We start from the raw sequence: 57,671 nt of genomic DNA on the forward strand, positions 1-57,671 counted from the left end.
TAACCGATATGACGCTTTCTCCAGAAGCAACAACAATCAATTTAAATGCTACAGAACAATTATCACTAACATTTACGCCTTCTAACGCGACCAATCAAAATGTCACTTGGTCTTCAGATAATGATGCCATAGTAAGTGTAAATCAGTCTGGGCTTATAACAGGAGTTAGTCTAGGAAGTACAACCATCACAGTTATATCTGAAGAAGGAAGTATTTTAAGAACCTGCGATGTTATTGTTCAAAATATAAGCTCATCAGTGTCTGGTGTTACCTTGAACACCAATTATCACTTGATGAAAACAGCTGAAAGTTTTGTCTTGATGGCTAATGTTGAGCCTGCTGATGCTACCGAACAAGGTGTGATTTGGTCTAGCGATGATGAGACCATAGCAATTGTATCGGCAACGGGTGAAATAACAACATTGAAACAAGGTGTTGTTAATATAAAAGCCACAACAATCGACGGTGGTTTTGAGGCCTCTTGCCGTGTAACTGTGTTAAATATTAATATAAATAAATTGCAATTTATTAGTTCTAAAGCAAGTGGCGGGTTGAGATTGAGTGCCTCTGATGGGACAACAAACCCTATTCTAAATGCTGCACCATATCCTACAAGTAGCAACGCCAAATGGAAAATTACTCCAACTAATGATGGTGCTTTTTATATAGATAATCAGGCAACAACAGCCAACCGTCTATCAGCCATAGCATCGACAGATAGTAATGCTGAAATGGTTTCAGATGCAGAAACCGCCGATAGAGCGAAATGGTATATCAAATATGAGCAGTCGCAAAATGGAGTTGACTATTATTTCATTGAATGTAAAGCAAATTTTGATAAAATGCAGCTCTATAAAAAAAGCAATACCGAGGCCGGTATGAGGACATTTGGAGCTAACGATGGGGGACGATGGTTCTTTGAAGAAGATATGGATGTGCTTAGCACCGATGATTTAGATCTTACCTCAAACCAAATCATATTGAAAAACAGAAACATTACTGTAACAATTGCTAAAAGTTACAGTTCAGCAAATGTTGCTATTTACAACTTGAATGGAAAAATAATAGTTTCTAAAAAAATGACATCTAATGAAATGAATATTAGACTTGACAATTCAAATACAGGTTTGTACATCATTTTACTGTCTGTTGATGGCCAACAGCAAATAAAGAAAATCATGTTGAAATAGTAAACCTAATATTTAAATTTAGCTCTGGCTAGGAATTACTTCCTGCCAGAGCTTTTTTATGCATTATAGTATAAATAGTGTACCCAATTTCACATGCAGTTCTTTTTTAATTGCCTGGAAGGTTGTAACCATTTCGAGAAAAAATCAGCAAAAATTTCTATTAGTTATGAAGTCATTTTTCAATCTAAGTTTGATTTGCTTGGTGTTTAAGTTTAAAACGAAAGGAGGTTCAGTTTATTAACTTCAAAAACATAAACTTTAAGAGGTTTTATCATCATAAGTTGTATATAACCTCCTAGCACCCCATTTTCGACTCTTCTAATTGCGGTTTTCTAGATAATGATATCTTCATTATTAAATCGAATATTTCGGTTGTTACAAGGCTAAAAAGAAGGTGTGTTCTTCGTTATTATTTAATTTGAAGGCTGTTCGAATCTAAAGGTCTCTGTAAATATTTAGGGCACATCTATGATATAGACTTGCAGTGCTTCTTTTTATTGTTGTCTTAAATAAATTTAGTCTAGAAGTATTATATTTCTCTAATACATTGACTTTAATCCGAGAAATGATAAACTTATTTCTATATCATGCATTTTCTATTTGTGGCAGAGCCACTATATATTCAGGGTTTTCTAATACAGCATTTATTCGTTCTTAAAATAGGCTAATTTTTACGTCTATTTTTTATTAAGAAGATAAAAAAATAGCCTAACAATATATAACGGTTGCTTCATCCATATTGTAATTATCAAAATTTGTTTAGAGGTATTTCCTAAATTTTCAATCGATATGTAATTATTTAGCTCATTATCAAGCAAAAAAAAACGATTGGTGCTTAACACATCAATCGTTTTTTTACTTTAAATAGCCCTTTTAAGGCATAATAATTTTGAAGTCTAGGGCGCTTTACTAAAATTTAAGCGAAATAGGTTGTTGCTAATTAGGTGCAAATGTTTTCAAGTTTAACCTAAGGCGTATTCCTAAAATACAAACACCTTCTTCATATAATAATTGTAACCAGTATGAACATGGATAATATAGATTCCAGCATTTAGTTCTGGTAGTTCAAGTTTCACATGAGACTTAGATGGCTTTAAATCTTTATAAACTATTTCTCCTAAAACACTATAAACTTCTATATTTTTAATACGCTCATCGCCATTACTAAATTCAAATTTATAGCTAGCAGTCCTTCCATTTTGTTGAACGATTTCAACGGTTCCAAAATTAGATGGTACAAAATCTTCAGTACTTAATGTTTCTGAATAATTAAAAACAAAAGTAGTTACACTTGCAGGGGGGAAGTCCCATGAAATTGATTGATTTATAACCGTTGGTATGGTTTCATCCGTAATTTTGATGTTGTTACTCACACCGGCAGTGTTTATTGCTGTTAATGAAGTGGCAGAAAGTTTCTTAATTGATTTTAAATCATCTAACTGAAACCCATTACCTTCACCAGAAATACTTGATGTTATATTTTCATCGTCTGTAGTATTAATAACCATAAGGTATGCCTCTTTTTTAGAAATATCAATACTGGCATGGCTATACAGTTTTGGGATATTGTGTGTTTCAGAAGTTGTTCCAAAGGTGAACGGATCATAAGTATAGCTTTGTTCAGGAATATTTGTAGAAGTTGTTGAAACCAGTTGATTTCCAAAATATTTAGAATACATTTCAGTAGTAATTCCGTTCGCATTTACATGCGATTGTCCTTCTCGCATCGCAGACTCCTTATTATTACCATGATTAAACAAATAATTAATATTCGCAACTTGAACTAAATTACCGCGTTTAGCAATTTCATAATTTAAAAGCGCATAATAAATTGCAGAAGCGATGGTACGGGCGTGTTCAACACCATTAACTAGAGTTCTGTCCATGATGCCGTATTCTGTTAAAAATAAATTTGGTTCTTTTCCATTATTTGCTGTATAATTACTAATATTTTTATCAAGCTGAGTTGGGAAACTTCCCGTAGCAATACCAACTGCGTTTTTAAATACATCTGTACCATAATACTGGTCAAATTTTTTCATTGTCTCAGCTGCCATATGTTGCTGTGTTCCTTCAGATTTTACATTGCTAGGATCATTTAATTCATATTCACTGATAAAGAAAAATCCGTCTGAAATTAAAATATTTGGATCAACAGCTTTCATGGCATTATAAATTTGAACATGACCATCCAAATTTTGTGTAGTATAATTGGCATAAACATTTTGGCCAGCTGGCGGGATTGCTCCATTTGTACCATCACCAAACAAAACCTCTCCAGTTTCTTCATTTAAAGTATAATGCAAATCTGACGAAGCAGAATTTCCAAAATCATCAACTCTAGTATACGAAACCGCTGAAGCAGCGTCAACGCCAACCTTCAACTCAAAACTTTCCTTGACTAGCGGATACCATCTTACTTGAAAATCTTCATTAGGAGTTCCTTTCGTTCTAATGTAGCTAACATTCCACGCATTGTCTCTTACTAATGTTTGATTAGTATAAGTTCTTGAACCTCCATAAGCTACTAAGTCTCTAAACACGGGATCATTGAAAGCTAGTTGATCACTCTCGTTATCACCATCATAAGGCCATCTAGGCCAAATTCTTGAGTTTCCACCTTCATTAGCGATTTCCCAAGTTTTAACATTATAAGGCTCTGGGTGTCCATTGTCTGCTCTCACTTGTGCCCAATCTATTCCTCCATTTGGATTAGCCCCTACTTCTGCATTCATGTATTCTACCCAATCGGCTGCATAGGCTGCACCTTGGTTAAAATTCACTAATATGGTGAGTTCGCCATTAGTTTGCTCCATAAGTTGTCCTGCTTCATCAGGTCCAAACCAGTTATCATCTGGAATATATTTCCAGCCATGCATGCCGCCTCTATTTGCTTTGGGGCCAATAGCGCGTTTCCATTCATATAAATTCCCATAAGTACCACCAGGAAAACGTAAAACTGGAAGTTCCATATTTACTAACGCGTTTAGTATATTAGGATCAAAATTACCATCATTGGCTATAATCCCAAATCCGTGGTTGGCAGGAATCATATTATAGCCAAAAGCTGGGATTTTATTTAATACATTATCTGTATTAATATGAATTGTTTGTGCTTGCAAACTAGCTGAGAATATAAGTACAAACAAGGCAAATATACATTTAGACATATTACGATAGTTCTGAATATTGGTAATTAAATAATTATTTTTCATTAAATAAATTTTACTGTTAAATTTTAACAATGCTTACATCTTTAATTATTAGGCATTAAATCAAAAATTATTTAGCCACATATTGTTCCGATTACATAAAAAAGAACCATAACTAGAATACAAACAAGCAAAATGAGATTTGAAATAAAAAAAAGCCTTAGGTTTCCACCAGAAGCTTAGTAACTTTTTTTTTAATACAATACATATTTTCATATTCAAAAATTAATTAGAAAACATGTATTGTATTAATTTTTTTACTTGATGGTTATTTTACCATAAACTTACTAGTTTTAATGGTGTTACCATTTTTAACTTTTAAAATGTACAATCCAGAAGCAAAAGGAATGTTTTCAACAATACTTAGTGTGGTGTTGTTTTGTTTTACATTTCTAGAACGTAGTAATTTACCACTTATGGAGTAGATTGAAATTTCAGTAGTTTTATTATAATTATTTAACTCTAAATTGATATTTAAATCACTTCCTTTTGTTAGTAAGGATGGTTGTAACTGTAATTTTGAATCTTTAAGTGAAGGATTAAAATCATTGTTAGATAATACCATATCACTCCATGAAATTTCAACAATTATAATAGGTTTTACGTTTGCTCTTATTTCTAACGTATTAGGTCCCATATCGTACCCTGATATATTATTAATAATATACTTATAAGGGTCAACCATATTTCTAGAGCCAACTTCTTCACTAGTTCCAATAAGGGTTGAATTTAAGTAAATAGAAACAGTAGCATCTGCATTATTTGTTCCGTTAAAAGCTTTTGCTAAATCAAATGTTAAAGATTTTATTCCTCCTGGTAAGGTAGTAGAAAGCACACTCTGTCCCGCAGTAGCATCATCTCTTAACATGATGCCGTCTAAAGTGCCAGATGTATCAGTACGTGCCTGAAAGTAATTCCAAGTAATTGAATTATCTCCTACAAAACTTCCATCTACATATTCATTTGTAAGAGATAGATTGGCAAAAGTTTCTGTGCCACTTTGAGCTTTTACTGTTGAATAAACGCACATAAAAAGAATGCAAAATAATTGTAATGTAATTTTTTTCATAATAAAGAATTTTAAATTAATAAAGTATTATAAAATTAGCTCATAATGTAGTAATGGTATGAGGGTGTTTTAGTAAAAAAGCAGGGGCGAATTGAGAAATCCTTTTGTTTTAGGGCGTTTTGGCGACATGACCATATGTCAATTTTAAAATTATGATTTAAAATGAGATTTATTTTTAAAGGCTTTATATTAGGGGAGTGGCATCAAAATTCTGTGTAAACGAAAGCTTAAAAAACATTAAGTATAATAGAATTCCTTTATTTTAACCAGAACATCGATAGGTTACCCTTTGCGTTAATACCCAAATTCTCTGCTAAACACATAAAATGAGGATCTTGATTTACAATAGATTTAGTAGCTGTTTTTCGTTACCATCCGCCACCGTGAATCTTGAAATGTACAACTACTTTTTCGATTCGACCTATTAGTAATGTAAATGCTATGAGTTTCATAATTTCGGTTAATTTGAAATAAATAGAGTATTAAATATTAGTTTGTATTTACTTTATAATAACCCTTTTGTTAAATTGTGTGTGTGTACCTTTTATTTTGATGAAATAGACACCTTGTGTTAACGTTTGAGTGTCTACATTTAATTGATTTTTTCCAATTACAAGAGGTACTTTGTTTTTTAATATTAAATTACCTAAAATACTCGATACCTCTATTGTTATGGTCTCTTCCTGTTCAATATTTAAATTAATATTAATGAATTCACCTTGAGTTACAGGATTAGGATATAGATTAAAAGTAGACGTTGTTTGCTCTTTTGAAAGCGCTTTTGTGTCTAAATTACTTGTTTTACTTGATGAATTAGTATTTGTAGCCCCAAAAGACCAATGAGTTTTAATATTTGTATTAGTAGGCACAGCAAAAACCTCAAGTAAATTAGATTGGGGATTATTATTAAATGAAGTATTTGATGCACTTAAATAGTAGCCATAAGACACGCTTTTTAAACTAACTGAGTTGCCATCCTCTAAGTCGACAATTTCCCATTGCGTTAAATCTCCTGAAAATGTATTTGGAACTAATCTCGTTGCATAGCCAGAAACCCCATCTTTTGTTTCAATATTGTTAATGATTTGAAGTCTAAGTGGTTGCTTTTTGCCCTCTATATGGTAGTAAGAGGTTCCGCTAACAGGAATCAATTTCCATTGTACCCAGTCCCCATTGTAATCAACTGATAAATTTAAATCTATATGTTGCCCAGTACCATCTACATTATTTGTTTGTCTTAGTCTCGTTTCACTCAAATTAGCTAAATTATCTATATATGTCCATGTGCTTGGAATTTTAACTAAATCAATAAGCTTCCATTGTGACCACCCACCATTACTAGAGCTACTTGCACCGTGGACAAAATAAGCAGGTATTGTGCCATCATGAACTTCTTGTGTGGCACGAACGTAATTTTCAAATTCTTGATTTTCAATATAAACATTGCCTGAAGAAGACGATTCTATTAATCTCCACTTTAGCCAACTTCCTCCAGACCCATTGCTTGTAGTAGAGCGTAATGCCAAGCCACTAGTATTACCTTGTTGGTCGGAAATATTAGTGAGTTGTAAATAATCACCCGCTTCAGAAATAATATAATACCAACCCGATTCTGCGCTCTCAACAAACTCCCATAAGGTAGGGGTTTGTGTTACGCTTGAGTTAAGTCTAACTTCATTTTTTGAAGCACTTGTAGGATCTGGTAAATTCGTTGCATCTAACCATCCTCCTAATGCGTTATTCTGAATTTTTATCAATCCAGATGGGGGTGTTACTAATGTTGTAGCCGTTCCGCCTGCATATATTTTTAATGTTTTTGCGCTTAATGGAGGGATAGAAAAAGTTATGCTTTTTGTATTACTGTTTATCACGACATCGTTTGTAGGAACAACATCAATTCTAATATTATCACGTTCTGAGGAAGAATTAATTGCATATATATGATCTGAATGTATTAATGTTGCCTCCATGGTGGGATTGTTAAAAACCACACTTGGAGAATTATTTAAAGTAAATGAAGGTGTGTAAGTAGTAGTTTCAGAAGGGTTTATAGCGGTAAGGTATATGTACTCCCCATCTTCATCACGAGATGCATAAGGAATAAAATCAGGTATACTTCCTTGATCCATTTGAGCAACATTTGTTAATTTTCGAAAGTTCATTGTACTTGTTGGAATTGTATTAGAAGTACTTTTTAATGCATGTTTTCCAGTATGTTTTATAAAAAACTCCTGCGCAATACCTAATGAAGTAACGAAAAGATTATCTGGCTCAAATGGGCTACTTCCTGAAGCATCAACTCTAATAGAATGTGCTTGATTGGTCATAGAGGTTCTATTAAATAAAGAGACCGGATAATCGGTATGCTGACCAAATTGAGTGACTACACGTTCACACTCTAAAAGATGTTGCAATGCACCTAAAATTGTATATTCACGAGCTATGTGTTCTACTCCATTTGCATCTGTAGTCGCGATACTTGCACCAGGACCAAAATCTAATGTAGAATGTTCTCCTACAATAATCTCTGTGCCTGAAGGGTAATCACTTACACTAGCATAACTCATATGGGCAGAAAGATGTTGTGGCCAAGAAAAATACCCCTTACTTATCATCTCGGTAACAATATTATTATCTATTAAACCCACTGCATTTCGAAATTGAGAACCACCATGAATGGGAACGGCATCTTTACTCTGCGTATCTAAAAAAGCACCGTCGGAAATAAGTAAATTGGGGTTAATAGCTTTTAATTCATTATATAATTCTAAATAACCTGTATGATTTCCTGAACTATAATCTAAAAACACATACGCGTCACTTGGAATTTTTTTTCCATGAATACCATCTCCAAAAATCAATAGACCATCTGATTTTCTAAATAAAAAGACCTTGTCATTACTTCCATAAGAATTCAATAAGCTAGAATTACTTGGGTCTGCGCCTTCTGGTAAAAGTATACCATTGTAAATTTCATAAGTTGAAGGATTATTGTAATCGGTGCCTACTTTGGCACTAACAAGAGATTGGATGGGTGGAAAAAAAGCATAAAACTCTTCATTTTCCAATCCTTCAGAAGCAAAAGTAGCATTTGCTATACTAGAGATTATAGCACTTCCTCTACCTTTGTGAGCCATTTGATTGGTAAAAGCCTTGACACCTCCGTTTAGGGCTTTATTTTCATCAATAGTACCACCGCCTCTAGGTAAACCATCATTTGGCTGCATATACCAAACATGATGCCCATTACCACCTAGTTCATTTCCGTATTCTACGACAGAAACCTTAACTTTATTAATACCATAACTTTGTCTTACACTTCCCCAAAAAACACCATCATTATCTAAATCTTCGTTTGCATCAGCAGTTAAGTACTCATACAAATCTAAATGGTGCTGTTTATTGTAATTTGGACTGAAAACAGGAATGATTTCAGCACCAGATGCGTGTGCAGCTTTTAGAGCTTCATTTACTCCAAATTGGACAGTAGTATCTGCTTTTCCGCTTTCTGTGTTTGGATAAGTTCGCCAAATATGTGTCATCTGAGATGGACGATTATTGATGTCTGGCAATGTTTTTTTCCAGTCAAACCAGTCTGACACAGTACCTCCTGGGAATCTTATATTTTCAAATCCAGATTGACTTAGTAAACTTTCAAAACGAGTAGAGAGTTCTCCATTATAAAGATGCCCCTCTTCTTCTGTGAAGAAATGCCATACTAAATTTTCACCTATAGATGGTCTTTCGGTTAAAACATCTTGGAAATCATATGTCACTTGACCTTTAGCATTATAAAATAATAGGTAAATAAAGGCTATCAGTAACTGTTTTAAAATATTTTTGTGGGTAGATTTAGCCATAATTATTAGTATTTAATACTGACATTTTTTTTATAAAAAAGTATCAATAAAATAGATTGAAATATTCTTTTAAAGAACAAGACCCATCAGTGAGTCTGAAAGTGATTCTAAATAAGTGACTTATATTCAGTAAAACTTTCATCTGCGTATTCATTTTTACGTGATCGTTTAGCAAAAATAAAATTAGGGCAGCATGTAGTAATGCTGCGAGGGTGTTTTAATAAAAAAGCAGGGGTGAATTGAGATATTCCTTTATTTTAAATTGACTATCGAAAAAAAGTACATTTGGATAGATTATATTTTCGGTAAAACACAAATAGTCAAAGTGAGTTAAAAAAATATTTAAGACTTGTTATAAAATTACAATAAGTGCAAATTGAAATACCTTTTTATTTTAGATCCAAGTAGCTAGTTGTTGATATACCAAATTACCCCTTTAAATTTACTAATATAGCTACTGCCAATTGCTAGGGTTCTCTATATTTTTATCCTTATTAAAGTATGACGAATGAAAAAAAATTATTAGCCCTTTTGAGCAACTGTAATTTTATTTCAAAAACTCAAAATCGTATAGATTACATAAGATGAAAATGTGCAAAAATCTAATGTTCAACCCTAATGAAAAGCATAATATTCCAACATAGGAAACAAACCTTTAATTAAAAAAAACAATTTGAGAGACAATGAAAATAAATTCAATTTATTATAAAATATTTACAATTTTTTTATTTACAATGTTAATATGCTCATGCAAAGAAAAAAACGAAAAGATTACCAAAGTAACGAAGCCAAATATTGTTATTATTTATGCAGATGATTTGGGGTATGGTGATGTGGGCGCTTATGGTGCTACAGAAATTAAAACACCAAACATTGATTATTTAGCAAATAATGGTGTACGTTTTACCAGCGGATATGCATCTTCTTCTACTTGTACGCCTAGTAGGTATGCTTTGCTTACTGGAGTATATCCATGGAGAAATAAAAAGGCAAAAATATTACCAGGTACAGCACCATTAATTATAGATACCTCACAAATGACAATTCCTAAAATGCTTAAAACAAAAGGCTATCATACAGGAATTGTGGGGAAATGGCACTTAGGATTGGGTACAGGTTATACAGATTGGAACAAAAAAATAACCCCAGGCCCTAATCAGGTTGGGTTTGATGATTCATACATTATGGCTGCCACTCAAGATCGAGTACCTACCGTTTATATAAAAAACGGTAACGTTGTTGGCTTAGATCCTAATGATCCTATTGAGGTTAATTATAAGAAGAATTTTGTAGGTCAACCTACAGGTGTTGATAATCCAGAATTATTAACCATGAAATGGCATCATGGACATAATAATAGTATTGTAAATGGGATTCCGCGAATTGGTTTTATGAAAGGTGGAGAAGCTGCAAAATGGAAAGATGAAGAAATGGCAGACCAATTTTTAAAAGAAGCACAAGATTATGTGAAAGCACGCAAAGAAGAACCTTTCTTTTTATATTATGCTTTACAGCAACCACATGTTCCTCGTACGCCAAGCCCTAGATTTGTAGGGAGTTCTGGAATGGGACCAAGAGGCGATGTTATTGTAGAGGCAGACTGGGTTGTTGGAGAATTTATTAAAACTTTAGAAAAAGAAGAGGTTTTAGAAAATACATTAATAGTTTTTACAAGTGATAATGGTCCTGTTTTAAACGATGGGTATGATGATGACGCTGTTGAAAAACTAGGTGAACATAAACCTTGGGGGCCTTTTAAAGGAGGGAAATACAGTCTTTTTGAAGCTGGAACACGAGTGCCGTTTATTACGTATTGGAAAGGCGAAATCCAACCAACTGTATCCGATGCCTTAGTGTGCCAAATGGATTTACTATCATCTATTGCTAGTTTAATTGGCTCGGACATTCGTGTGGATGATAGTGAGAACCTAATGGATTTATTTTTAGGAAAAAGCGACTCTGGCAGAGAAGAGTTAATTATAGAAGCTACTTCTAGAACAGCATTTCGTAAAGGTGATTGGTTTATAATTCCTCCTTATAAGGGCTTAGAAGTAAATGACCTGGTAAATATAGAATTAGGAAATTCTAAAGAATACCAACTCTATAATTTAAAAGAAGATATTGCACAAGAACGAAATTTAGCTAAAACTAACAAAGAAAAGTTAGCCGAAATGATAGCATCATTTAAAGCAATTAGAGGCGAACATGATGATATTGAGGAGTTGGAACTAAAATAAGAAGCTCTTTTTCTTGAAAATCTAATTTAATAGGAGCAAAAATAAATTTTCCATTTTATCATTCAACTGAAGTCTAAAAAATGTTGATTTAAATACTTTTTATAAAAGTAGATTTATATCGTTGGTGATTTGATGTTGATGGTATACAGTAGTTTTAAAAAAATTAGCGTTAGTACAAAAAAAATAAAAATTAAAAAAAATGAAATTTTTAAATACAGTATTCACTTTATTTATTTTCTGTGCAAGCGTTGCTTGTGCACAGAAAAAACCAAATATCCTTGTAGTAGTGACAGATGATTTAGGGTATTCAGATATGAGTTTTTTACCTTATGCTTCTAAGGATGTAAATACACCAAATATTGATCGGATTGCTAAAGATGGGGCATTTTTTACTAATGCTTATGCAACAGCACCTATATGTAGCCCCGCAAGAGTTGGTTTATTAACGGGAAGATATCATCAGCGATGGGGGAATTATTGGTTTGGTGAAGGAGGGCTTCCCTCAGAGGAAAAAACACTGCCTCAATTATTAAAAGCCCAAGGATATTTCAATGTAAAGGTAGGAAAAACACATTTGAATGGCGGTCCTGTTGAGCATCCTTTAGATCATGGTTTTGATGAATTTTTAGGGTTTGTAGATCATACATGGGATTATCTTCGTTTGAGTCAAGAAGCGGCTGATGACTATGGTGAAAAAAACGCCGAGAAAGCTCATATTGGTCCTTTATTAAATGGAAGAGAAAAAAAATCATATAAAAACGGATACACAACCGATATTTTTACCGATAAAACCATAGATGTTATTAGAAATACTACTGATAAACCGTTTTATATCCAATTATCCTATAATGCCGTTCACCATCCTACCTATGTGGGACATCCAGACTATCTGAAAAAATATGGCATAGAACAATTTCCGTTTTGGGATCCAAAAATCGAAAACTATCAAAGTTGGCATCGCAAATGGGGGCATCTAGGTAAAGTAGATCCTGATGGTAGAAAACGTTATCTACTCCAGTTGGAAGTTATGGATAAAGGCATTGGTAAGATATTGGATGAATTGGAAGATTCTGGTAAATTAGATAATACCATCATTTTTTTCATCTCCGATAATGGAGGAACCATTAATACTTATGCGCAAAATAATCCATTAAATGGCTATAAGTACATGTTTGGAGAAGGTGGAGTGAGAGTGCCGTTAATTGTTTCTTATCCCCAAAGAATAAAAGAAAAACGTACGGTGAACCAAATGGTTTCTGGAATGGATTTATTACCAACCATCATGGAAGCAATAGGAGCCCCCATTCCTAATAATTTGGACGGCAAAAGCCTTTGGCCAACAATTGAAAACAATATAAGTATTCATGACAAGTTAGTTTGGTCCAATGGTCGTGATAGTTGGGTGGTGAGAAAAGGAAAATGGCGACTCGCCCACAATATAGGTTGGGTTCATAATACTTATGAATTGGAAGGAGGGGTGGCTCTTCCTGCATCAGACGAATATCAGTATCCGGATGGGATACAACTTTTCGACCTTGAAAATGACATTTCTGAAACCAAAAACCTTAAAGATAAATATCCTGAAATAGTTGCCGAGTTAACAAACGTATATAAAAAATGGCAACAGGAAATGTCCGACCCACGAACAAGCGATGGTGTGTTAAAAACCAAAAATGATTCAGGAAAGTTTATAGGAAACTCATTAATTGAAGATGGAGCAGAAATTTATTCTGATGGAGCAGAAAAAGATAATTTCAATAGCGCTGTTATTGATGGGTATGAAAAAACCTATTGGAAATCTCCTGGGGGCGATTCAGGAAAACCATTACCACATTTTATAGCCATAGATTTTCAAAAAAAGAAAACATTTTCTCAAATTAAATATGTGCCCGCTCCAGATAAAGTAAAAGGAAGGGTTTCCGATTTAAAAATTTATGTTTCAAATAATCAAAATAACTGGGGCAGTCCTGTAAAAACAGTTAGTTTTCCTAATGATGCTAAGCCAAGCCTAATAAAACTAGACCAGAAGGTTTCAGCTCGCTATATGAAATTAGAAGCAGTTCAAGTTCATGATAGCTCACAACAAGCAGCTATAGCAGAAATTGATATTATTAATTAAAGGTTTGTGAGAAAATTATTTCTTGTTTTTGTTTTTGCTGTCTGTTTTAAAGGCGTGATGTTTTCACAAAGCAAACCTAATATTATTTGGTTGATGGCCGAAGATATGAGTTTAGATCTTGAGGTTTATGGTTTGAAAGATGTAAAAACACCAAATCTTAATAAAATGGCTGAAGACGGCGTGCGGTTTGATAATTGCTTCGTTACAAACCCGATCTGCTCTCCCAGTAGATCTGCAATGATGGTAGGTGTTAACCAATTACTAATAAATGCTGGTAACCACAGGAGTAATAGAGGGGTTGTTTTAAATGAAAATTATAAGCCTTTTACGTATTGGTTGAGAGAACAAGGATATACATGTATATTAGGACATCACGGTGTTTTTGATAAGGGGAGAAAGATAGATGTAAACTTTAAACACAAAGCGCTGGGGAAATGGGATGGTAAAACTGAATTTGGTCTTTTCGATAAACGGGATTGTTTTGAAGAGGAAGACCAACCTTTTTTTGCTCAAATACAATTAAAAGTAACCCATAGGGGCGATTGGTGGAATGACATAAGAAATCAATCAAAGCACCCAGTAAATCCAGAAAATGTTGAGTTGCCAGAATTTATTGCAGACCATCCTATGACTAGGTTAGATTGGGCTAAATATTTAGATCAGGTTGAGTATATGGACAATGAAGTTGGTATGATTTTTAAAGAGTTGGAAGATAAAGGCATGTCTGATAATACCATTGTCATTTTTATTGGGGATAATGGTCGTTGCAATATTCGCGGTAAGGGTTATTTGTATGATTCGGGTTTGCGTATTCCTATGATTATATATCACCCTAAAGGAATAGAAAGCAATAAAATTCGCAAAGATATAATTAGTGCTACAGATATTACCGCTACTATTCTTGATTTTGCAGGTGCTAATATCCCATCTTATATGACAAGTAAGCCTATATTTAAAGAAAAAAGCACTAGAGACTATGTGTTTGCTGCTCGGGATACTTGGGATGAAATTGAAGATAAATCAAGAGCCGTGACCTCTGGTAAATGGAAATATATTAGAAATGATAAACCAGAAATACCTTATGATGCCCACCAAGCTTACTTAGAGTTTTATCGTCCAGCCCTTCATGTTATGCGAAAGCTAAATCAAGAAGGAGCATTAATAGAATATCAAAAGTTTTTTTTTGAAAGCACAAAACCAAAAGAAGAATTGTATGATTTGGTTAAAGATCCATTTGAGTTAAATAATCTTGCCAATAACCCCAACTACAAAAGCATATTGATAGAACTTCGAAAAAAGACTCTAGAGGCATATAAAAAAGTAACACCAAATAAGAAGATCAATATACCAGTTATAACCGATGCTGTAAATGTTTTAAATTATGTGAAAAATGAAAAACCAGATTTATACCAACAAATGCAGCAAGGCGTAGAAATAGGTTTTCAAGCGCTCAGGCTCAATATCAAATAAACAGATAAAAACTAAAGCGTTAGGTCGTAGTTAGCTGCATTTTTTTATCCTTATCTTTTTATCTAGTTTTTATGATAAAGATTAGGAAGATACAGACAGCCATCTTTGGCGAGTATATCTAATTTTTAATTTTGATTAAATGATGAAGTAAATTTTATTAAGGCTCATAAACCTCAAAGAGGTAGGAGTTATCATGATTATAAAAAAATAGCGTTTAAATTATTTGAATAAATGGCACTCTGCAATTAGCACAATTACTAAATGCCCTGAAGAATATAGCAGAAAAATTTAAATACAGAAAATTGAGTTGCGTCCATAATATTACTTTATATATCTTAAAACCTTTTGTTTAAAAAGGGGTAGCCTTTAATATAACTTTTGGTTAATAAAGTATTCTCATTCTTTTAATATAAACAGTTCTCTTTTTTAAATAAAAAAAATCAGATTTTTGTAAAGCAGTTTATATTGAATTTAGATATTCGTTTATTAAAAAATAGTGTATCAATATGAGTCAAAAAACATTTTATAAAAAACAATTATGAAAATATTAAAATATCAAATGCTCTTCCTTTTTGCAGTATTACCATTAATTGCAGCATCACAAGAAGAGCCAGAAGCACAGTTCTTAAAAAACAGAAATGATTTTGTGGATACTATACCCTACGTGGTAGTAAATGCCGACAGGCCACAATGGACTATTTCTAAATATCTCAATGGGTCGCATTTTGTGTATGCTTTTGAGAATGATGCGCTCTATAAGGATGAAAGTATAGCAAAATGGATGCAAGATAGTAAAACAGCTATTATTAGATGGCCAGGGGGGACTGTTGTACAATATTACCATTGGGATGATTTAAATGGTATTCCGTTTAAAAATGATAGTTGGGATCCTGATTACAATGGTGAAACACTATCTGGGGATAACTTTATGGATTTGGACGAATACATTGCTTTTTGTAGAAAGGCTAACACAGAACCTATGGTTGGATTGAACCTTAGATCAGGAAAAGCATATAATAGGCTAGGAGAATCGTTGGATGAAGCCAGACGTTTAATTACTTACTGTAAAGAAAAAAACTATAATGTTAAGCATTGGTATATGGGCAACGAAGGCTATGCCAAAGGTTTTAAAGCCAAGGAATATGCTGCATATATTGACCAGTATGCCAAGGTACTAAAAAGTGTCGACCCAGATATTGAAATTATTGGAGACTGGAAATTTGGTCCTTATAAAAAAAATAGATTTGAAGAAAGTATTGATATAGCTAAGATCTCAAAAGAAGTTGATGTATTGGAATTTCATGAAAAATGGGGGAATATATGGGGACTTAAATCAGGACATACTGTGGAAGAGTGGCGTAATGAATTTCCACTTTATGATGGGAAATTAACAACATTATTGCAACGCCTTAAAGATGAAACGAGAAGGGCTAATAAAACCGTTAAATTTGGATTTAATGAATGGGGTTTAGGAGATATAAAAGGTGCCCAGGAATACGATTATGCTATCATTGCTGCCGATTTTATGTTAGAAATGTTTAAAAACGATGTATACCAAGCCTGTTATTGGAATTTAAATGCTGGTAAGCGAAAATCAAGAGTGTTTAATACTAATGAAGAGGGGACAAAATTATTGCATTTTAATCCTATTGCTGATGTGTTTAAAATGTTTTCAACGGCATTACAAAAAGAATATTTATATGTGCTCTCTAACGATAAGTCCATTTATGGTTTTGGTGCAAAAGACGTGCAAACTGGAAGTGTAACAGTTTATCTTTTAAATAAGAACGAAAAGGATACCTTGATGAAATTAGGTGTTTTTGGTTTCGGTGTTTCTAATGCTAAAATCACAATAGAACGATTTTCTAACCCAGGAACTATTGATAGTAAAACACTTGAAAATGCAAACATGAATAAGAAAGTGCATGAGTTGGAATTGCCTCCTTATTCATTAAGTAAAATTACAATAAGTCCCCTAATGTAAAAAACTAATAAAAACCTAGGCTTGAGACTTAAAAAATAGTTTCAGGGTTAAAATAGTTGGCATCATCTCATAAAGTGCGTAAGTTTTAAAATCTCAGGTTAAAAGACACTATCCCGTAAAGTGTGTAAGTTATAAATCGAGGGTTTAGCTTTTTTAAAGTTGAACCCTTTTTTCAAATATAGTTAAAAACTGGTTTAAAATAATGCCCCAGTTCCTAATAGGCATCGACCATTTTTTGGTAGCCTCTCTAAGGGCTAAAAAAGTGGACTTCATAACAGCTTCATCTGTTGGGAATGAGAGCTTGTTTTTAGTGTACTTTCTGATTTTACCATTAAGGTTTTCAATAAGGTTTGTAGTGTAAATGATTTTTCTAATTTCAACAGGAAATTCATAAAAATCGGTAAGCTCATCCCAATTGTCTCTCCAGCTTTTAATAGCATAAGAGTACTTGTGCTCCCATTTCTGAGCAAAGTCCTCTAGAGCAGCTTTTGCTGCGTTTTTGGTGGGTGCATCATAGATATTTTTCATGTCTTTTGTAAATTCCTTCTTGTCTTTCCAAACAACATAGCGACAAGCGTTACGAATCTGGTGTACCACGCAAATTTGAGTTTTAGATTCAGGAAAAACATTTTTAATGGTGTCGGTAAAACCGTTAAGATTATCTGTGGCCGTGATAAGCAAATCCTGAACGCCTCTGGCTTTCATATCGGTTAGTACGCTCATCCAAAAGGCTGCCGATTCATTCTTACCCAGCCAAAGTCCTAAGACTTCCTTTTTACCATCTCTACGGAGTCCTACGGCGATGTACATGGTTTTGTTAATGACTTTGGAGTTCTCCCGAACCTTAAATACAATACCATCCATCCAAGTAATTAAATATACGGGCTCCAGGGGTCTGTTTTGCCAAGCAACAATATCATTGGTAACTTTATCTGTGATACGTGATATGGTAGATGTAGATACATCAAAATCGTAGACTTCTCGGATTTGCTCTTCAATATCAGAATTACTCATGCCCTTGGCATAAAGGCTGACAATGACGTTTTCTATGCCGTCAACCATGTTTGTGCGTTTAGGAACTAGCATGGGGTTAAAAGAAGCTTCTCGGTCTCTGGGAACTTTAATATTAGTCTCTCCTAAAGCTGTTTTTATCTTTTTAGACCCATAGCCGTTACGGGTATTGCTATTATTGGATTGCTGATGCTTCTCATAGTCTAAATGAGCGTCAAGTTCTCCTTCTAGCATCTTTTCAATACCTCGCTTTTGGATAGATTTTAGAAAGGAGGTTAGTTCGTCTCCTGTTTTGAACTGTTTTAAAAAATCGTCGTTTAGAAAATCTTCTTTCTTCATAAGTGTGTAAATTTTAAAATTAAACAAAAAAATATCGAGGGTTGCAACCCTCGATATTTAATCTTTACACACTTTGTGAGATACTGCCGGTTAAAAATTGACTTGAGATTTTTTATAGATTAATTTTAAATTTTACACTCTTATAAACCATCTAAAAAAATAGCGAGGCGTATATGCCTCGCTATTTTTTTCATCATATTAATAGTATGATTATTTGTATTCTATAAATTTTTTAACACTTAGTGTACCCACGCTTTAGCAAACTTTGCATTTGCAGAGCTAGTAATAGCATAAATCGGTAATTAATAGAATTTAATTTTTATATGAATTAGATTCAGAATTGGTATCACTCGATTTTAATGAAAAAATTGTGAAGCTGGAATAGTTTGCTTACTTATTTTAGAACTACTCCATTCTAGATTTAACTTTTTCACTTTTTCACCATGAATAGAATATAGTCTAATAGGGTGTAAGCCTGCTTTTAAACGCAGAGTGCCGCTTTTGGTGGAATTCCCAAAATAGTTGTAGTCTGCATCTATAACCGCTGCATCGTGTATGCGTAATAAAGCGCCTTTATCAGTAGTAATATAGAAATTGTAAACGCCATCTTCAGGAATTTTAATGTAACCTTCAATATATAATGCTCCAAAAGCCTGGTTAGTATCTATTTTTGTATTTGGTGCTTTTGTAGTGCCTTTGTTATCAGGGGTAAATGTTTCTAATGCGGGAACCCAAGGAAAATTACCTTTGTAAACTTTCCATACAAGACCTTTATTAGTGTTATTTATGACTTTTGCAGGGATTAGCTCATTATCATACGGTCGTACTGCAGTATTATTTGCTATACGTGATTGTAATGCTCTATCTTTTAGTTCTTGCTGAAAAGTTTTCATTCCAGCATTTTTTGCTAAATTATTGGTCTGTTGAGGATCTTTTACAACATCATAAATTTCAAAATCATCATCTTGTTTCTTGATATCATAACGAACTCCCACTAAATTATCAATACGCAACATTTGCATTTGATTTCTTTTACCGCCTCTACGTGCTGGTATAAAATCTTTATAATTTGGTGTGGTTTTACTTTGAAAATATTCAACATAAATATTACTATTTTGTTGATTTCCTTTATTAAGTAGCGATGGGAGCAATGATACACCATCCGATATTGCTGGAGCTGGTAAACCGGCCATATTCACAAATGTAGGCATCCAGTCGTACGAAATACTAGGGGTTTCAATAGTATGACCTGTTGGTATATTTTCGGGCCACCATGCAATGGTTGGCATTCTTAGGCCGCCTTCCCAACAATCACGTTTAATACCGTCAAAAGGGCCAAAACTTTTAAAGAAAGTAGGGTTAATAGGTTTGTTTTTGATATAAGACTCTCTTGAAGGGCCATTGTCAGACGTAAAAATAACCATGGTGTTGTTATCAATATCAAGGTCCTTTAAAAGTTGTAAAATATCACCTACCGCTCGATCTATACGTCTTACATCCGTAGCATATCGTTTGTAAATATCTGGCCATGCAATTTCTGGTGTTGAAGTTTTTCCATCATCGTCGTAAGTGGCATTAACATAATCAGGATGTATCCAAGAATCTACTTTTCCAGAAGCGGTGTTAATCATTTTCCCAGGTTTTCCTGTCCATTGAATACCTCCGTTTAAACCATTTCCTTCAGGGTATGCCTGTGTTGGCAGTTCAAGTACTGCATGAGGCGTATCATAAGCTAAATACATAAAGAAAGGTTTTTTATTTTCGTTACTTTTTTTATGATCTACAATCCATTTTTTTGCAACAGCAGTCCATAAGTCTGTAGTATAACATTTATCTAAGTTAGCCGTTATGTTTTTTCTGTTTTCGTAAACTTCTTTTGACCCCCTGTAAGTGCCTTCTTTTGGGTAGTGTTCGTGTCCATCAACATGGCGGATATACCCCATGTAATAATCAAAACCTCTATTTAGGGGATGAGCAGTCCAGTTTGGACCTTCGTCATGTCTACCTTGCATACCCCATTTTCCAATAGCGGCAGTACTATAACCTGCTTTTTGTAAGGTCGATCCTAAGGTGTAATTATTATCTAGAGCTTTATCAAATTGGTTATCTCTAATGTTTGAATGACCTTGATTACGCCCCAGTAGTAGCGATGCTCTTGATGGCGCGCAAACTGGCGCAGCGGCATAGTGTTGCGATAGGGTAGCACCTTCATGACTCATTTGATCCAGATAAGGGGTGAATTGTCTAGGAATCCCAGAAGTAATATCTAAAGCCAATTGATCTTGGTAGAAAACGCCAAGGTCTCCATAGCCCAAATCATCTGTTAGAATGAAGATGATATTTGGTTTTTGTTCATCTTGTGCGCCAATCGAGCTAAAAAGCGCTAAAAATAGCATCGTTAAAATCTTTTTACCTTGGTTCTTTAAATAGAACGGTATGGTTGAAATGCTGTGTAACTTCATGTTTATAGATAAATTAAAATAATGTAACGTTTCTATTTTGATAATGGTTTCTTATAAAAAATCTCCTCATTTTTTGTTTCACTTCAATTAGAAAAACGAAAACGAGAAGATTTATTGGCTATTAATCCTTTTCAAATAGAAATGTTTTGTTGAAAAAAATATTTAAAAAATAATAGTTATTCTTGATCAGGGTCAAATTGATTAACTCCATCAACCACACGATTTCTGTAATCTAATATATCGGTAGCTTTATAATTTGAACCATTAAAATCAAATGTGTAATTAAGCGTGATTACTTTTGTTTCTGGATTGTAAGATGAGCCACCGTCATCAATTACAGCTACTGCTCCAGGTAGACTTTGGATAGCTATTGTGTTATCTTCAGAAATAATAATTTCCATTTTATGGTTGCTACCTCTAAAGGTGCCTAGCCCGTTAACTATTGCGGAGTTAGGAGAAGATACCGTTAACTCTTCAACATCATCAATCCCCCCTGGGTACTCAATTGTTTCGGTTGTGGTGCCATCTGTTTTTACAAATTGCCCTTTCTGGATGTAATTGCCATAAAGTTTGTTGATGTATGAAAACGTTATCAATGTAGATTCAAAATCGGCCAAAATAGAGTCTGCTTTAACTACATTTTCCAATTTAAAACCTAAGGCGTAATTATTCCCTAAAGAGGCAGGGTCTGCTAAATAGTTTATTGAATCTGCTTTTACATACACAAACCCTTGTACTTTTCCAGCAGGAATAATAATTTTATTATTGGCAGGGTTTCCGTTGGCATCAACAAAGTTATAATAATCACTTGGCAATACAGTTAATCCTTCATTGGCAACAAGGTTGTCATCTAGTGAGAATGTGATTTCAACATCTTCGGTATTAGATAAACGTCCGCCTAATACGGCACCAACACCTATTCGCATACCTTCACCCATAATAAATGTTCGGTCTATTTTGGGTTTTGGAAAATACACTGCTGTGTAATCAAATTCATTTTCAACAAAATCATCATACGAACACGACATTATGCCTACACACACGATGAGGGTAAACACCATTAGTTTTGTTATGTTTTTTAATTTAATCTTATTCATAATAGTTTATTTTTTTACCAACCGTTGTTTTGTTTTAAGTTGTTATTTACCAATAACTCTGCATATGGTAATGGTAAATAACTGTTTTTTGTTTCGTATTGCCTTCTTTCAACGTCTATGCTCTGATATGAAAAAGTGCCGTCTGTGTTTTTAATCACTTTAACGCCTTTAACATCGTTAGTGTTAGCAATGTCGTTCCATCTTCTTAAGTCATGAAATCTTTCGCCTGAAAAACATAGTTCTATACGTCTTTCATTTTTTACTAAGTCTCTAAAATCTGAATTATTACTAGCCGCATTGTCCAAATAAGGGTCTACTAAAAGTCCAGCACGTTTACGTACCATAGACAGGGCTTCTTTGGCCGATACGGTATAACCTACAGGAGCAGCATCGGGTTGACCGTAAGCTTCATTTAAAGCTTCAGCGTATATTAAGTATAGGTCTGAAAGATCTAACTGCACATAAACTTTTGGTAGGTTTGTCGTTACATCAATTCCAGAAGGATCAAAATCTAAATCATTTAAAAACTTTTTTAAATAGTAGCCTGTTCTGGTACCAACATTATCAATAAACCCACCATAATTGTCTTGGCCGCCTTCAAATATCTCTAGAGGGTTATAATCTGTACAATTTGGCGAATTATAACAAGAATCCCCGTTATAAAACAAGAATCTATAAAATCTTGCATCTCTAGATATATAAGGAACAGATGCATCATAACTGCTTTGTGAAGCGCTTATCGGGTACCCATTCGCGTCTGGAAATGCATCAACCAAATTTTGTGATGGATTTACTTCGCCTTGACCATAAAGTGTTGGTGGGTATAACCTGTTTTCTAATTGGTTGTTTTGTCTAGAATTTCTTAACCTCCAGATATGATCTGGGTTGTCCTCTCTTTTATAATCATAACTTTGAAGCGGTTTCAATCCGCCGTTCATTTCAATGAATTCGTGTGCTAAATCGGCTGCTCTTTGCCATTTTACAAGGTCATTATTAGGATTAAATGCTGGGCTTGCCGCATATAAGGCCACTTTTGCTTTAAGAGCATAAGCCGCTAAGCCACTTGCTCTTCCTGTTTCTGCATCTGTAAAGGCTATGTTACTTGCTCCAGATCCAGAATACTGTAGTGGTAAGTATTGGATGGCAACATCTAAGTCGTTCATGATTTGAGTGACACATTCAGAGTATGTATTTCTTGATAATGTAGCATAATCTTCATTTTCTAAAATGCCATCTACAATTGGGAAGCCAAGCATTTGGCCATCTGTAGATGGGCCACCAAATACTTTTAGTAACTCCCATTCTGCCCAAGCTTTCAAGAAATGGGCTTCACCATAGTAGCGGTTAATGGTTCTTTCGTTCTCTAGAGCATCATCGCGGTTTGGTAAATAAGGAAGTCCTGTATCGTGAACCAACTCTATGTATTGATATACTTTACGTATATTATCGTATGATTGTTGCCAAACATATCCGTAAGGATTATCAGTTGGCCCCCAATAACCTGTTGCCAAAGATGACTCATTAGAACTTGATACCCCATTATCGGTGAGGTATTCTACCGAAAAATCAGTGAAATAATTAAATGAATAATCGGTATATATCACATCGATTAGTCCACGAGATTCTTTTCCAAACTCAGTTATTTCTTCTTGCTCTATATATTGAATCTCATCGTCTAAGAAATCGCTACAACCATAAGCGGTTATAAGCAGTATGAGTAATATTTTATTAGTTAATTTCATGTGTATCTTATTATTTTAAGTATTTATTAAAAACTTATTGTCGTACCTAAAAAGTAACTTCTCATCATTGGGTATTCAGAAACTCCTGACCTTGTGTCTTCTGGATCCAGATCTTTCATTTTGCTAAAAAGTGCTAAGTTATTACCTCTTAAAAAGAATTTTACAGCATTAAAAGGCGATTTGGAAATTACTTTATCTGATAATGTGTACCCAAGTTCCATTGTCGAAATTCTAAAATAACCGCCGTCTACAAGCCAATAATCTGAGGATCTATAGTTGTTATCGCTTTTTATGTTTCCTAATCTCGGGTTGGCATTTCCATTAGGTAAGTTACTGTTTATACTCCCATAATAGCTACCTAAACCAGAATGTTGGTAATAAGGTACATTACTTAAATCAATATCATAACTCGCTACACCAACACCAACAACGTCTAAATTTATGCCTTTAAAGCTGGCTCCAATATTGATGCCGTAATTGAATCTTGGAGTGCTGTTACCAATAGCTTTTTGATCTCTAGAATCTATAACATTATCCCCGTTTAAATCTTTGTACTTTACATCACCTACGCGAACATCGCCAAACTGCGGTAGCGCATTTGCTATGTTGTTAGTAGTATAAAGACCATCACTTACATAACCCATAATGTTATCTTCTGCCTGACCTTCTTGCAAACGGTATTGGTCTGGGTATTGTACCTCCGCTATTCTTACTCCTTTGATTTTGTTATACCCTGCATTAACGCCAAGGTAGTATTTAAAATCGTTTTCGTTGTTTCTAAAAAATATACTCGAATTGAATCCTTGGTTTTTTCTGTTTGTGTAATTTAAAGCAGGTAAATAGGCATTATTACCTAAAGCTTGAGCATAAAGCTCACTAGCATTGGTGATTTGGCCTTCAATATCGGTGTTGAAATAGTTGAAATTAAGACTTAATTTGTTAAACATTTGCAGTTCTAAACCAGCAAAAAACTGATTGTAAATAATCCAGTCAATAGCTTGGTTTCCTGTTTGAGAGACCTGATAGCTAGATTGCGTTTGATTCGATTGTCCAGCACCATAATAAGCTTTGTTTGATCTTGTCCATGTATCTAAATAAAGGAATTTGTCTGCTGTGTATTCTGTGCCTACTATACCATAAGATGTTCTAAATTTTAAAAAATTAATAACCTTATTATCTTTTAAAAAGTCTTCATTAGAAGCGATCCAAGAAACCCCTAGAGTAGGGAAAAAATTGGTACGATTGTTTCCTATGAATTTAGAACTATTGCTAGAATTTAAGTTGGCATACATGATGTATTTATTTTGAAGCGCAAAAGAACCATTTAAATTAAATGTTAATTGGCGTACATCTGGAACATCTGCATCGGGTGTAGGCTGGTAGTAAAGAAGGTGGTTTGCATTTAAATTTAAAACACCTTCTCCAAGATCTTTTACATAACTAAGGTTACCTCCATAAGCAAAGTTTCTTAGAACATCAGATTGATTTCTGCTTACATCAAGGGTGTTAACTTCTGTCGTGTAAACTTTAAGCGCCAATGCGTCTTGGTTATTAACATCCTTATAAGTTTCTAAGGTGTAAAGGGCTGGGGTGTTGTCTGCTTGCAGTGATTGTGAGTTAAAAGTTCTCATCATCAAGTAAGTATTGTATTTAAGACCTGGCACATAATCTTTAAAATCAAAATTAAAACCAAAGTCAAAAATCATATTCGCCTCGTAATCTGTTCTGGTTCCACCAGCCTCTAGCTCTGCCAATAAATTATTGTTAAATTGATTGCTAACAATGTATGCAGAATCGCCTACTTTTAAAGGAAACGCGTTAGCAGGTGTGCCAGAAATCCAATTAAACATGGTACTAGCATCTAAAACTGGACGATCATTTTCACCAAATTTACCATAAACACTACCAAAAGTTTCAATTAAATCATTAATCTGAGCTTTAATTTTGGTTCTGAATGTGATACTTCTACCGGTAATTGGATTTCCTACTTTTTCTAAGCCTCGCCAGTCTGAATATCCAACAAATGCACCGTAAGCTAATTTTTTTGAACCTCCATAAACTGAAAGAGAAGCGAAATTTGAAGGAGATGATTCCTCTAAAAATGTATCTTGGTAATCAACATTAGGATAGCCTATAGGGTCAGATCCATTTTCATAGGCTTGTATGTCTGCTTGCGAGTATACAGGTCCCAGTCCATCGTTATTAGATACTTTGTTTATTACTCTAGCGTACTCTGCTGCAGATAAGAGGTTAGGCATTCGTGTGGAAGTATTTAAACCTCTTTGGTAATTAACTTCCACTACAGGTTTTGTATCGTTTTTACCACCTCTGGTTATTACGTATATTAGGCCGTTGTCTCCTAAAATACCCATCAACGAATTAAAGGTCGCATCATTAAGTATGATTACTTCTTCAACTTCACGTAAGTCAACTTGAAGACCTCTAGGCTGTCCATCAATTAACACATAAGGTGTGCCTCCATTTAAGGTATATGAATAATTATTAAAACCAGGTGTATTTGATTGACTAACAATTCTTAATCCTGGTACGCGTCCTCGTAATGCTTCAGACAGGTTGTCGCCTGGAGTTTTTCTAAGAGTTTCTCCTGAAATTCTATATACAGCTCCTGTAGACTTGCTCAAGTTAAAGGTTCCAAATGGAGTTTCAAGAATTTGATCTTTAGTTATTGGCGAAAGCGAATCCTGCTGCACTAAGTTGCTAGAAGAAGTGTTTTGCGCCAACGTTACCCCACCAAGAAATGTGCTTAGCAAACAGAAGAGGTATATTTTAATTTCTGTAAAGGTTTGTTTCATTTGTATATGTTTTTTTGTTAAATACGATTTTAAAAGGACGCCGTTTGTAGTCCGTTTCTAGTACCGTTTTTTTAACTTATTTAAATATTTTATAGGGAAAACCCTGTGCTACCATCCTGGTGTTTGTTTAAAAGTCGGTGTTGCTTCAACATCTGTTGAAGGTATAGGCCACCAATAATTTCTGTCGTTAAAGGTTTTCTTTAAATTAGGTTGTTCAACAACATCAAAACTAAAACCAGTAGGGTAGGTCGTCGACGGTCCACCTTGCCATCTCATTTCTAGAAAGTCTACTTTAGTATTTTCATCTAAGTGTGCCACTTTCCAACGTCTTAAATCATCATATCTAAAACCTTCGTAAGCTAACTCGATAGCACGTTCGTTTTTAATACGTTCTCTAAACAGCTCTTTAGACCCTGTGTACATACTTTTAACATCAGGCATTCCAACTCTATTACGAATTATGTTTATGGCTTGTATCGCTGTTAGTGTTCCACCAGGCGCTGTTCCGCTAGGTCCATAAGCTTCGTTAACGGCTTCGGCATAGTTTAAATAAACCTCAGACATTCGCATTAAAATATTATTCACATGAAAATCCCAGCTACCTGTATTTCCGTTTTGCCAATAAGCCCCATTAGGCACCCATTTTCTTACCATAAGACCTGTTAGATTACTCACGCGCCAAAGTCTATTTGCTGGTGTTTGAGGGTCGTGTAAACTTTTCCCATATCCCCCTTCTTCATTAATTTGTGCTAAATCAACGACACCTGTATTGTTTAAAGCCCCAACAGTAAATACCCAAGGTACACCGTCAAATAAAATGTCGTTATAAAATCTAGGGTCTCTGTTAACAAATGGGTTTTGTGGGTTGTAACTTGGGTCATCTTTAATATCTAATCCATTTTTGGTTTCATATTTAGCGGCAAAGTTTGCTAATGCTCCTATTCCCATTGGATTTGTGTTTCCTTTAAGAATATCAAAACCAACAGTTAAAGAAAGCCTTGGCACTGGATTTAAAGAGAAATCTCCAGGTAAATCAAATCTTAAGTTTGGTTCCATGAAAATAACTTCTTGAGGAATAACTTTACTTACCCCTGGACCAACAAAAATATTTCTGTAAGGTTTAAGTTGGTCTGGTTCGGAAACAAAAAGGTCTGCTCCACCAGTATCAACATCCATACTGTTAGCAGCACTAGCGTCTATAAGGTTGTAAAGTCCGTTATCATTGGCAAAATTGATGACATCTGAAGCGGCTTTCGCAGCATCTATCCATAGAGCTTGATCGTTTGATTTATTGGCTAAAGGACTTGCTCCAAAAAGAGTTATTCTAGATTTTAATGCCATTGCAGCTCCTTTTGTTGGCCTTCCTGTGTTTTCAGACTCCCATTTAATCGGAAGTAAGTTTATGGCTTGATTCAAATCAATAATCATATCTGCAAGATTACTATCATAGCTTTCTCGTTCTGTGGTAATTGGAGAATTTAAATCTAAATTATCTTTTAAATAGGCTAGACCTCCATGACGTTTGGTCATTAAATGGAAGAAATAAGCTCTTAAAAAGTATGCTTGACCTTTAAGTCTATTAATTTCTAGAGGCGTACCATTTTGTATTTCATTGGCATGTTCTAAAAAGCTATTAACTGTTCTAACACCTTTCCATCCTTCATAATACCTATTTACAAAAAATGGTGTTCCTTGAAAGCTAGGGTTTTTATTTATTAAACTTAAATAATCGCCTTGTGCATATAAGTTGTATGTTTCGGGTACGTTTAGTGCCAATCTACCTGGGTATCCCTCGCCACCCATGGTCATGGCAGGTAGCCAATCTGAACCAGTATTTGCTGTGCTTACCTCTGAAATGAGGTTGGTATAAGCCCCATCCAAAAATAATTTTGCTAAACGGATATCAGAGAAGACATCGTCTTCTTGGAGTCCTTCAAACTCTTGCACCTTATCTAGATAGTCTTCGCAATTAAAGCAAAGGCTACAAATTAGGCCAAGCCATAATAAATAACTATATTTTTTCATCATTATAACGATTTTATTCATTTTTAAAAACTAACATTAACTCCAAAGCTTATTCTACGTACTATAGGGTATAAACTCCCTCCAGAATTACCTTCTGGATCTCCAAAATCTACATCCGATATTGTAAACAAGTCGTTTCCTATTCCAAAAAGCTTAATACTATCAATGGTAGTAGATTTGCTCATATCGAAGGTGTAACTTAAATTAAGACTTCTTAATTTAATATAATCAAGATCAATTATTCTAGACGTGTGTGGCGATGATAGGTTAGGGTTGTTTTGTGAATGCAATGCAGGGTATTTGGCATTTGTGTTTGTTGGGGTCCAATAGTCTAAATGTTCATAGAGTCCTGCAGCATTGCCATCAGGTAAGGCGTATGCAAGATTAGCATCAATTAAACCCCTATGGCCTTGTGTACCATTAACTAAGCCACTAATAGCCCACCCTTTATAATCGGCTGAAAACCTGAAGCTATAGGTGTTTGTTGGAGACTTTGGTAAGTTAAATCTAACTTGGTCTTCTAGGGCATTTCCTATAACGGTTCCGTTAGCATTGTAGTCAATATACCTGATATCACCCAAGCCTGGTTTGCCCGCAAATTCAGGGTAATTAACTAGCTCATCAATATTTTGGAAGTAACCGTCTGTTTGTAGTAAAGGGGTAACGCCCTCAGGTTTACCAGCTTCTTTTGTGTAATCTGGTGTTCCTGGTCCATCTGCGGCACTAAATAAAACACGATTCTCGTTAAAGGCATAAAATGCCCCTACCGAATATGACAAGCCATAAGAGGTTGTTTTTCTGTAATTCAGAGCCAATTCGTAACCATGGCTTTCTGAAGCCCCCAAGTTAGCAAACGGGAATTCAACGGTCGACCCGAAATAAGCAGGTATGGCAGAAGGTCTACCGATTAGTCCATCACGTTTATCCTTAAAAAAATCAACACTTCCAGTAAGCTTATTTTTAAAGAAGCCAAAATCGACTCCAATATTTTGTTTAATTACGGTAGCCCAAGATAGTTTTGGGTTTCCTATTTGATCTTCGGCTATAACTGTAAGTTCGTTATCAATATCTTCGCCAAAGAAGTACCTAGAGCGTTCTCTTCCATCTGTATAATCATAAAAGCTAAGGTATTGCCAACGGTATGGGGACAGACCATTTTTTCTGTTTAAGCCTTCCTTACTTCCTGTCTCTCCATAAGAATATCTTATTTTGAAATTACTTAAAACAGAGAAATGTTCTTTAATAAAATCTTCTGAGGCAAGGTTGTACCCAAATGCAGAAGATCTAAATAGTTTAAAACGATAGCCTGTAGCAAATGTTTCATCGCCGTTGTAAGAGCCACTAAACTCAAAGAAATAGCGAGAATCGTAATTATAAGTTGCACGACCTACCCAATCTTCATTAAAATAGGGATATTCTGTATTGTTTAGAGTTTTGTTTCGGCTAAAAAGTGCTAATCCTGTTACATTATGCTTTCCAAATGTATTGTTGTAATCTAGTTGAAGTCTGTAATAAGAAATCTCTCTATTTTTGTCTATGTTTTCATCTTGAAGGATATGTTTTAAAGGGCGCTCGTAATTTCTACCTTCAGTAGAGAACCAGCTTCCATCTCTTTCTAATGTATAAGTATCAATTCTTGGAGCAGTGACACTATTCCATGTAATGTTTTCAGTTGAGTCGTATACACTAGAATAGTTGTATTTACCTACAAAAGAAAGGCCTTTTGTAATGAAATCTAGTTTTTGTTGAAGATCAAAATCAACAGAGAATACCGTTTTAAACCCGTTACTTACTCCTAAGGTATTGATATCTGCATAAGGGTTAGAACCTGCTCCAAATCTAGCTTCTACCAATCCTGGGTAAAGCGGGTCTGGGTATTGTTCTAATACTTCTGCTGGGTATATAGGAACAACACCACCTGGTTCAGAGATGTACAGTCCTCTAAATATTCTACCTAGATTATTGTTTTCTCCTCCTCCTGTAACTCTAGGTTCGGATTTGTCTTCAAAACGGCTACTAACACTAGTTTTTAAAATAGTCGTTTTGCTTAGGTTGAAATCTAAATTTGCTCTAAAAGAATATCTGCTGAATTTGAATTTCGGATCGTAATTGGAGAATTTTTCAGTTTCAATAACATCACCTTCGTATAGGTATCCTACTGATGCGTAGTATTTTACAAAATCGGTACCACCTCGAATATCAATATTGTGATTTTGACTATAGCCAGAGTCTTTAAGCATTAAATCAAACCAATCGGTGTCTGGATAGATATAGGGCAAGTCACCATCTTTCCAGTGCTGTAAGTCGTTTACAGTCGAGAATCCTGAGTTATAAGCTTGATCGTTTAAAATTCCTTTATTTAAAGCGCTTTGTGCAGAAAATGCATTTAGTGTGTTAGGTATAGTGGTTGGTGTTTTTATGGTCATTTGGCCATTGTAGCTTATTTGAGGCTTACCTAATTTACCACGTTTTGTAGTAATAATAATAACACCATTAGCACCACGAATACCGTAAACTGCTGTAGCTGCACCATCTTTTAGTGCACTGATGCTTTCTACATCTCTGGGGTCTATGTTAGAAAATCCACCAACAATTTCAACACCATCTATTAGAATAAGCGGGTTAGCTTTTCCTCGGATAAATATGTCTCCAGTATCGCTGCCGGGTTGACCAGAATTTACAACGACATCTACACCTGGCGAGATTCCGTTTAAGGCATTGGCCAAATTAGGTGTTCCTGTTTGTAGTATATCTTCGCCTTTAACTTGATTAATGGCACTTAAAACACTTTCTTTCTTTTGTTCGCCATAACCTATCACAACAACTTCTGATAGACTTTGGATATCTTCTGCCATGGTTACATTAATGGTAGATTTACCATTTACATTTATTTCTTGAGTTATAAACCCAACGTAGGAAAATGTTAATGTGGCATTGTTTGAAACTGTTATTTGATACCCTCCATCAAAATCTGACACAGTTCCATTTTGACTTCCTTTTTCGATAATATTTACACCAGGAATGGGGATGCCCGAACCATCTTTTACAACACCTTGAATTGGGGTTTGTGATAAGGCACTCCATGAAACAGATATTAATATTAAAAATAGATTGAATTGCTTCATATTTGTATTTTCTGAATTAGTTATAATTTTGAATTTTGTTTCATTTGTTTAGTTTTAGTTTAGTTTCTGTTTCATTGGTAGTTTAGTTTATGTTCCATTTGTTTAACTAGGGAGTTAATTATTAAGATTCACAAATTTGTGTTAAATCTGTATTAAGAGTAGAGGTCAAAATCATATTTAAAAGGGGATATTTTCGTTAATCCCCTTTTAAATAGGTGCTTTAGCGTTGTTTTTCTTTACATGGTATGTTTATACTTACAACTCTAAATTGATGATTTGGTTTTGTTGAAGTCTGTCTTTTAGAGCTTCGTACCTTCTTTAATAATCTTAATAAAATTAATATTTTTTGATGAATTGATTAGTTTTATAACATACATCCCTTGGTTTATGTTTTGTAAATCGATGGTGTTGGATGCATCCATTAGGCCTTCATTAACTTTTCTGCCTGACATATCAAAAACAGCAAATTGTTTAATAGATATTGAAGGTGATGTTTTTATAGTTATAAAACTATTAGTTGGATTAGGGTATACTTTAAGGTTCCAGTTTGATGTATTAAAATCTTCTGCAGTCAAGGCTTGTTTCTTAAAAGTTAGTCTAGTGTAAGACATTGATGGTAGTACAGATTTAAAAGCATTATTGCCTTGAGGCGTTACATTTACAGATATCATTTCGCCAAATTCATCTAGCGTATTCACCATGCTACTTCCTTCAAAAAATGCGGGTGTTATAGATCCAGAACTTAAAAAACCAAGATTTACATTTTGTTCTAATGACGATTTGTTCAATAAATAAACGAGATATTCATCATCTTTTTCCGCAGTAAAGCCATATACAGAAATATTCCCTTCAACATCGGTCATTTCAAGCATGTTGGCGCCTTGTGCTTTTCCTAATAATTCAAAGCCATATTGCATGGCGTTTAAACGGTAATTGTTATTAGAACTAGCTAAACTAGATTCATCAAATGAAAGTATTTGAGACCAAAAACAAGACATATACCAATTGCCAATAATATGCTCTTGGAGTATATCAATTACCAACAGGTTTTTTGTATAGCGATCAAAGCCTACAACATTTGTGCCTTTGCCTAGACCATATTCGTTATTAGCAAATTTTAAATCTGGATAACCTGCCTCTATAGCCGCTTGCTTCAGTATAGGCACTTCATTACGCCATGCTCGGTTGTGATTCTTTCGATCTCTTAACGGAAATTCTTTCTGCCATTCCGCTAGGGTGCCTGGAGGTAATCCTGGGTCACCACCATAAGGCCATTTACCATGGGTTTCTGCGATATCTATATAATCACCAGCGATGGCTAAATAATTTTTTAGGTACTTTGGAGTAAGGTTATTATGGTTGAACATGCATTTAATATTAGGATCTATAGCTTTCATAGCTTGGGCATGTTGTTTGTATAGATTGGCTTCATTTGTGGCTCCTCCATTAGCACCTTCATTCCCTAAATACCAAAAGGCTCCGCCTAAGCCTGCGTCTTTAACATATTGTACCATTCTAACGGCTCTATCAATACTTTCTTGCACGCGGTTGTATTGGTGTCCAGAGGTAATATTAACCCCAAACATAGGGGTAATACCAGAGGATTTTACAACAGCTATATACTCGTCAAGACTTGTCCAGTCTTCGGGAAGTGCATTATTAGCAGTGTTCCAATTAGGATCCCAAGAATCTTGGTTTAAAATACCGGTAGGGTTTTCCCAATCCCAATATTTTACAACAGTACCTCCAGGATATCTCATGGTACTAATACCGGCATTTTTCATCCACTCAACATAACTGCCATCTGCATAAAAAGCATCTGGTTCATTAGAATATACCGAATGCATTCCTACCAAATAATCACTTATCTGCCATTTTACATCATCAACATTTATTGTAAACGTATTGTTAACTTCGTTGTCATCTGGAGCCGTTGGCTCTAATGAATTATACAAATAGCCCAAATTATCAATACAAACCGGTTTTTCTGCTGCTTCAATACGAAGTTTTACCTGACCTCTAAAGTCTAAGTTGTCCAAAATAAAGGTTTGAATTCCTGTTGTATTTGTGTTACCTACTGCTGATGACGTACCCACTAATTCTTCGGCTTTACTTGTTTCTAATTCTTCAATGTAAACATTAAAATAGGCCGCCTCATTAGTAACCGAGTTAAAAGCATTGGTGTAGTCAAAAGATAGTCTAGTGATACCTCCATCAATAATAGCAATCAAATTTGCTGTGTCTTGACCACGCATCAATAAGCTTCTACTTTCAGCACCAAAATTTTGCCCATCTCTTGAATTAGTAAAATTCCATTCCAAGTTATCATCGCCAGTATAATTACCATTATTTGAAGCACCTGTAGCTATAACTAGATTTTCAAAGCTTTCGGTTTTTCCATTGGTTTCAAATAGTAACCCTGAAAGCTCAATGGAGCTTCCAGAAGATGTATAATTTGCACTGTCAAAAAAATCTATTTTATAATAAAGGTATTGTTCGCTGTTATTGGCAGAAAAACGCTTACGAGAATTGCTTCCTAAAGCTGTGCCAGGTTGTGTGTCTAGAACATCGAAGTTAACGCCATCTAAGGAACCATAAAATTTCCAAGAGGCAGGACTATTTACGGTGCTGGAATACAGAAAATAACCTGTGTATATAAACGGATTATTTGTGTTAGAAAATATAATGGTGCCCGAACCCGTACAGGACCAAATAGTGTTTATATCGTTATCAAAAAGATTGTTTACGGTAGGTTGGTTTTCAGAAGCTGTTACAGTTCCTTGATTGATAATCCATGCCATTTGTGCATGAGATGCAAAGGCATACAATAGTGCTATTAGTAGTAACTTAAAGTTTCTCATTTGTTTATAAATTTAATTTTTAAAATTCTTAAGAGAATTCAGTTAAATCTTAAAATGTTGAATTTTTTTGAATCCTTGAAATCAAACCTCTCGAAAATAAAAGTGTGAAACAGTTAACTGTCGAAAGCAATTCAAAACAGACTCATGGTTATTATAATTAATTATTTTCTAATCCTTCTTAAGGTCGCTTAGCTGCTAAGGCTATTTATCTAGGCAAAACACATTTTACTTATAATTGAAGGAGTTTTAATTTGAGCTGTTTTTAAATATGAGGTTATCACATCATTGCAAAATATAAAAAGCAATAAAGTAATTTTTTTATAAGTTTTTCATTAATTAGTAAAATTTTTTGGAGCCAAATTATTTAAAATAACTGGGTATTAAATGGTGGTATATCAATAAATCGAGAAGGGGGTTTTCTGTAAAAAGTTTTTTTTGTTTAGTTGTAAGAAATCTTGTTAATCATCACTCTGTATTTGTGTAAAATAACAACCGGGGTTTTCTTACTTAAAAAGAAAACCCCGTTGCCAAAAAGAACTAAATTAAAACTGATTAATATTTATAGGGATTTTAAATCCGTTTTATTTTTATGAACTGAAATCATTACCTCGCTTGAAACCAGTCCTTCTGAACTTATTGTGATTTTGATATCGCCTTGTTTGTCTGTTGATTGAACAATTGCCAAGCATTTGCCGTTAAAAGCTTTTTTGTTTGTGGCTTTTGAAGGGCTTAAATCTAAAATATCACCATTTTCAACACCAATGAGTTTTCCTGGACCTTCAATTTTGAAATTGAAAAGATTATTTGCATCTGGAACCTCTACACCGTTTTTATCTACTACGGATAGTTCAAGATGTGCAACGTCTTTTTGGTTTGAAATCATGGATTTTTTGTCTAATTTGATTGCAATGCCATGAGCTTCCTCAGCAGTTTTCTTAACATCGGTAGCAATTATTTTTCCATCTTTTTTTGCCACTACTTTAAGTTCTCCTTTTATGTAAGGGACATTCCATATAATTCTAAATTCATCGGTCATTGGTTTTTCTCCCAATGATTTTCCGTTTAAGAAAAGTTCTGCTGAATCTCCATTGGTATAAGCCACAACCGGAATAATAACCCCTTCTTTACCAGAAAGCGACCAATGAGGTAACAAATGCACCATAGGTTCGTTCGACCAAATACTTTGGTATAAATAATAGCTGTCTGTAGGGAAACCAGCTAGATCAATAATACCAAAACTCACAGTTCTTGCTGGCCAGTCAAACGATTCTCCTAAGTAGTCAAAACCAGTCCATCTGAAGGCTCCTAAGAAATAATCTAAATCTTTTGTTTCCCTCCAATAATCTCTAATGCTCATACGAACAATAGCATTGTCGTAAGAAGAATAGTATTTCGGATTTACATTTTTAAAAACTTCCTCTTCAGTTAAATCATCTTGGAGAAATACTTTGTTTTTTATGGAGCTGAATTTTTTTCCTTGCTCCCAAGGGGCAGGGGTGTCTCTAAGACGATAGCTCATTTTTGTTCTATAAATACCTCTGGTTGACATGGTATGAGTGATTTCTGTACCTATAATGGGTTTGGTAGGATTCGCTTTATGGAATTTTTTTAGAACATTTTTATACTCACCGTGACCATTAAAACCTGCCAAATCTATTGCTGGACCTTTATAACCTCGTCCCTGTGATATAGGTCGCGTGTTGTCAATGTCTTTAATAAAATCTACTAATTTTTTTTGAGTTTCATCGGTATAGTTTTTTACTTCGTTACCAATACTCCATATAATAACACTAGGGTGGTTATAGTCTCGTTTAATAAAAGCTTCTAAATCGGTTTGCCACCAATCTTCAAAATAATTACCATAATCGTGTTCTGCTTTAGGGGTTTCCCAACCGTCAAAAGCCTCGTCCATTACCAAAAATCCCATCTCATCGCACATGTCGTAAAATTCTGGAGCAAATGGATTGTGTGATGTTCTTATGGCATTACATCCCATTTCTTTTAGGATTTCCAATCTTCTGTAAAGCACATCATGAGGTACAGCAGTTCCAACTGGTCCAGCGTCATGATGGTTACATACACCTTTTAAAATGGTTTTGACACCATTAAGTTCAAACCCGTTTTCTGCACTAAAAGAAATGGAGCGCACTCCAAAAGTGGATTCAAAGTTATCTAAGCTATTATGGTTTTCGTCATTTATTTGAACCTGCATTTTATAAAGATTGGGCTGGTTTGTAGACCACAAAGCTGGATTTTTTAGAACTAATGTTGTGTTGGTTTTATGATTTCCTTTTTTTAATGAAAGTGTTTTTTTGCTCGTAGTAACTGTGTTTCTGCTAGCATCTAATATGTTATAAATAATCTCAATATTGCTATTTGTGTCTTTTTCGTTTGTTAATTCCAAGTTAACAGCTACTGTAGCTTTATTTTTATCTATTTCGGGGGTTTTAATTAAAAGACCTCCTTCGGGGATGTATATTTTGTCTGTAGCCAATAATCGAACGTGTCTATATATACCAGAGCCAGTGTACCATCTTCCGGAGGGTGTTTTGGAATGGTCTACCTTAACTGAAATAACATTGTTTCCTTTTTGAAGATGCGGCGTCAAATCATAGGAAAATCCTATATAACCATTGGGTCTTGTGCCTAATTCAATACCATTTATCCATACGGTGGAATTGCAATATACACCATCAAATTGAATACTTAATTTTTTGTTTTCCCATTCAGGCAGCCATTCAAAATGTTTTCTATACCATCCAATACCTGTTGGTAGAAATGCGCCCTCAATTCCAGAAGGATTATCCTTGTTGTAAGCGCCTTCAATACTCCAATCGTGGGGTACGTTGAGTGTTCGCCAATTTGCATCATTGTAATTAATGTCACTTGCTTTTGTTTCATCTCCTAATTTAAATTTCCAATTTAAATCAAAATCATAGGACGTACGTCCAGGTGAATGGTTATTAGTTTTAGTAAAAGCACAACTAGCAAAAATAAACAAACCTGCTAGGCATAAGTTTAAGGATTTTAAACAGTTTTTCATTAGTATTATTTTAAATTTTAGACAAAGTAAAGTAAAACCTGTAGGTGTTTTAGGGGGTGTTTTAGGACTTGTCAAGGGGTTAAATCTGATTTTTTTTTGATAAAAACATGATTTAGGCCATTTATTATGATGGTAATGAGTAGGCTGTGTTCGATTTATGTTAAAGACTGTATTTTAGGTTTTTAGGTTTATGTTGTTCAGTGTCAAATATTGTAAATGGTACTTATATGCATTAAAAAACGGGTTAGATTTCTGCTGAATTCTAACCCGTTTTGTTTTGTTCTCTTTTTTTATTTTGAATTTAGAAACGTTTCAGAAGAAAACTGAAAAACATCTGAAGGTGTTCTGCTGGTTTCTATAAGTTTTGTTAATTCTGAAGTGATTTCAGGATATTTGCTAGAAACATCATTGGTTTCTCCTAGGTCAGCAGAAAGATCATATAATTCAATAGGTTTTTTTGGTTCAGAAAGGACGTTGTATTTTACGGCTTTCCATTGCCCTTTTCTCACTGCTTGTCTACCTCCTTTTTCATGAAATTCCCAGTAAAGATAATCGTGTTGTTTTTGGTTTTCTTGATTTAATAAGGTTGGCAAAAAAGAAATACCATCTGTAGGGTAGTTTAATGTTGACTGACCTAATATATCTGAAAATGTAGGCATGAAATCCCAAAATGCAGATATGTGGTTTGTTGAAATATTCTCTTTAATGGTTCCAGGCCAGCTTACAATTAAAGGTACGCGTATACCACCTTCATAAAGATCTCTTTTAAATCCTTTTAAGGGGCCATTACTATTAAAATATTCAGGGTCTACGCCGCCTTCTCTACTTGGGCCATTATCTGATGTGAAAATAATGATGGTATTTTCTGTAAGACCTAAATCATTTACTTTTTTTACAATTTCTCCAACTTTATTGTCTAAATAATGAATCATGGCCGCATAGGTAGCGTGTGTTTCTTTTTGAGATTCATAGGGGCCGTTTCTGTATTCAGGGCCTTCATCGTAGCCTTTGTAGCTATTCTCTGGAAGGAGCTTGCCTCTGTATTTTGCGATATCCTTTTCAGGGGCTGCTAATTCTGCATGAGGAATGGAGGTTGGGTAAAACATGAAAAACGGTTGGTCTTTGTTTGTTTCAATAAAACTTAGAGCCTTTTCATGAATTATTGTAGGTGCATAGGTTTCCTTGCCGTGGCCTTTATTGCCTAATAGAGAGTCAACCTCTTGGTTGCTTCTTAAAAAATAAGGGTAGTAATGATGTGCTAGTCGTTGGCAATTATAGCCATAAAATTGATCAAAACCTTGATTGTTTGGGTCGCCTTCTGATCCAGGATATCCTAGGCCCCATTTGCCAAAGGTTCCTGTTGTATATCCAGCATTTTTAAAAACTTCAGCTAAGGTATAAACTGAATCAGCAATAGGGTATTGTCCTTCGGGTAAAACTTCTTTATTGCCCCTTATGGGGGTATGCCCAGTATGCAAACCAGTTAATAAGGTGCTTCGTGACGGCGCACAAACCGAGCTTCCTGAGTAATGTTGTGTGAAAATGATGCCATTGTCGGCTAAAGCATCAATATTTGGGGTGGTTATGAGTTTTTGGCCATAACAACTCAAATCAGAATATCCAAGGTCATCTGCAAGAATGAAAATAACATTAGGGAGTTTGTGTTTGGCTTTTTTTGGTGCTGTTTTATCATTTTTGCAATTGATAAAGCTTAGGAATAGTATTAAAAGTGTAATTACTTTAAAAGGTGTTTTTTTATGTATCATTTTCCGAATGTTTTATGTAAAAATAAATGAATGGCAAACACTAGGTAGAGGATACAATGATATTTTTAGAGGGGTATTTTCATAGTTTACTTTTAATCGTCTATGTTATTGTTAAATTCGCTTGGGTTGCAATCATAATGTTCCTTGAATTTTTCACGAAAATATTTTAAATCGTTTATCCCCACCATGAAGGCGACTTCAGAAACGTTATGTTTGTTTTCCATTAAAAGTTCGCCAGCACGTTTCAACCTAATGTCTCTAATGAACTGTACCGCAGATCGCCCTGTTAGTTCTTTAATCCTCTTGTAACAACTAGATTGACTCATGCCCATCTCTTTAACGAGTGTTTTTACGGAAAAATCGTCGTTTAATAAATTGTCCAATACTAATTTACTTATATCATCTAAAAACTTTTGTTCAGAATTAGGTAGTTTTATTTTGGTAGGCTCATTTTTAATGTTCTGGTTGTAGTACTGTTTAAAATTTTCTCTAGCTAATAATATATTGGCAATTTTACCTTTTAATATGCTTATGTTGAAAGGTTTCGTAATGTAATCGTGGGCACCAATTTCTACCCCTTCCAGTTCGTAAAGGGTTGCGGTTCTTGCGGTAAGTAGAATGACAGGTATAAAAGATAGGTCCGGGTCATTCTTTAATGCTTTTAACATTTCTAGACCATCCATTTGTGGCATCATCACATCGCTTATTATAATGTCTGGGATCGAAGTCTTTGCTTTGTCATAGCCTTCTTTTCCGTTAGAAGCCACAATAACGTTGTATTGGTTTTTAAGATGATTATTTAAATAATCCTGCACTTCTTTGTTATCTTCAACCAAAAGGATGCGCTTTTTTATTGAGTCGGATTCATTTTCGATTGTTTCTGGTTCAACAGGTTCAATTTTTATATGTTGACTATGGTAGTAGGATTTATGGTCACTATTTTTAAAATCTTTATTGATGAAACTATTATCTAAATGGTTTTGACCAAAAGGAATACGGATGAAGAATTTTGATCCGACATTTTCAGTACTTTTTACTTTGATTTCGCCACCGTGTAGTATGACCAGCTCTTTTACTAATGATAGACCAATGCCAGTGCCATGGATGGAAAGTGTATTTAAATCCTTCACTTGGTAATATCTGTCAAAGATGAACTCTATATTTTTTTCAGACATACCAATGCCATTGTCCTCGATGAGGATTTCCAAATAATTGTCGATAAGCTTTGGTTCCTTGTTTATTTTTTCAAAAACGGCTGGTTCTTGATCGTTTCCTACGGCCTTTAGGAGTATTGAAATTTTCCCTTTTTTGTTAGTGTATTTAAAGGCATTCGATATTAGATTGGTTAATATTATCTCAAAGTTTTGCCTGTCAAAGGTTAGTTTTATATTCTCAGGAATGCTCTGGTACGTGTAATCTATTTCTTTTTCTTCTGCTAGACTTTGGAAAAATCGATATATTTCTTTGGAGAAATTAGTAAAATTCCCTTCGGCAGCATTAAGTTTCATGTTGCCTGTTTCCATTTTTCTGAAGTCCAATAGTTGATTGGTAAGATTTAAAAGCCTATTCACATTTTTGCGGATAAGGCTAAGTTTTTCAAGGTACCTGTTATTGTCTGTCTCCGCTTCAATAATATCATCTAACGGACTATTTATTAATGTTAAAGGTGTTCGTATTTCATGTGAAATACTGGTAAAGAATTTCATTTTCTCATCATTAAGATTCATTTCTTTTTCTGCAAAAATGAGTTCGTTCTTTAATTTTGATTGACGGTTCACAAAATTTTTATACAATGAAAGTACCAATATAAAAATGCCAAAGTAAAAAATGTAAGCCCACCAAGTAGCCCACCAAGGTGGTAAGATTTTGATTTTTAAAGAACGGGTATTACTCCATAAACCATCATTATTGGATACTTTTGCTATAAAGGTGTAGGTTCCTGATGGTAGGTTTGCAAATGTTATTTTACGCTGTGTCGCATTAATATAGATCCAGTTCTTAGTATAACCTTTAAGTTTGTAAGCATATTTATTCTTATCCGGATTGCTGTAATGAAGTCCTAACAGTTCAATTGTAAATTCGTTTTCATCGGATTTAAATTCGATTGTTTCTGCATAATCCAAACTTTTGTTTAATAAAACTCTTCCGTTTATATCGTCTCCAACATTTACGGTTTTGTTAAGTACTTTTAATTCATCTAGTACTAATTTGGGTTTATGCGGATTGGGAACAATTAAACTGGGGTTGAAATAATTTAAACCATTAATACCGCCAAAGTAAAGTATGCCTTTGCTATTTTTGAAGGCTGCCCCTATTTTGAATGAATTTGATTGTAGGCCATCTTTAACATCATAAGTTGAAAATGTTAGGTTTTTAGGGTCGAATTTAGTAATGCCTCGGCCTCCTAACCAAAGGTTGTGGGCATCGTCTTCTAAAATAGATTCTATGTCATTATCGGGTAGGCCGTCTTTTTCAGTGTACCTTTTAAATTGGGAGCCCTCATCGGTTTCAATCAATTTGTTTAATCCTCCTCCTAAAGTTCCTACCCATAGGTCACCCTTTTTAGATCTAAGAATGGGCCATACGTAGTTAGAGCTGATAGAGGTGCTGTCTTTAGGGTTAAACCCATATTTTATGACAGAAATTTTTGAAGGATCCTTAAAAATAACTTTCAACAGGCCTATGTCTCTTGTAGCCAACCAGGCTACATTGGTTAGTTGGGGATCTAAATACAGGTAGTTGATGTTGTTGGTGGGTAGGTAGCTTTTGGTGTTAAGGTTTGATAAAACTGCTTTTGTTTTTATATCGATAATGGCAATACCTTCATTAAATGTAATGACCCACAAACGCCCAAATTCATCTTCTTGAACCCCCATAACCTCATTACTTGGAAAGTTTTCCTCAGTATCTTTTTTGTAGGTTTTTATCAAATTATTGTCCTGATAAAGTAAAAGACCTTCAAAACGTTTTCCAACCCATAATTGGTTTGATGTATCTTGATAGATATATGAGATATGTCCTGTTGTTTTTAAAAAAGACGTGTTTGTTTTCTTGTCATATTCCAGCAAACCGTTTCGTGTTCCAGTCCAAAGGGTGCTTTCATTTTCATAAATAGCCGTGATGTAATTGTCGGGTAGGGCGCTGTTTTCCTTGTTAGTAAGTCTGAAGGGTTTTTCTTTTAAATCAATATAATGGGCACCGCCGCCAGAAGTGCCTATCCATAACATATCAAAAGAATCAATAAGAATTTCATTAACACGGTTGGTACTCAGAAGATGCTTGGTATTGTAGGTTTTTTTTAACTCATAGTTCCCTAAATCATTTTGTTTTAATAAAAGAATACCACCATTAAACAAACCAACCCAGATGTTGTTATTAAAGTCCACTACAAAATTAGTGGTCATGCCCAGTTTAGATTGATATATTGGTTTAACCTCAAGTGCATCAGTTAAAGAAAAAATACCATTATAAGTCGCTACAAGTAAGTCGTCTCCATGTTTTGTCATTGAAACCGGCATTCGTAAAGCCGGATTGTCTATGCGGGTTGCTTTTCCTGTAATTTGGTTGATTTTCCACAAACCATCAGCTGCGGTGCAAACCCATATATGAGATTTGAATGGTTTTATTTCAATAATTTCACTCTTAAAAGGCAGTAAAATTCCTGAATTTTCAAATTTGCCATTTTCTTCTTGGAGTTTGTATAGCTCGTTGGTATTGGTTGTGAACCAAATATTGTTTTCATCATCTTGGATTATCTGTGATATGTGGCTAAAGGGTTCGTCATTAAAAGAGATTTTTTGAAAGGTATTTGTTATTGGATCAAAATAGGATAGTACACTGGTTTCTGTGGCAATCCATATCCTATTTTTTGAATCGCATAAAAGAGATTTTATTCTGTTGTTTGTTAGGCTATTATCATTATAAAGGTCGTTTTTGAATATTTTAAAATCATAGCCATTAAACCTGTTAAGCCCGTTGTTTGTACCCATCCAAATAAAACCAGATTTATCTTGAACAATCCCACTAACATCGCTATGACTCAACCCTTCATTAACCGATAGTTGATTAACCCTGTATTGAGCATGGCTTAAATAACAGAAAGTATTTAAAGATATACAGAAGAAAAGTAAAAGTTGAAAGGTTTTAAAAAAATGCATAAGCTAAATTAGTGTCATTTGAGTATTGAGATAATAAGGAATTATAATCTAAATTTATTACATGAATTTTATTATTCTTCCAAAGAAAAAAATATTAAAATTTAATCCATAACCAAAAGTATTAAATTCAAATCTATTATGATTAATTCTTTCTAAAATTAAGATTGTGTGATACTAATTGAAAGGTGGTGATTTTTTACTATTCTTTTGGGAAAGGTTACAACAATGACTGCTCTATAGGAAGTATATTTGAAAATGATTTTTTAAGAAGTTGAATATTCAATTAAGTTCGAAGAGTTTAAGTTTTATATCGACAACACAAATGAAATGCCAGATGATATGGTATCATTTTTAGTTATTTTTTGGAACAAAACAGTAGAAAACTTTCTAAGCAGGCAAAGGAGAAAGAGTTTTGAAAGCTCATAGAAGCAGAAATTGAGGAAATCCAGTTGCAATATGAATTAATTTTTGCTTCTATAAAAAGTAAACTCCTATATACTATTAACTTGAAATAGTATTAATTAGACTATTTTGATTAAATTTGAAGAGTGAATGTCAAAATCTGATTTGACAATGTCCTATAGCGTGTCTTATTTCAAAAACATATTACTAATCAATTGTTGTTCAGTGTGTTGTGTTTTGTTTTAGAGTCCTGTCATCCCGACTAAATGTTTTCTTCTGTTTTACGTAAAATGTGTTTTCACATTGTAAAGTAAAATGGGAGAAAATATTTGCAATAAGGGTTCATTAGGATTATCTAAATCCTGTCATCCCGACAAATTTCAATTGTAAATTGAATAATAACCTTGTAAATCATCAGAATTACAAGGTTTTTTTGGTTTTAGCCAATCGCTAGATATAAGCAATTTGAATAACCCACAATTAAAATAGTTGAATGATACGATCCCAAATAATCTATTGGTTAAAGTATTGCCTTATTTATCTGATTAGGATTTAGTTAAATAAATTGCTTTTCATATATTCATGTAGTTTAATTTGTTGTTCTTAGCAAATACTAGAATTTCTATACAATATTAAGCTTAATCATTAGCAGTCTTAATTGCTTTTGTTTTAATGTCGTTTACCAAACAAAATCGAAACGAAAACAAAAAAAATGGGTTAATTGTTTACTTTTGAGTATTCCATAAAAACTATTATGAACAAAACAGACTCTAAAATCTTAAAACGTCTAAAAAAAGGAGACAAAGGAGCCTTAACAGAGCTGTATAATAGTTACTGGAAATCACTGTATATTTCTGCTTATAATTTATTAAAGGATAAAGAAATTTGCGAAGAGATTATTCAAGATGTTTTTATAGATTTTTGGAATCATAGAGAAAAACTACAAATTAAAATATCAATAAACTCTTATTTATATGCCTGTGTTAGGTATAAAGTTTTCAGTGTATTTAGAAAGAAAAAAGTAACGAATGTAGAATTACTTGAAGACTTAAATCAGCGCTTTCAATATGCGACTCCCGAAACAAAACTAATGCATGAAGAGTTGGTTAATCAAGTAAATTCTATTGTTGAAACCTTACCAAAAAAATGCCGAGAGGTCTATAAGTTAAGCAGGAATGAACAGCTAAGCCATAAGGAAATAGCTGAAAAACTTGATATATCAACAAAAACCGTAGAAAACCATATTACCTACGCTCTTAAAGTTTTAAGATCTGGTTTGGGGTATTTGCTTAGTATCGATTTATTGTTTTATCTACATTAATCACCATTGTATTTTAATTTTCTCGATAGATCTGCAAGCTTTATTTAAGCTTTCAGAAACCATAATTTCAGCTTAGCAAAAATAAAATATTAAATTTTTGCTAATTTTTTTAGGGGATACCCTTTTAAAAGGACACTATATAGGTATACCCTCCAGATTATAATTGTATTTAAATGAACAATAAAGAAATAAATAATAAGTTTTTTCAAAAATTAATTGAAAGATATTTAGATGGAAAAACAACTGCCCATGAGTTAAAGTTACTCGTTAATTATTATGAAAGTTTTCAAAAGGAAAATGAATGGGTTGAGGCATTAGGACCAGAAGCTGATATTAAAGAACGTATGTTAATTAATATTTTGGATGCAATTAAAGTTGATGAATCTAAAAAGCCAAAATTATTTTCTTTGTTTAATAAAAGTGTATTAAGGTATAGTGTTGCTGCATCCGTAGCAATTTTGGTTGCTTTTTATTTTCTTTTTAAGCAGAACAATCAAAATACTGAAACCATTAATACTGTAGTCAATACGAGTATTAAAGTTGGTAGTGATAAAGCTATTTTAACTAGAGAAGATGGCTCGACTATCACTTTAGAAAAAGGAGGGCAGTACAGTGCAGATAATATTGAGAGTAATGGCGAAACGCTTATTTATTCGCAAACAAATCAAGATAATAAAGATATCGCTTATAATTATTTAACCATTCCAAGGGGTGGGCATTTTTTTGTAAAACTAGCCGATGGTACCCAAGTATGGTTAAATTCCGATTCGAAACTGAAATACCCCGTTACATTTATTGATGGTAAAATTCGTCATGTAGAATTGTTATATGGAGAAGCCTATTTTAATGTGTCTCCTAGCACAGAACACCAAGGTTCTAAATTTACGGTTAGTAATAATAATCATGAAATTGAGGTTGTTGGTACCGAGTTTAACATTAAAGCCTACAATAATGAAAACAATGTTGTAACCACTTTAGTACATGGAAAAGTTAATGTTAATTACCAAGGTGAAAAATACCTCTTATTACCAAATAAACAATCCAGTTTAAATCGAACTACCAATACAATTTCTTTTCAAGAGGTCGATGTTTCTCAGGAAACTTCGTGGGTAAAAGGCATCTTCAATTTTAATAATAAATCGCTTAAAGAGATTATGGTAGTTTTATCCAGGTGGTATGATTTTGATGTCGTTTTTAAGAATAAGAGTATTGAAGAGGAAGAGTTTGTTGGAGTATTGGGTAAAAACGAAAAAATAGAAGATATCCTTTTAAATATGAAAAACTTAAATGTTATAAAGGATTATAAATTCGATGGAAAAACAATAATAATAGAATAAATAAAGGGAGTTAAGTAAAACATTTGGTCGTGTATCAACTTGCTCCCTTAAGTACGTATTAATTAAAATGATTGTCTAACTAACACAACACAAATTTATGAAAATTAAATTAATTAAATTCCGTCCCTTCTCGCGAAAACGGTTACCCCTAATGATTATGAGAATGATTATCTTACTATTGTGTACCACGGTTTTTAGTTTAGCACCAAAAACCTCGTTGTCTCAAGAAAAAGTAATCATCAATCAAGACGAGTCGGTCTCAATTGATGAAGTGTTTAACATTATTCAGCAACAAACCAATTATCATTTTATTTTTCCAAAGCGATTTTTTCAAAACGCTCCGAATATCAAACTAGAAAAGGGAGAGGTTTTGGTTACTAGTCTTTTAGATAAGGCGCTTCATGATAGTAATTTAGAGTTTGAAGTTGCCGATAATAATGTTATTGTTATCAAAAAGACAGGACCCAAGAAAAATAGGATTCAACAAAGAATACTTGTTTCTGGTGTTGTAACCGATCAATCAGGAATGCCTATGCCAGGAGCAACAGTTTTGATAAAGGGTACAAGTAATGGAGTTGCAACCGATATTGATGGAGCATATGCTATTAAGGTTTTCGAAAGTGCTGTTTTAGAGTTTTCTTTTGTTGGTTATGTAACCGAAACCATAGAAGTAAAGTCATTAACTTATTTTTCTAACGTAAACGTAGTATTAAAGGAAAATATAAACACTTTAGGTGAAGTTGTTGTAACAGGGTACCAAACCATAGCTAAAGAGCGAACAGCTGGAGCATTTACAACGGTTGATGAGGAGCAGCTTCAACAAAGACCAGCAGCAAACTTTATAGATCGTATAAATGGCCAAGTGTCTGGATTAAGTGTTAATCCAACTTCTGGAAATTTAGAAGTTAGAGGTCGAGGAACCATTATTACAGATAGCAATCCGCTTTTCGTAGTAGACGGGTTTCCAATGTCCGATCAGTTCAATTACGAATCTATTAACCCAGAGGATATTGAATCTGTAACCGTGCTTAAAGATGCTTCTGCAGCATCAATTTGGGGCTCGAAAGCAGCAAATGGAGTTGTAGTAGTCGTTACTAAAAGAGGACAGAAAAACAGCCCTTTAAGAATTGATTTTTCTACCAACGTAGAAATAGAAAATAAAGTAGATCTAGACGATTTTAACTGGATGAGTACCGCTCAGGAAATCGATTTAGACATGGAGTTTATTGATAGAGGTTGGGTAAACCCTTCAAATTTATTAGCTAATAGTGAAAGTATTAATAATCTTCATTTAGCATATTTATATAAAGAAGGCTTAGCTCCAGGTGGTAATAAATGGTCACAAAACACTTTTGATAATTATATTAATAAGCTTAAATCAAAAGATGTAACAGAAGATTATGAGGACTATCTTTTAAGAAATGCCATCCGCTCAAATTATAATTTATCTATTTCTGGAGGCGGAGATCGTAACAGATTATTTGGTTCTGTTTCGTACAGCAAGTATTTAGCGCGAACAGTAGGCGATAAGGACGACAGGCTTACTATGAACTTAAATAATACTTTTGAGTTTAATGATAAAATTAAATTCACTACAGGAATTAATGCCGTTTTAAGAAATCAAGATTCTAATGGTATGGATATTACTATGGCAAGTTACTTACAACCATATGATGATATTGTAGATGAAAATGGACAGTATGTTCAAACCTATGCTAGCTGGAATCCTTGGGTGTCTAAAGACCGTGAAGCTTTATTGGGCTCAGATTACACCTATAACATACTAGAAGAGCAAAGAAATAATGATAACGTTACAAAAAGATTAGATCTTAGAGCGCATTTTAGGTTGGATTATGAGTTTATTAAAGATTTAACATTTAGTAGTTCATTTGCTTACGAAAGTAATGTCGTTAAAAATGATACATACAGATCTATGGATTTGCCTTCTTTCCGTAATTGGGTAAATGATTATTATGTAAACGGTGACTACCAGATTCCAGTAGGGTCTGAGTATAGCAATGAAAGAAATACAGTTAATGGATGGCTTTTTAGAAATGCTCTAACTTGGGATAAACACTGGGGAGACCATAAACTAAATGTTTTTGTAGCAGGAGAATACAGTAAATACAAAACAGAGAATTTATTTAACACACAGTTTGGATATGATAAACAAACCTTACAATACACACCAATTATTGAAACACTTGTAGGTGGTATTTACGATTTTAACAATAATTATTTGTTTGTAAGAGGATCAGATTATTTTGAAGTTACTAATTCTGATAACCGTCAAGTTAGTTACATGTCTAATGCATCATATACTTTTAAAGATAAGTATATTTTAAACGGAAGTGCAAGAATAGATCAAGCCAATATTTTTGGTAGCGATCCAAAATATAGATATAAACCACTTTGGTCTGTATCAGCAGCATGGGAAATCCATAAAGAGTCTTTTATGGAGGATTTAGATTGGATGAACCGACTTAAACTTAGAGCCAGTTATGGTTTAGGTGGAAACAGTAGTACCCTTACATCACCTTATGCTCAAGCCAGATCTGTTAGTATTAACTGGGGGTTCCCAATTCACTTTTCCGAATTAACAAACCCTGCTAACCCGCAATTAAGATGGGAGGAAGTAGCAACTACCAATATTGGTTTAGATTTCGGATTGTTTGGAAACAAACTTTCTGGTAATATAGATTACTATACCAGAGTAAGTACAGATTTATTAGGATCAACACTTCTAGATCCTACTAATGGGTTTAATAGGGCTATTATAAATTATGCAAACGCAGAAAACAAAGGTTTTGAAATAGGACTAGCAGCTAATATTATTTCTACTAAAAATTTCCAATGGGATGTACGTGCTAATGTTAATTTTAATAAAAACAAGGTAACCAAGTACTACACTAAAAGCCTGTTAGATCCTGATGCATTAGCATACGGAAATGAGATCATTGAAGGAAAACCTTTAAGTAATATCTACGCTTATAATTTTGCAGGTCTAGACCAAAATGGTGAAGTTTTACTAGCAAAACAAGACGGAAGTACGGTAAAATGGGATGAAACTGGTGACGATAAAATTACAGCCGATGATATGTTAGAAATTGGACCACGAACGCCAGAAAGTTATGGTGGCTTAAGTACAACCTTTAAGTATAAAGGACTCGATCTTACTGTAAATATGAATTATCAAGCTGATTTTTGGTTTATAAACATACGTGACTTTGGAGTAACAAGTGCTTTAGGTACAACTAATAATACTGATGTTTTCTATGATAATCTTAGAGTTAATGAAATTTGGGCATCACGTTGGAAAACTTCAGGTGATGAGGCTACAACAAATGTTCCAGCGCTTCTAGCTACTGAAGGCGCGACAGCTAGTATGCATAGAGTTTGGGGACAATCGCATATTAATTACCATAAAGGTGATTATATAAGAGTTCAAGATATCATTTTGGGCTATACATTTCCTCAAAAATATACGGACAGAATGATTTTTAAGAATTTAAGAATTAATCTTCAAGTAGCCAACCCTTTTTTGTGGACAGCTAATGATGTAGGAGCAGACCCAACCGCTTTAAGTCGTGAAGCCTATACAAACTTACCTCGTGTTAGTTTTGGTTTAAGAACAACATTTTAAAAAATTTGAACTATGAAAATTAAATATATATTTATTGTCGTTGTAACATTTTTTACAATTTCATGTGAAAACCCAGATACTTTTTTGGATGTGCTTCCAACAGGTAGGGTAATTCCAAGTACTTTGGAAGATTTTGAAAGCCTTTTAAACAGTTATACACCTTTAAGAGATCGTAATCAGGTTCTTAAAATGACAGATCCTGATATCGTTATGAATGCAACAACATTCGAATTACTATATAATAATGAGTATAAGGAAGCCTATAAATGGAATAGTAATATGTATACTGTAGATCAAAACGATCCAGAATATATCGACGTTTACAATTACATTTACGTTTACAATTTCATTCTTAGCTTAGTCGATGATGCCGAACCTGGAAAAATAAATCCTGCAGAAAGAACTAATATTAAAGCCGAAGCTTATGCTCAAAGAGCTTTTGAATACTTCTGTGCGGTTAATCAATATGCACATCATTATGATCCTGCAAACCCAGATGCACAAGGCATAGCTATGCCTTTAGAGCCTAACTTAGAATTATCTATTGGGTATAGCACCGTGGGCGAAGTTTATGCTCAAATAATTTCAGATTCAGAAACAGCTCTAAGCTTATTTTCAGATTCCTATCCTGACCTTAGAACCGATGGGAATTACAGACCAGGAAAAGCTAGTATTTATGCATTATTAGCAGAGGTTTACTTGTATATGGGAGATTTTGATAAAGCATTAACCAACTCAAACAAGGCTTTGGCAATGCATAATTTCCTGTATGATTATAATACCATCGATTTCGCAAATCCAGATGATCTATGGGCTGGATATACTAATGAAGATATTCAAAGAATAACATTAAATAAGGAAGTGTTTTGGGCCAGATACATCGATTATGGTGGTTATGTTCCGTATTATACCTTATACAGCCCTGAGGTAGTTGCGCTTTTCGACCAAAACAACGATAGAAGATGGTATTTACATGCGACTCAAGAAGCTAGAAATGGCGCGTTTAATGTTTCTCCAGATTATCTATTTGTTTATTCAAGAGGGGAACGTCCAAATGGTCTGGGGGTTTCAAGATTAATTCTAACTAACGCAGAAGCTAAAGTGCGTACAGGAGACGGAGCAGGGGCTATTGCGGCTTTAAACACGCTGTTAGAAAAAAGAATTAGCAATTTCACACCGATAGCCTTTACCGATAATGCCGCAGCGTTACAACTCGTTAAAAATGAGCGTAGAAAAGAATTATTTGGTTCAGGATTAAATGTTTTCGATCAAAAACGTTACCACGTTTACGGAGAAACAGTACCAACATACACTAGAGTAGCTCCAGATACGGGAGACCCTTTAACACTTGCTCCAGGAGCCGATGGATATGTGGTAAATGTACCTTTAGGGGTAAAATCACTTAATCCAAATTTAAACTAATAAAAGGGTAATAACTAAAACAAATAATATGAAAAAATTTATAATACTGCTTATAGCAATTGTTTCTATACCTTTTTTCCAGTCTTGCGACGAAGATAAGGACGATATAGCACAGCCAAAATCTTATAATGCATCTTTAGCTGAAGTAGCTAGTTTACAGTTTGCACCAATTACTGATGATGCACCAACTGCGTTTCAATATAATTATGATTTGCAAACAGGTAACGCCTTTTGGGCCATCACAGATTTAGAATACAATGTAAATCTTAGTTTAGGAGAATATGAGGCTTCAGATATTAGCAAAATAGATTTGTATGTTTTTGCTGAAGAAATAGATGGCGAAACCTACAAATACTTAGGAGGTGACCAAGGAAAATTATTAAAAACAATTAACGCACCATCAGATGAGTTTCAAATAACTGTTTCAAAAGATGAATTAGCAACTTTATATGCTAACGAGTTTTCTCCAGAACATAATGGGGATATTTTAACGGATGATGTATTTGAAATTAAATGGGTAATCACTGGAAAAGATGGCTCTACGTTAGACACCAGAAAAGATTGTTACGATGATTTTAATTGCAGTTATGGTTTTGGAGCTAAAACAGTTTATGTTGACACTTGGGTAGGCGAATTCCAATACAATTGGATCGATATAGGGCCAGACACGGTAGTTTATTCATGGGCGAAGGTTGGTGCAAACCCTAAAGGAATTGTTGTTTTTTCTGAATCTGGAACCGAAGGACAATATAATTTAGACGACTTATCATGTGGAGGTGCTTATAAAGAACCAGACCCTGGTTATATAACTTATAATGCAGACGCTAATGAGCTATCACTAACAAGTACACACGCTAGATACAACAGTAAATGGGAGTTAGTAAGTTTAACACCTACAGTATTAACTGTAAAATGGACCTACTACTATACGCAATTTTACCCAGAATATGGCACCTTTGAGATTATTAGAAATGACGGACTTAGCTGGCCTGAAAATCTAACTATAGTGAGTAACTAAAATTAATAGCAACTTATCAAAAGGGGGATTAATTTCCCCTTTTTGGTATTTATTTAACTCAAAATTATTCTCAAAATGACTTATAAAGGAAGCATACTGGTACTTTTAGCTTTTCTCATGCTTAATTGCAAAAAGCCATCTGAAAAAATAGAAGACACACCAAAAACGTTTACGCTTAATGCACATATAGAAAATTTAGAAGCAGATTTTCTGGTGTATTCCGAAAAAGATGCGAACCAGCCTAATGGTTACCGTATAGATACACTTTGGGTTAAAGACCAAAAATTTACGTTTACAGACTCTATAGACGCTTATACACTTTACTATATAACAATCCCTGAAGCCCAAAGAAGACATAAAGTTAATGTAGGCGGTAAGGAATATACGGTTTCTGTAAAAGCCAATTTATCCAGAATGTGGTTTATTGGATATCCTGGTGCTGAAATAACTTATACTGGAAAAATTGATGGTTATATGGTAGATGCCTATCCTTCAGATAAAGAAGGTATTAATGACGATTTGGCTTTAATAAACAAGCAAGTATTTCCTTTACAAAATCAAATAAATTCGATAACCTTTTCTACTAGAACAGACGAGTTAAGTGATGAAAAAAGAAAAGAGATGAATGCGACTAAGCTAGAACTTAGTGAGAAAATAATAGATTTGAAAATCGATTTTATTAAATCGCATCCCAAATCTATTGCGGCTAGTTATGTTTTTAACGATTGTTATTACCGTCATTATTTCTCTTTTGAAGATGCTAAAAAAATGTTTAAGGACTTAGACAGTACCACTCTAGCTGGTACCACCTTCTATAACGAATCTAAACAACGTTTAGAAGCTGTTGAAAAAACAGGTATAGGTATGCAGGCTCCAGAAATTAAAACAACGCATACTTTAGATGGTTCTGAATTTAATTTATCAGATTTAAAAGGTAATTATGTGTTGTTGGATTATTGGGGGTTATGGTGTGGACCATGCATGGCAGAAATTCCTAAAATAAAAGAATATGCCAATAAGTATGCCGACAACAATTTTGTAGTGGTTGGAATTAATTCTGGCGATACCGCTCAAAGGTGGAAAAAAGTTATTGCTGATTATGATTATAATTGGACACATGTTCAAACCACTAAAGACAATAACCTTTTAATTCCATTTAACGTTAATTCATTTCCAACTAAAATTTTAATGGATCCCGAAGGAAAAATCATTTATAGTTCACAAAATCCTGAAAAGGTAGACCTATATCAAATGATAGATGATATTTTTTCAAAATCTTAAAAAAGCGAATTTCGTTTTTTATCAGGCCTTATAATTTAGGTGTTAATTAAGTTGGGTCATCAAAATGCCCACGTTATAATCAATTAAATTAAACAAAATGAAAAAAATAATTTATGTATTGGCTTTGTCTGTGGCACTAGTGGCTTGTAAAACAGAGCCTCAAAAAGACTATGTGGTATTTAAAGGCACGATTAGTAATAAAATATCCGATCATATTAGTGTTAATAGCCTGATGTCTTCCTTTAAAAAACAAATTAAGCTAAATGAAGATGGTAGTTTTTTAGATACGCTAAATATAAAGGCAGACAATTTAATGATTTTCGACCAAAGGAATTTATCATACATGTATGTTGAAGCTGGCCAAGATTTACATTTGAGTTATGATGCCGAAGATTTAAAAAACACCATCCATTTTAAAGGTGTTGGTTCAGAAATTAATAATTATTTAATTGCTAAAAGGAATAAAGACAGCGAACTTTCAAAAAAATCGGGAAACATTTATGAATTAGGTGAGTCTGAATTTCTTAAAGCTCAAAAGGAAATAGAGTCGGCATTATTGGAATTATTAAAAAATACGCCAAATCTACCTGAAACTTATAAAGAAAAAGAAAAAAGAAATATTAAATATGGGTATTTAAGTGAGTTAGATAGTTATGAGGCTAATCATGCTTATTATACAAAAAATCCAGATTTTAAGGTGTCTGATGGCTTCCTAAAAGAACTTTATGATTTAGATTACAATAATGAGACTGATTATGATTTTTCTTATGGATACTATACTTTGGTTACAAATTTTTGTAGAAGAGAGGCGCAACAAGAATCAAAATTAGACAATGTACCTAATGATGTTGCTTATTTAAATACGGTTAACAAGCTTAGTAGTCAGAGTATTAAAAATGATTTGTTGTTTAAGCATGCTAAATCTGGTATTACCTTTACCTCAGATTTAGAAGATTATTATAAAGCTTACATGAATGGTTCTACAAACGTTGCACACAACGAAGAAATAACAAAAAGTTATAACGAATTAAAAAAAGTAGATAAAGGCGCTCTTTCACCAAAGTTTGTAAATTACGAAAACCATGCAGGCGGAACGACTTCCTTAGACGACCTAAAAGGTAAATACGTATATATTGATGTTTGGGCAACTTGGTGTGGGCCTTGCAAATCGGAAATCCCTTTTTTAAAGGAAGTTGAAAAAAAATATCACGATAAAAATATTGAATTCGTAAGCATATCTGTAGACAAAACCAGAGACCACGCGAAATGGAAAAAAATGGTAGATGATGAAAATCTAGGTGGTATTCAGTTAATTGCCGACAATGATTTTAAATCGCAATTTGTTCAAGATTATTTTATAAAAGGTATTCCTAAATTTATCCTCTTAGATCCTAACGGATACATTGTAACCCCTAATGCACCAAGGCCCTCTAACAAAAAATTAATCGAATTATTAGATGCGTTAGATATCTAACCTATTATAAATGAAATTTTAACATGTTATTTTTAGGGGAAAGATAGAAATATCCACACTTATTAATACAAGGAAAAATTTTGATTTTTCACTCATATTTTGAATTAGTCACTCTTTTATGATTAAAATCACAAAGGCTGTCTGAAAAGTTATTTAATTTAATTTGCCAGTTTGAACCACTAAACTAAACTGAATTTCGATTCTTTAAATCATTTCGGCAAATTCTAATTAAAGTCAAGTTTACTTTTCAGTCGGTCTTTTTTTTAAATCAGAATTTTTAAATTAAAATAAAAGGAACTCTTTAAAAATCAGTAAATTATGAAACGTATCCTTCTTGCGCTTAGCATTTGTATCGCTTTTAATCTAGTAGCGACATCACAATCCATTGATTTTAATAGTCCGTTGCCGGTAGACCAGTCTATAAAAAAAGGCGTTCTACCTAATGGCTTAACCTATTACATTAAGAGTACCGATGTTGTAAAAGAAGCTGCAAGTTATTACATCATCCAAAATGTTGGTTCGATTCTAGAAAATGATGACCAGCAGGGGCTTGCGCATTTTTTAGAGCACATGGCTTTTAATGGAACAGAAAGTTTTCCAGGAAAAGGTATTTTAAATACCCTACAAAAACATGGAGCCGTTTTTGGTCGCGATATAAATGCTTATACCAGTTTTGATGAAACAGTTTATAACCTAAGTAACATACCAACTAAAGATGGATTAGTAGATACCTGCTTAACAGTTTTAAAAGATTGGTCGAACTACTTGTTACTAACCGATGAAGAAATAGATGCCGAACGTGGGGTTATAAAAGAAGAATGGCGTACCCGTCAAAACGGAGGGAATCGCATGTATCAAGTTAGCTTGCCAACAACCTACAACCATTCTAAATATGCCGAAAGAATGCCAATAGGGTTAATGCCTATTGTTGAAAATTTTCAATACAAAGCCCTACGCGATTTTTATCACGATTGGTACCGAACCGATTTACAAGCCATAGCTGTAATTGGCGATGTAGATGTTGATGATATTGAACAAAAAATTATAGAAAAATTTTCTAAAATTCCAGCTGTTGAAAATCCTAAAGAACGTTATATCGTTAACATTCCAGAGCATTCAGAAATGCTTTATAGCTTTGGTACAGATCCCGAAATTTCTACATCGTCTATAAATTTTGGCATCCGTCATAATAAATCATTAGAGCCAGAAACCGTTGCCGATTTAAATCGAAAACTGCTAGAATCCATGGCAACTAGCCTTATATATGCAAGAGTTTTAGAGAAATCTCAAAACCCTGAAGCTCATTTTTTAAACGCTAGAGTTGGCAAAAAATCAATAGGAAAAACAACAACAGCTTTAAGTTTAAGTATTTCTCCTAAGCCAAACCAACAAAAGGAAGCCTTTCAGGAAGTATATGCAGAACTAATTAGAGCCGTTAAATATGGCTATCTAGAAACAGAAATAGATAGAGCGATTGCGAAGATTACAAACAGTTATGAAAACCAAATAGCTAAGAAAAATGATTTGAATCACCTATTTATAAAAATGGCTATTCAAGACAACTATTTAAGTAATAGTACGATAACAGATATTGAAAAGGAATATGCCATTGCTAAACAAATTTTAAATTTAGTAACTCCAGAAACACTGCATAATACAATCAAGAAACTCTACACGAATGAAAACAGGTATTTAAATGTAATAGGTGTTAATGGGGAAGATAATTTAACAAAACAACAAGCCGAACACATTATTACAGCACTTGAAAACGATACAACATTACAGCCTTACACCGAGGCTTTAGCTGGGAAAACCTTGGTTTCAGGTATCAATATAAAACCAGGAACTATAGCGAATACCAAATTTAATAAGGCAACAGGAGCAACCACATATTTGTTAAGTAATGGTATTAAAGTACACTATAAATACGTAGATAAAGAAAAAGACAACGTTTCCTTAAATGCTATAAGTTATGGGGGTAAATCACTTATAAATGATGAAGATTTACCATCGGCGGATTTAATGAGAAGCCTTGTGCAAATGTCTGGATTAGGCGACTACAATGCTACCGATTTGCAAAAAGTACTAGCAGGGAAAACGGCTAATATTCGAATTCGCTTAGATGATATTCAGGAATCTTTGCAAGGAAGTTCAAACACTAAGGATGTTGAAACCATGTTGCAATTGGTTT

Annotated in this window: 27 protein-coding genes (1 of these 27 running past the window's edge); 13 read left to right on the top strand and 14 right to left on the bottom strand. The window is 33.9% G+C overall.

From position 1 onward, the window contains the following. On the top strand, positions 1–1,190 hold a 1,190-nt coding region (locus H6X70_RS07340), incomplete at its 5' end, for an Ig-like domain-containing protein (protein ID WP_194767031.1). Between the two features lie 980 nt (positions 1,191–2,170). On the opposite strand, the gene H6X70_RS07345 is transcribed toward H6X70_RS07340, so the two are convergent. The 3 genes from H6X70_RS07345 to H6X70_RS07355 all read right to left on the bottom strand — a co-directional run bounded on the left by H6X70_RS07345 (position 2,171) and on the right by H6X70_RS07355 (position 9,331). Next, the gene (locus H6X70_RS07345) at positions 2,171–4,405 is read right to left on the bottom strand and encodes a T9SS type A sorting domain-containing protein (RefSeq protein ID WP_194767032.1); all 2,235 of its coding nucleotides are present in this window, start codon (positions 4,403–4,405) and stop codon (positions 2,171–2,173) included. Positions 4,406–4,670: 265 nt separating this feature from the next. Then, entirely contained in the window at positions 4,671–5,471 is an 801-nt protein-coding gene (locus H6X70_RS07350) for a T9SS type A sorting domain-containing protein (RefSeq protein WP_194767033.1), read from the bottom strand. A gap of 500 nt (positions 5,472–5,971) precedes the next feature. Next, complete coding sequence (locus tag H6X70_RS07355; protein ID WP_194767034.1) at positions 5,972–9,331, bottom strand: T9SS type A sorting domain-containing protein; 3,360 nt, start codon at positions 9,329–9,331, stop codon at positions 5,972–5,974. 683 nt (positions 9,332–10,014) lie between these two features. Here H6X70_RS07355 and H6X70_RS07360 point away from each other — a divergent pair. From H6X70_RS07360 to H6X70_RS07375, 4 genes are all read left to right on the top strand, one after another. Beyond that, positions 10,015–11,568: a sulfatase family protein gene (locus H6X70_RS07360; RefSeq protein WP_194767035.1), complete on the top strand. Its 1,554-nt coding sequence runs from the start codon at positions 10,015–10,017 to the stop codon at positions 11,566–11,568. Between the two features lie 199 nt (positions 11,569–11,767). Further along, positions 11,768–13,687, top strand: coding sequence for a sulfatase-like hydrolase/transferase (locus H6X70_RS07365; RefSeq protein WP_194767036.1), 1,920 nt, complete (start codon positions 11,768–11,770; stop codon positions 13,685–13,687). 6 nt (positions 13,688–13,693) lie between these two features. Further along, complete coding sequence (locus H6X70_RS07370) at positions 13,694–15,157, top strand: sulfatase (RefSeq protein WP_317171460.1); 1,464 nt, start codon at positions 13,694–13,696, stop codon at positions 15,155–15,157. Positions 15,158–15,695: 538 nt separating this feature from the next. After that, a complete protein-coding gene (locus H6X70_RS07375; RefSeq protein WP_194767037.1) occupies positions 15,696–17,141 on the top strand; it encodes a hypothetical protein in 1,446 nt (481 codons plus the stop codon). 153 nt (positions 17,142–17,294) lie between these two features. Here the strand turns inward: H6X70_RS07375 and H6X70_RS07380 are convergent, their stop codons facing one another. From H6X70_RS07380 to H6X70_RS07430, 11 genes are all read right to left on the bottom strand, one after another. Continuing rightward, positions 17,295–18,491: an IS256 family transposase gene (locus H6X70_RS07380; protein ID WP_194767038.1), complete on the bottom strand. Its 1,197-nt coding sequence runs from the start codon at positions 18,489–18,491 to the stop codon at positions 17,295–17,297. A 356-nt stretch (positions 18,492–18,847) separates the two neighbouring features. Further along, positions 18,848–20,953 (bottom strand): sulfatase-like hydrolase/transferase, encoded by a 2,106-nt coding sequence (locus H6X70_RS07385; RefSeq protein ID WP_194767039.1) that lies wholly within the window; start codon positions 20,951–20,953, stop codon positions 18,848–18,850. A 176-nt stretch (positions 20,954–21,129) separates the two neighbouring features. Further along, on the bottom strand, positions 21,130–22,050 hold the full coding sequence (locus H6X70_RS07390; RefSeq protein ID WP_194767040.1) for a DUF1735 domain-containing protein: 921 nt from the start codon (positions 22,048–22,050) through the stop codon (positions 21,130–21,132). A 14-nt stretch (positions 22,051–22,064) separates the two neighbouring features. Further along, positions 22,065–23,792: a RagB/SusD family nutrient uptake outer membrane protein gene (locus tag H6X70_RS07395; protein WP_194767041.1), complete on the bottom strand. Its 1,728-nt coding sequence runs from the start codon at positions 23,790–23,792 to the stop codon at positions 22,065–22,067. Between the two features lie 26 nt (positions 23,793–23,818). Next, the gene (locus tag H6X70_RS07400) at positions 23,819–26,605 is read right to left on the bottom strand and encodes a SusC/RagA family TonB-linked outer membrane protein (protein WP_194767042.1); all 2,787 of its coding nucleotides are present in this window, start codon (positions 26,603–26,605) and stop codon (positions 23,819–23,821) included. 108 nt (positions 26,606–26,713) lie between these two features. Continuing rightward, entirely contained in the window at positions 26,714–28,633 is a 1,920-nt protein-coding gene (locus tag H6X70_RS07405) for a RagB/SusD family nutrient uptake outer membrane protein (protein ID WP_194767043.1), read from the bottom strand. Between the two features lie 20 nt (positions 28,634–28,653). Continuing rightward, positions 28,654–31,755, bottom strand: coding sequence for a SusC/RagA family TonB-linked outer membrane protein (locus tag H6X70_RS07410; protein WP_194767044.1), 3,102 nt, complete (start codon positions 31,753–31,755; stop codon positions 28,654–28,656). Between the two features lie 299 nt (positions 31,756–32,054). After that, a complete protein-coding gene (locus H6X70_RS07415) occupies positions 32,055–34,616 on the bottom strand; it encodes a T9SS type A sorting domain-containing protein (RefSeq protein WP_194767045.1) in 2,562 nt (853 codons plus the stop codon). 559 nt (positions 34,617–35,175) lie between these two features. Beyond that, positions 35,176–37,659, bottom strand: a complete 2,484-nt coding sequence (locus tag H6X70_RS07420; RefSeq protein WP_194767046.1) for a sugar-binding domain-containing protein — start codon at positions 37,657–37,659, stop codon at positions 35,176–35,178. A gap of 290 nt (positions 37,660–37,949) precedes the next feature. Continuing rightward, complete coding sequence (locus tag H6X70_RS07425) at positions 37,950–39,425, bottom strand: arylsulfatase (protein ID WP_194767047.1); 1,476 nt, start codon at positions 39,423–39,425, stop codon at positions 37,950–37,952. A gap of 92 nt (positions 39,426–39,517) precedes the next feature. Continuing rightward, positions 39,518–43,582 carry a two-component regulator propeller domain-containing protein gene (locus H6X70_RS07430; RefSeq protein WP_194767048.1) on the bottom strand — a complete coding sequence of 1,355 codons (4,065 nt, stop codon included), beginning with the start codon at positions 43,580–43,582 and terminating at the stop codon, positions 39,518–39,520. A 1,156-nt stretch (positions 43,583–44,738) separates the two neighbouring features. Between H6X70_RS07430 and H6X70_RS07435 the strand changes: the two genes are divergently transcribed. The 8 genes from H6X70_RS07435 to H6X70_RS07470 all read left to right on the top strand — a co-directional run. Next, a complete protein-coding gene (locus tag H6X70_RS07435) occupies positions 44,739–45,305 on the top strand; it encodes an RNA polymerase sigma-70 factor (protein ID WP_194767049.1) in 567 nt (188 codons plus the stop codon). 173 nt (positions 45,306–45,478) lie between these two features. Then, complete coding sequence (locus H6X70_RS07440) at positions 45,479–46,642, top strand: FecR family protein (protein WP_194767050.1); 1,164 nt, start codon at positions 45,479–45,481, stop codon at positions 46,640–46,642. A gap of 97 nt (positions 46,643–46,739) precedes the next feature. After that, complete coding sequence (locus H6X70_RS07445) at positions 46,740–50,285, top strand: SusC/RagA family TonB-linked outer membrane protein (RefSeq protein WP_228530301.1); 3,546 nt, start codon at positions 46,740–46,742, stop codon at positions 50,283–50,285. Positions 50,286–50,297: 12 nt separating this feature from the next. After that, the gene (locus H6X70_RS07450) at positions 50,298–51,707 is read left to right on the top strand and encodes a RagB/SusD family nutrient uptake outer membrane protein (protein ID WP_194767052.1); all 1,410 of its coding nucleotides are present in this window, start codon (positions 50,298–50,300) and stop codon (positions 51,705–51,707) included. A 28-nt stretch (positions 51,708–51,735) separates the two neighbouring features. After that, on the top strand, positions 51,736–52,725 hold the full coding sequence (locus H6X70_RS07455) for a hypothetical protein (protein WP_194767053.1): 990 nt from the start codon (positions 51,736–51,738) through the stop codon (positions 52,723–52,725). A 75-nt stretch (positions 52,726–52,800) separates the two neighbouring features. Continuing rightward, the gene (locus tag H6X70_RS07460) at positions 52,801–54,006 is read left to right on the top strand and encodes a TlpA disulfide reductase family protein (RefSeq protein ID WP_194767054.1); all 1,206 of its coding nucleotides are present in this window, start codon (positions 52,801–52,803) and stop codon (positions 54,004–54,006) included. 97 nt (positions 54,007–54,103) lie between these two features. Further along, positions 54,104–55,480, top strand: coding sequence for a TlpA family protein disulfide reductase (locus H6X70_RS07465; RefSeq protein WP_194767055.1), 1,377 nt, complete (start codon positions 54,104–54,106; stop codon positions 55,478–55,480). Positions 55,481–55,798: 318 nt separating this feature from the next. Then, positions 55,799–57,671 carry the 5' portion of a M16 family metallopeptidase gene (locus H6X70_RS07470; protein WP_194767056.1) on the top strand. Its footprint extends 935 nt past the window's final position, so only the first 1,873 of its 2,808 coding nucleotides appear in the window; the start codon lies at positions 55,799–55,801; the stop codon falls past the right edge of the window.

Source organism: Tamlana sp. I1 (genome assembly GCF_015355625.1).
Classification (GTDB): domain Bacteria; phylum Bacteroidota; class Bacteroidia; order Flavobacteriales; family Flavobacteriaceae; genus Pseudotamlana.

Bases quoted from the DNA above. Each gene is read 5' to 3' on its own strand.
- H6X70_RS07360 (WP_194767035.1), top strand. From the start codon at position 10,015: ATGAAAATAAATTCAATTTATTATAAAATATTTACAATTTTTTTATTT.
- H6X70_RS07350 (WP_194767033.1), bottom strand. From the start codon at position 5,471: ATGAAAAAAATTACATTACAATTATTTTGCATTCTTTTTATGTGCGTT.
- H6X70_RS07375 (WP_194767037.1), top strand. From the start codon at position 15,696: ATGAAAATATTAAAATATCAAATGCTCTTCCTTTTTGCAGTATTACCA.
- H6X70_RS07345 (WP_194767032.1), bottom strand. From the start codon at position 4,405: ATGAAAAATAATTATTTAATTACCAATATTCAGAACTATCGTAATATG.
- H6X70_RS07390 (WP_194767040.1), bottom strand. From the start codon at position 22,050: ATGAATAAGATTAAATTAAAAAACATAACAAAACTAATGGTGTTTACC.
- H6X70_RS07365 (WP_194767036.1), top strand. From the start codon at position 11,768: ATGAAATTTTTAAATACAGTATTCACTTTATTTATTTTCTGTGCAAGC.
- H6X70_RS07415 (WP_194767045.1), bottom strand. From the start codon at position 34,616: ATGAGAAACTTTAAGTTACTACTAATAGCACTATTGTATGCCTTTGCA.
- H6X70_RS07380 (WP_194767038.1), bottom strand. From the start codon at position 18,491: ATGAAGAAAGAAGATTTTCTAAACGACGATTTTTTAAAACAGTTCAAA.
- H6X70_RS07410 (WP_194767044.1), bottom strand. From the start codon at position 31,755: ATGAAGCAATTCAATCTATTTTTAATATTAATATCTGTTTCATGGAGT.
- H6X70_RS07435 (WP_194767049.1), top strand. From the start codon at position 44,739: ATGAACAAAACAGACTCTAAAATCTTAAAACGTCTAAAAAAAGGAGAC.
- H6X70_RS07405 (WP_194767043.1), bottom strand. From the start codon at position 28,633: ATGATGAAAAAATATAGTTATTTATTATGGCTTGGCCTAATTTGTAGC.
- H6X70_RS07385 (WP_194767039.1), bottom strand. From the start codon at position 20,953: ATGAAGTTACACAGCATTTCAACCATACCGTTCTATTTAAAGAACCAA.
- H6X70_RS07425 (WP_194767047.1), bottom strand. From the start codon at position 39,425: ATGATACATAAAAAAACACCTTTTAAAGTAATTACACTTTTAATACTA.
- H6X70_RS07420 (WP_194767046.1), bottom strand. From the start codon at position 37,659: ATGAAAAACTGTTTAAAATCCTTAAACTTATGCCTAGCAGGTTTGTTT.
- H6X70_RS07400 (WP_194767042.1), bottom strand. From the start codon at position 26,605: ATGAAACAAACCTTTACAGAAATTAAAATATACCTCTTCTGTTTGCTA.
- H6X70_RS07455 (WP_194767053.1), top strand. From the start codon at position 51,736: ATGAAAAAATTTATAATACTGCTTATAGCAATTGTTTCTATACCTTTT.
- H6X70_RS07445 (WP_228530301.1), top strand. From the start codon at position 46,740: ATGAAAATTAAATTAATTAAATTCCGTCCCTTCTCGCGAAAACGGTTA.
- H6X70_RS07440 (WP_194767050.1), top strand. From the start codon at position 45,479: ATGAACAATAAAGAAATAAATAATAAGTTTTTTCAAAAATTAATTGAA.
- H6X70_RS07465 (WP_194767055.1), top strand. From the start codon at position 54,104: ATGAAAAAAATAATTTATGTATTGGCTTTGTCTGTGGCACTAGTGGCT.
- H6X70_RS07355 (WP_194767034.1), bottom strand. From the start codon at position 9,331: ATGGCTAAATCTACCCACAAAAATATTTTAAAACAGTTACTGATAGCC.
- H6X70_RS07460 (WP_194767054.1), top strand. From the start codon at position 52,801: ATGACTTATAAAGGAAGCATACTGGTACTTTTAGCTTTTCTCATGCTT.
- H6X70_RS07450 (WP_194767052.1), top strand. From the start codon at position 50,298: ATGAAAATTAAATATATATTTATTGTCGTTGTAACATTTTTTACAATT.
- H6X70_RS07395 (WP_194767041.1), bottom strand. From the start codon at position 23,792: ATGAAATTAACTAATAAAATATTACTCATACTGCTTATAACCGCTTAT.
- H6X70_RS07430 (WP_194767048.1), bottom strand. From the start codon at position 43,582: ATGCATTTTTTTAAAACCTTTCAACTTTTACTTTTCTTCTGTATATCT.